The organism is Streptomyces sp. NPDC001407, from assembly GCF_042895325.1.
Taxonomy (GTDB): Bacteria; Actinomycetota; Actinomycetes; order Streptomycetales; family Streptomycetaceae; genus Streptomyces.
In genome coordinates this window covers 1-57,671 of sequence record NZ_JBIAWF010000028.1, presented here as the reverse complement: position 1 = coordinate 57,671, position 57,671 = coordinate 1, and the positions used below count along the sequence as shown (strand labels likewise).

24 protein-coding genes (1 of these 24 running past the window's edge) are annotated in these 57,671 nt (G+C 73.6%); 11 read left to right on the top strand and 13 right to left on the bottom strand.

Annotation, left to right across the window (positions count from 1 at the left end; genetic code table 11):
• The 3 genes from ACFY1P_RS29870 to ACFY1P_RS29860 all read right to left on the bottom strand — a co-directional run.
• On the bottom strand, window positions 1-250 hold the start of the coding sequence (locus tag ACFY1P_RS29870) for a Rieske (2Fe-2S) protein (RefSeq protein WP_390752387.1). 272 nt of this gene lie to the left of the window's left edge; the window shows 250 of its 522 coding nt (coding positions 1-250); it begins with the start codon at window positions 248-250; its stop codon lies beyond the left edge, outside the window.
• A complete protein-coding gene (locus ACFY1P_RS29865; RefSeq protein WP_390752386.1) occupies window positions 247-1,803 on the bottom strand; it encodes a flavin-containing monooxygenase in 1,557 nt (518 codons plus the stop codon). The genes ACFY1P_RS29870 and ACFY1P_RS29865 overlap by 4 nt, the downstream gene beginning before the upstream one ends.
• A gap of 235 nt (window positions 1,804-2,038) precedes the next feature.
• Entirely contained in the window at window positions 2,039-2,605 is a 567-nt protein-coding gene (locus ACFY1P_RS29860; RefSeq protein ID WP_361522034.1) for an XRE family transcriptional regulator, read from the bottom strand.
• 80 nt (window positions 2,606-2,685) lie between these two features.
• On the opposite strand from ACFY1P_RS29860, the gene ACFY1P_RS29855 reads away from it, so the two are divergent.
• Window positions 2,686-3,591 carry an NAD(P)/FAD-dependent oxidoreductase gene (locus ACFY1P_RS29855; RefSeq protein WP_390752385.1) on the top strand — a complete coding sequence of 302 codons (906 nt, stop codon included), beginning with the start codon at window positions 2,686-2,688 and terminating at the stop codon, window positions 3,589-3,591.
• A complete protein-coding gene (locus tag ACFY1P_RS29850) occupies window positions 3,588-4,421 on the top strand; it encodes a methyltransferase (protein ID WP_361522040.1) in 834 nt (277 codons plus the stop codon). Before ACFY1P_RS29855 ends, ACFY1P_RS29850 begins: the two co-directional genes overlap by 4 nt.
• Window positions 4,422-4,445: 24 nt before the next feature.
• Here the strand turns inward: ACFY1P_RS29850 and ACFY1P_RS29845 are convergent, their stop codons facing one another.
• Both ACFY1P_RS29845 and ACFY1P_RS29840 read right to left on the bottom strand, forming a co-directional pair.
• Window positions 4,446-5,411 (bottom strand): LLM class F420-dependent oxidoreductase, encoded by a 966-nt coding sequence (locus ACFY1P_RS29845; protein WP_390752384.1) that lies wholly within the window; start codon window positions 5,409-5,411, stop codon window positions 4,446-4,448.
• A gap of 28 nt (window positions 5,412-5,439) precedes the next feature.
• Window positions 5,440-6,558: an AI-2E family transporter gene (locus ACFY1P_RS29840; RefSeq protein ID WP_390752383.1), complete on the bottom strand. Its 1,119-nt coding sequence runs from the start codon at window positions 6,556-6,558 to the stop codon at window positions 5,440-5,442.
• 175 nt (window positions 6,559-6,733) lie between these two features.
• Between ACFY1P_RS29840 and ACFY1P_RS29835 the strand changes: the two genes are divergently transcribed.
• Window positions 6,734-7,819, top strand: a complete 1,086-nt coding sequence (locus ACFY1P_RS29835) for a glutamate--cysteine ligase (protein WP_390752382.1) — start codon at window positions 6,734-6,736, stop codon at window positions 7,817-7,819.
• 89 nt (window positions 7,820-7,908) lie between these two features.
• Complete coding sequence (locus ACFY1P_RS29830; protein ID WP_390752381.1) at window positions 7,909-9,537, top strand: cytochrome bc complex cytochrome b subunit; 1,629 nt, start codon at window positions 7,909-7,911, stop codon at window positions 9,535-9,537.
• A 10-nt stretch (window positions 9,538-9,547) separates the two neighbouring features.
• Here ACFY1P_RS29830 and ACFY1P_RS29825 read toward each other — a convergent pair whose 3' ends face one another.
• From ACFY1P_RS29825 to ACFY1P_RS29815, 3 genes are all read right to left on the bottom strand, one after another.
• Entirely contained in the window at window positions 9,548-9,937 is a 390-nt protein-coding gene (locus ACFY1P_RS29825) for a cytochrome c oxidase subunit 4 (protein WP_361522051.1), read from the bottom strand.
• The gene (ctaD, locus tag ACFY1P_RS29820) at window positions 9,934-11,643 is read right to left on the bottom strand and encodes a cytochrome c oxidase subunit I (RefSeq protein WP_390752380.1); all 1,710 of its coding nucleotides are present in this window, start codon (window positions 11,641-11,643) and stop codon (window positions 9,934-9,936) included. Before ctaD ends, ACFY1P_RS29825 begins: the two co-directional genes overlap by 4 nt.
• Window positions 11,644-11,937: 294 nt before the next feature.
• A complete protein-coding gene (locus ACFY1P_RS29815; RefSeq protein ID WP_390752379.1) occupies window positions 11,938-14,451 on the bottom strand; it encodes an ATP-binding protein in 2,514 nt (837 codons plus the stop codon).
• A gap of 218 nt (window positions 14,452-14,669) precedes the next feature.
• Here ACFY1P_RS29815 and ACFY1P_RS29810 point away from each other — a divergent pair, with 218 nt between their 5' ends.
• A complete protein-coding gene (locus ACFY1P_RS29810) occupies window positions 14,670-17,423 on the top strand; it encodes a SpoIIE family protein phosphatase (protein ID WP_390752378.1) in 2,754 nt (917 codons plus the stop codon).
• A gap of 72 nt (window positions 17,424-17,495) precedes the next feature.
• Here ACFY1P_RS29810 and ACFY1P_RS29805 read toward each other — a convergent pair whose 3' ends face one another.
• The 4 genes from ACFY1P_RS29805 to ACFY1P_RS29790 all read right to left on the bottom strand — a co-directional run bounded on the left by ACFY1P_RS29805 (window position 17,496) and on the right by ACFY1P_RS29790 (window position 21,400).
• Entirely contained in the window at window positions 17,496-17,804 is a 309-nt protein-coding gene (locus ACFY1P_RS29805; protein WP_361522060.1) for an acyl carrier protein, read from the bottom strand.
• A 19-nt stretch (window positions 17,805-17,823) separates the two neighbouring features.
• A complete protein-coding gene (locus tag ACFY1P_RS29800) occupies window positions 17,824-20,232 on the bottom strand; it encodes a type I polyketide synthase (protein WP_390752377.1) in 2,409 nt (802 codons plus the stop codon).
• A gap of 92 nt (window positions 20,233-20,324) precedes the next feature.
• Complete coding sequence (locus ACFY1P_RS29795) at window positions 20,325-21,206, bottom strand: alpha/beta fold hydrolase (RefSeq protein ID WP_390752376.1); 882 nt, start codon at window positions 21,204-21,206, stop codon at window positions 20,325-20,327.
• A gap of 47 nt (window positions 21,207-21,253) precedes the next feature.
• The gene (locus ACFY1P_RS29790) at window positions 21,254-21,400 is read right to left on the bottom strand and encodes a hypothetical protein (RefSeq protein ID WP_390752375.1); all 147 of its coding nucleotides are present in this window, start codon (window positions 21,398-21,400) and stop codon (window positions 21,254-21,256) included.
• Between the two features lie 107 nt (window positions 21,401-21,507).
• Here ACFY1P_RS29790 and ACFY1P_RS29785 point away from each other — a divergent pair, with 107 nt between their 5' ends.
• Entirely contained in the window at window positions 21,508-23,043 is a 1,536-nt protein-coding gene (locus ACFY1P_RS29785) for a DHA2 family efflux MFS transporter permease subunit (RefSeq protein ID WP_361522072.1), read from the top strand.
• A 73-nt stretch (window positions 23,044-23,116) separates the two neighbouring features.
• The gene (locus ACFY1P_RS29780; RefSeq protein ID WP_361522075.1) at window positions 23,117-23,632 is read left to right on the top strand and encodes a TetR family transcriptional regulator; all 516 of its coding nucleotides are present in this window, start codon (window positions 23,117-23,119) and stop codon (window positions 23,630-23,632) included.
• Window positions 23,633-23,862: 230 nt separating this feature from the next.
• On the opposite strand, the gene ACFY1P_RS29775 is transcribed toward ACFY1P_RS29780, so the two are convergent.
• Window positions 23,863-24,651, bottom strand: a complete 789-nt coding sequence (locus ACFY1P_RS29775; protein WP_390752374.1) for a thioesterase II family protein — start codon at window positions 24,649-24,651, stop codon at window positions 23,863-23,865.
• A gap of 269 nt (window positions 24,652-24,920) precedes the next feature.
• Between ACFY1P_RS29775 and ACFY1P_RS29770 the strand changes: the two genes are divergently transcribed.
• The 4 genes from ACFY1P_RS29770 to ACFY1P_RS29755 form a co-directional block, all read left to right on the top strand.
• Entirely contained in the window at window positions 24,921-32,213 is a 7,293-nt protein-coding gene (locus tag ACFY1P_RS29770) for a type I polyketide synthase (protein ID WP_390752373.1), read from the top strand.
• Window positions 32,214-32,237: 24 nt separating this feature from the next.
• Window positions 32,238-38,735 (top strand): SDR family NAD(P)-dependent oxidoreductase, encoded by a 6,498-nt coding sequence (locus tag ACFY1P_RS29765; protein WP_390752419.1) that lies wholly within the window; start codon window positions 32,238-32,240, stop codon window positions 38,733-38,735.
• Window positions 38,736-38,787: 52 nt separating this feature from the next.
• The gene (locus ACFY1P_RS29760; protein ID WP_390752372.1) at window positions 38,788-50,682 is read left to right on the top strand and encodes an SDR family NAD(P)-dependent oxidoreductase; all 11,895 of its coding nucleotides are present in this window, start codon (window positions 38,788-38,790) and stop codon (window positions 50,680-50,682) included.
• 85 nt (window positions 50,683-50,767) lie between these two features.
• A partial coding sequence (locus ACFY1P_RS29755) for a type I polyketide synthase (protein ID WP_390752371.1) occupies window positions 50,768-57,671 on the top strand: 6,904 nt, incomplete at its 3' end.

The following is a 57,671-nucleotide window of genomic DNA, read 5'->3' as shown; positions in this document are numbered from 1 at the left end:
GGCTGAGGTCCGCGCCCATGTGGCAGCACTGGCTGTCGATCATCCCGACGGCTCCGCCGCGCGTGCGGAACAGCGCGTACTGCCTGCTCATATTGGTGACCGGTACCACCTGGCCGGGGCGGAGGTGCTTGCTGAAGCGGGCGAAGTACCAGCCGGTGGGGCAGGGTTCCTGCCGGCCGTTGCCGCCGAGGAGGCGCAGGCTTTCGAGTTCGCGGTCGTACGGCCGGGGCCGGGGGCGCCGCTGGGTCATCGGGGGAGTCCCTCCTCGCTCGTCGGGCGGGCACGGTCCCCGGCTGCCCGGGGTACGGGCACGGGGGCGGACGGTGCGCGGCAGGCGTAGGCGGCGAGGTCGAAGCGGCTGAGCCGGCGGACGAGCTTGCCGGTGGACCAGGGCCAGCAGAAGGTGTTCCGCCCGCTCGCGCTGAAGTAGTAGCTGGAGCAGCCGCCCGTGTTGTAGACGGTGGTCTCCAGGGCCTTCCGCACGGCGGCGTTGTAGCGGGCCTGGGCTGCCGGTCGTACGTCCAAGGAGGCGTAGCCACCGTGCCGCAGGTGGGCCAGTGCGCCTGAAACATAGGCGAGTTGCGCTTCGAGGACCGTGATGGCCGAGGTGGAGCCGGAGAGGAGATTGGGGCCGAGGAGCAGGAAGAGGTTGGGGAATCCGCTGACGCTGGTGCCGAGGTAGGCCGTGGGGCCGTCCTTGCCCCAGGTGTCGTGCAGCGACCGGCCGTCCGTGCCGTGGATGCCCCGGGCCAGCGGCAGTTCACCGACGTGGAAGCCCGTGGCGTCGATCACCATGTCGGCCTCGGTCCGGCTGCCGTCGGCACCGACGATGTGCCGGCCGCGTACGGCGGAGACGGCGGTGGGGTGCAGGTGGACGTGGGGCCGGTTGAGCGCCGGGTAGAAGGTGCTCGACGTCAGCAGGCGCTTGCAGCCCAAGCGGTAGCCGGGCGTCAGGGCCCGGCGCAGCGCCGGGTCGTGGACCGCGAGCCGCAGATGGGCGCGGGCCGCGGCCTGCGCGGGGCCCACGAGATGGGGGTGGCGGAAGGCGTAGCCGAAGCTCTCCTGAACGCCGTACTGAGCGGCCCGCATGGAGCGTTGCGCACCCGGGACGTGGGCCAGGCACCAGCCGAGTGCCCGGGGCACCGGGAGGTCCGGCCTGGGCAGCACCCAGTGGGCGGTGCGCTGGAAGAGGTGTACGGCCGCCGCCCGGTCCTGGACGGCGGGGACGACCTGGACGGCGGACGCGCCGCCGCCCACCACGGCCACGCGCCGGCCGGACAGGTCCACGGAGTGGTCCCACTCGGCGGTGTGGAAGACGGGCCCGGGGAACTCGTCGAGCCCCGGCACGTCCAGCCGGCGGGGGACGTGCCAGGGTCCGGTGGCGAGGACCAGGGCCGCGGCGCGGTACTCGCCGTCGGTGGTCTCCAGGTGCCAGCGCCCCGCCGCCCCGTCCCAGCGGGCCCGCAGCACACCGACTCCGCACCGCAGCACGCCATTGACCCCGTAGCGGTCCGCTGTCGCCCGCAGGTAGTCGTGGATCTCCCGCTGCCCGGCGAAGGTCCGGCTCCACCCGGGGTTCGGTGCGAAGGAGTAGGAGTACAGCGAGGACGGGACGTCGCACGCGCAGCCCGGATAGGTGTTGTCCCGCCAGGTGCCCCCGAGCCGCGTGCCCTTTTCCAGTACCAGAAGGTCCTCGAAGCCTTCCTGGCGCAGCCGGATGGCGGCGCCGATGCCGGAGAAGCCCGCCCCGACCACCACCACCCGCACATCCCGGTCGGCGCGAGGCTCAGTCGGGTTCGACACCACATGCTCCCCATGACGGCAAGGCTCTGAGCGGCCCCTTTGGGAGCCGAAGGCACTCTCAGTGTGGTGGGAAGCGGAAGAACACCATCAGGGCGCACAGCGGCGCGAGGACCGCACTGCCGGCAGCGCGGGCGGCGCGCGGGCGAAGTTTCGCGCCCGCACCGGTGTGCCGCACCGCGCGAAGGCGTCGCGGAGCCGGCCTCGCGGGGAATCCCGGCGGTGGTGAACGCCCCGGTCAGGAGGTGCGCGGCCGGGCGCGGACGTGCATGCGCTCGCCCTGCGGCCCGAACAGGCTGAGGACCTCCACCGGCGCCTTCCCGGTGCTGCCGAACCAGTGCGGCAGCCGGGTGTCGAACTCCGCGGCCTCGCCCACCTTGAGCACGACGTCGTGCTCGGCGAGCACCAGCCGCAGCTTCCCGCTCAGCACGTAGAGCCATTCGTAGCCGTCGTGGGTGCGCGGCTCGGGGGTGCTGCGGGCGGTGCCGATGACCATCTTGAACGCCTGGAGGCCACCGGGCTGCCGGGTCAGCGGCACCACCGTGGTGTCCCCGCGCTCGACCGGCTTCAGCCGCACCCGCGGGTCGCCCACCGGCGGCGCGCCGACCAGCTCGTCCAGCGGCACCTGGTGGGCGTGCGCGATCGGCAGCAGGAGTTCCAGGTTCGGCTTGCGCTGCCCCGACTCCAGCCGGGACAGCGTGCTCACCGAGATCCCGGTGGTCTCCGACAGCGCCGCCAGCGTGCATTTGCGCTGCTGACGGATCCGCTTGAGCCGCGGCCCGACGGCGGCGAGTACCTCTTCCATCCCTTTATTGCAGAAACGGCAACAAGGTTTGTCAAGCCGTCGGGCCAGGGCGCATGGTCGGCGGCAGGAGGTGATCGACCATGGCAGACGCAAGGGAAGACGTACTGGTCATCGGGGGTGGCGCGGGCGGGCTCAACGCCGCGCTCATCCTCGCGAGAGCCCGCCGCCGGGTCCTGGTGGCCGACTCCGGCGCACCCCGGAACGCACCCGCGGCCGCGGTGCACGGCTTCGTCTCGCGGGACGGCACGCCACCGGCCGAGCTGCTGGCCGCGGGCCGGGCGGAGGTCGAGCGGTACGGCGGACGGGTCGTCACGGGCGAGGTGCGCGCGCTGCGCCGGACCGGGGACGGCTTCGAGGCCGAGCTGGCCGGGGAGACGGTCGGGGCCCGGCGGGTGATCGTGGCGACCGGCCTGCGCGACGAGCTGCCCGACGTGCCCGGCCTGCGGGACCGCTGGGCGCGCGACGTGCTGCACTGCCCGTACTGCCACGGCTGGGAGGTGCGCGACCAGCCGCTCGGTGTGCTCGGCCGGCAGTCGGCCGCCGTGCACCAGGCGCTGCTGGTGCGGCAGTTGTCGGACGACGTGGTCTTCTTCGCCGAGGCGCTCGACGACGCGGACCGCGCCAAGCTCACCGCCCTCGGCGTACGGATCGTCGACGGCGAGGTCGGCGGCCTGGTGGTCGAGGACGACCGGCTGCGCGCCGTGCGGCTCGCGGACGGGCGGGTCGTGGAACGGTCCGCGCTGTTCGTGGCCGGCCGCTTCGTGCCCAACGATGCCCTGCTCACCGGCCTCGGCTGCGCACGGGACGACGACGGCCGGGTCCGCGTCGACGCGAGCGGGCTGACCGGGGTGCCGGGTGTGTGGGCCGTCGGCAATGTCGTCGAACCCGGCGCCCATGTGGTGGTCGCGGCGGCGGCCGGGGCCAGGGCGGCGCTCGCGGTGAACATGGATCTGATCGAGGAAGAGCTGAAGGAGCGGGTGGGATGAACGACTTCGACTGGGCCGCGATGGCCGGCATGCTGGAGCGCGAGGGCGAGACCCAGAGCCCTTACGTGCGGCAGGCGCTCGACGAGCTGAAGCACCTGACGCCGCGGCGCGTGCTGGACATCGGCAGCGGGCCCGGGGTGGCGGCCTGCCGGATGGCGGCGGTCTTCCCGCGGGCGGAGGTCACGGCGGTGGACGGGTCACCGGAGCTGCTGGCCCGCGCCGAGGAGCGGGCCGGGCGGCTCGGCGTCCGGCTGCGCACCCAGGTGGCGGAGTTCCCCGAGGGGCTCGACGGGCTTGGCCCGGCGGACCTGGTGTGGACGGGCCAGGTCGTGCACCACGTCGGCGACCAGCAGGGCGCGCTGGACCGGCTGGCCGCCCTGCTCGCGCCCGGCGGGGTCCTCGCCGTCGTCGAGGGCGGGCTGCCCGCCCGCTGGCTGCCCAGGGACCTGGGCTTCGGGCGCCCCGGCCTGCAGACCCGGCTGGACGCGGCCATGGCGGTCCGCTTCGACCGGATGCGGGCCGAGCTGCCCGGAACGGTGGCGGTCGTCGAGGACTGGCCCGGCATGCTGCGTACGGCCGGACTCACCGAGGTGCGGGCCAAGTCCTTCCTCGTGGACCACCCGGCGCCCCCGTCCGACGCCGTGCGCGAGTCGGTGCGCGCCGCGCTGGAGCGCTGCCGGAACACCCTCGGTGAACTCCTCGGCGCCGAGGACCTGGCGACGCTGGACCGGCTGCTGGACCCGGCCGACCCGGCGGGTGTCGACCGGCGCCAGGACCTCTTCCTGCTCACCGCGAAGACCGTGCACTTCGGCCGCCGCCCCGAGCGTTGACGGCCCCCGCCCTGCGGGAGCCTTTCACAGCTCCCGCAGGGCGGGGAGGAGCTCCTCCGTCGCCCAGCTCAGGAAGGGGGCCTGCTGGTCCCCGCCGATCTGCACCAGGGCCACCTCCGTGAAGCCCGCGTCGGTGTAGGCCCGCACCGCGTCGACGAAGTCGTCGGTCTTGGCGCCGCAGGGGATGGACTCCACGACGTCGTCCTTGGTGACGGTGCGGGTCGCGGCGGCGAAGGCGCCGTCGTGGGGCAGCTCGGAGTTGACCGGCCAGCCCAGCCCGGACCAGCGGAACTGGTCGTGCGCCCGGTCGATCGCCGCGTCGCGGTCCGGGTCGTAGGACACGGGCAGCTGGCCCACCCGTGGCTTGCCCGCTCCGCCGTGCCGGTCGAAGAGGTCCAGGAGCTCCTTCTTCGGCTCGGTGGCGATGACCAGGTCGGCCAGATGCCCGGCGAGCCGGCAGGAGACCTCGCCCGAGACGGCGATGCCGATGGGCGGGGGCTCGCCCGGCAGGTCCCAGAGCTTGGCGTGCTCGACGTCGAAGTAGGTGCCGTGGTGGTTGAGGATCCGCCCCTCGAAGAGGCGCCGGATGATCCCGACCGCCTCCGCGAGCTTGTCCAGACGGACCTCCGCCGAGGGCCAGCCGCCGCCGACGACATGTTCGTTGAGGTTCTCGCCCGAGCCGAGCCCCAGGCGGAAGCGTCCCCCGGACAGCAGCTGGAGCGTGGCGGCCTGCTGGGCGACCACGGCCGGGTGGTAGCGGGTGGTCGGACAGGTCACGTAGGTCATGAGCGGGATCCGGGACGTGGCCCGCGCGGCGGCGCCCAGGACCGTCCACGCGTGCGGCGAGTGGCCCTGCGACGCCAGCCACGGGAAGAAGTGGTCCGAGGTCACGGAGAAGTCGAACCCCGCCTCCTCGGCGGCCACCACATGCTCGACGAGGTCCAGGGGACCCGCCTGCTCGGTCATCATCGTGTATCCGATTTGCGCCATACGCCCCGGGTTCCCCGGTCGGCGTCGGCTATGCGGCGTCGATCCGTGGAAACGCGGATTCCTCCAGCACGATGCCGATCCCCACGGCGACCGGGATGGCGATGAGCGCCCCGACGATGCCCAGCAGGGCCCCGCCGATGACCACGGCGACGACCGTCACCAGCGGGTGCACGTCCACCGCGTACCGCATCGCCTTCGGCATGATCAGATAGTCCTCGGCCAGCCGGAACCCGGTGTAGAAGCCCGCGGTGCCCAGCGCCACGGGGAAGGACACCGCCAGGGCCACCAGGCTCACCACCACCCCGCCGACGGTCGAGCCCACGACGGGGACCATGTCCAGCAGCGCGACGAGCACGCCGAGCGCCGCCGGATACGGCACCTCCAGCACCACGCACCAGGCGAACGTGGCCAGCCCCGCGACGGCCGACGTCGCGGCGTTGCCCAGCATGTAGCGCCCGACCCGCACCAGCGTCGCCTCCGTCAGCGTCACCACCCCGGCCCGGCGGCTGTGCGGTACGAACCGGTAGGCGAACCGCTTCAGCTGCTCCATCCCCACCATGAAGTACACGGTCAGGACCACGACCAGGACGGTCCCCGTCACCGCGCTGACGACCAGGTGGCCCGCGCCCAGCAGCCCGCCCACCACGGCCGTCCCCATGCCCGAGCCGAGCTGGCCGCGGGCCTTCGAGATCAGGTGGTAGCGGTCCTCCAGGCGGCCCAGCGCCGAGTGGTGGTCGTGCAGCTGCCGCAGCCACTTCGGCACCGAGCCGACCAGCGCGGAGACCTCGTTGGAGACCGGCGGGATCACCAGCGCGAGGAAGCCCGCCAGGAGGGCCAGCGACGCGACGATCACCACGGTCACCGCCCAGCCCCGCCCGAGCCGGCGGCGCGCGAGCCAGCCCACCACCGGCTCCAGGCTGATCGCCACGAAGAGGGCCAGCAGCAGGAGGGTGAGCACACCGCTGATCCGCAGCACCGTCTGCACCGCCAGATAGGCCAGCGTCAGCCCCAGCCCCGTGCTGAAGCCCGCCGCGAACCAGGACGCCGTCGGCCGCACCAGCACCCGCCCGGCACGCCCCGCACGAGCGCCGCCCCCCGGGCCACCGGGCGGCTCGCCCCCGTGCCGCGGATCGTTCTCCGACTGCATCGCACCCTTTCCGGCCGTCCCCCGCTGGACCTCTCCGTACCCCGCGGCCTGGCCGGAGCACCGGGGACCGGCACGAATACCACCTGCTGAGCCGAGCCCGCCCCCGGCGGGAGGCAGGCGGCTGATCCCGGGAATTCCCCTGAACATTCCGCTCCCCGAGGGGTACACGTGCCTTGTGATCACCATGGGAGTGGAGGAGGAATACCTCCTGCTGGACCCCGTCACGGCCACGCTCGTGCCGCTGGCGGACGAGGTGCGCGCGGTGGCGGGCCTCCAGCCGAGCGTGGACGCGCGGGAGCTCCAGGCGGAGCTGCTCCAGGCCCAGCTGGAGGTCGCCACCCCCGTCTGCGCCGACCTGGCCGCCGTGGGCGCGCACCTCGTGCGGCTGCGCCGGGCGGTCGCCGTCGCGGCCGACAAGGCAGGCTGCCGGGCCGCCGCGATCGGCACCGCGCCCCTCACCTGCGCCGCGCCGGTCGCGATCACCGAGCAGCCCCGCTACGCGGCGGTCGCCGAACTCGGTGCCCGCCTGGCGGACGAACAGCTGGTCAACGGCATGCACGTGCACGTCGCCGTGCCCGACCGGTGCGTGGGCACCGCCGTGCTCAACCGCGTCCGCCTCTGGCTGCCCCTGCTCGTCGCCATGGGCGGCAACTCCCCGCTGTGGTGGGGGCGGGACACCGGCTTCGCGAGCTGGCGCACGGTCGTCTTCGGCCGCTGGCCCGTCAGCGGTCCCCCGCCCCACTTCGACGGCCCGGCCGACTACGAGCGGCGCGTCCGCGCGCTGACCGAGGCCGGGGCGATCCTGGACTCCGGGCAGATCTACTGGCAGGCCCGGCTGTCCGAGCGCTACCCCACGATCGAGGTGCGGTGCCTGGACGTCCAGCTCACCGCCGACGACGCGATGATGTTCGCGGGCATCGTCCGGGGCCTGGTGGCCACGGCCGTCCGCGAGGAGCTGGAGGGCGTGCCCCTACCGCCGTGCCCGCCGGAGATGCTGTACGCCGCGAACTGGCACGCCGCCCGCTATGGGCTACGCGGTGACCTCCTCGACAGCCGCGGCGGGCGGCACCGGGCCGACGACGCGGTGCGGGCGCTCCTCGACCACATCACGCCCGCGCTCGACGCGTCGGGCGACACGGCCGAGGTGACGCGCCTGCTCCGGCGGTTCCGGCAGCAGGGGGCCCCGGCGGACCGCCAGCGCCGCGCGCTCGCCGGCGGCGGCCTGGAAGCGCTGACGGAACTGGTGCTCTGTTCTGGCTAATCGCTGGTTGAGCGGTCGGCACCCGGGTTACCCATCAGTCGCACCGCGCCGCGCGGAGCGGGGTGCGTCGGCGATTGGGAGCGTGCCTCATGCTGTTCCGGAGACGGCGGGAGAGGGCCGGGCAGCGGGCCCGGACGGCCGCGGTGAGCGGATTCGTCGCCCTCGACCGGCGGCTGCCCCTCGCGGAAGCCGGCCGGGCGCTGCTGCGCAAGGCGTTCCCGGACCACTGGTCGTACCTCCTCGGCGAGCTCGCGCTGTACAGCTTCGTGGTGCTGATCCTCACCGGCTCCTACCTCGCGCTCTTCTTCGACCCGGGCATGACGCAGAGCGTCTACCACGGCCCCTACGCGCCGCTGCGCGGCCTGCCCATGTCGCAGGCCTACCTCTCCACCCTCGACATGAGCTTCCAGGTCCGCGGCGGGCTGCTCATCCGGCAGATGCACCACTGGGCGGCGCTGGTGTTCGTCGCCGCCGCGGCCGTCCACATGCTGCGGGTCTTCTTCACCGGCGCCTTCCGCCGGCCGCGGGAGGCCAACTGGCTGGTGGGGATGACGCTCTTCCTCCTCGCGCTCTTCGAGGGCTTCTGCGGCTACTCCCTGCCCGACGACCTGCTGTCCGGTACGGGCCTGCGCACGGCCAACACGATCGTGCAGTCGATCCCGGTCGTGGGCACGTACGCGAGCTCGTTCGTCTGGCGCGGCCCGTTCCCCGGCCATGTGATCCTCCCGCGGCTGTACATCGTGCACGTGCTGTTCGTCCCGGGCCTGCTGATCGCGCTGATCACCGCTCACCTGGTGCTGGTCGTCTACCTCAAGCACACCCACTGGGCGGAGCGGGGCCGGACCAACCGCAACGCGGTGGGGCTGCCGATGTTCCCGCAGTTCGTCACCAAGTCCACCGGCCTGTTCCTGATGCTCTTCGGCCTGCTGGCCGCGGGCGGCGCGCTCGCCCAGGTCAACCCCGTCTGGAATTACGGGCCTTACCGTGCCGACCAGGTGGCGACCGACGCCCAGCCCGACTGGTACGTCGGCTTCCTGGAAGGCGCGCTGCGCGTCATGCCGCCGTGGGAGACGGTGCTGTGGGGCCACACCTGGATGTGGAACGTGCTGATCCCCGCCGTGATCCTGCCGGGAGTGCTGTTCACCGCGCTCTACCTCTACCCCTTCCTGGAGAAGTGGATCACCGTGGACAGCGCGGAGCACCACCTCAGCGACCGCCCCCGCAACCGCCCCACCCGCACCGCACTCGGGGTGGCCGGCATCGTCTTCTACGCCGTGCTGCTCGCGGCCGGTGGCAACGACGTCGTCGCCTACACCTTCCGGGTCTCCGTCAATACCCTGACCTGGATCTTCCGGGCCGCCGTCGTCCTCGGGCCGGTGGTGGCCTTCATGCTCGCCAAGCGGGCGTGCCTGGCCCTCCAGGACCACGACCGCAAGACCCTGGCCGAGGGCGAGGAGAGCGGCGAGGTGGAGCAGAGCGTCGAGGGCGGGCTGAGCGAGGGCCACCGCCCGCTGTCGGCCCGGCGCGGCTACCGGCTGATGGTGCGTGACATCCCGCTGCCGCTGCCCGCCGCCGAGGACCCGGCCTCCCGTCGGCAGCGCCTGCGTACGGCCCTGAGCGGCTGGTACTACCGCGACCGCGTGGAACTGCCCGTGACGCCCGAGCAGCGGCGGGAGATCGAGGCGCGGACGGCGGCCCCGGTCGAGCCGGGGGAGTGAGACCGGGCGGTCAGTCCCGCTGGACGTACTGGAACGTCAGGCCCAGCACACCCGCGCCCAGCACGCCGAAGCCGACGAGGAAGAGCCACAGGCCGTAGACGATGCCCAGCGCGGTGAGGGCCGCGCCGAGGCCGGTCAGCGGAGGGTAGGCGCTGCGCGGCGGGAAGAAGTCCAGCGGCCCGGCGCGCTCGGCGACCTCGGCGCCCTTGCGGTCCTCCGGCCGGGGGCCGCGGCGCCGGTGGTTCATGGCGCAGAAGAAGGAGATGAGCGACGCCATGACGAAGGAGACGGTCAGGGCGGCGGTGCCCGCGGGCTCGCGGTCGGAGAGCCAGGTGTAGAAGGCGCCGGTGCCGAAGAAGAAGCCGGCCACCCCGGCGAAGAGATATGCCTCGGTCTTCATGCGTCCGTCTCCCCGTGGGGCAGGGCCCGGCTCCCGGACGTCACGGCCGCGGCCTCGGCGGTGTCGGGGTGGTGCAGGTCGAAGGCGGGGGAGTCGGAGCGTACGCGCGGCAGGGTCGTGAAGTTGTGGCGGGGCGGTGGACAGCTGGTGGCCCACTCCAGGGAGCGCCCGAAGCCCCAGGGGTCGTCCACCGTCACCCTGGGCGCGTGCCGGGCCGTGTGCCACACGTTGTACAGGAACGGCAGGGTGGAGATCCCCAGCAGGAAGGCGCCGATGGACGAGACGGTGTTCAAGGCGGTGAAGCCGTCCGAGGCGAGGTAGTCGGCGTAGCGGCGGGGCATCCCCGACTCGCCCAGCCAGTGCTGCACCAGGAACGTGACCTGGAAGCCGGTGAACAGCGTGAAGAAGTGGATCCTCCCCAGCCGTTCGTCGAGCATGCGGCCGGTCCATTTGGGCCACCAGAAGTAGAAGCCGCCGAACATCGCGAAGACCACGGTGCCGAAGAGCACGTAGTGCAGGTGCGCCACGATGAAGTAGCTGTCGGTGACGTGGAAGTCGAGCGGCGGCGAGGCGATGAGGACGCCGCTGAGCCCGCCCAGGAGGAACGTCACCAGGAAGCCGGTCGCCCACAGCATCGGCGTCTCGAAGGAGAGGCTGCCGCGCCACATGGTGCCGATCCAGTTGAAGAACTTCACGCCGGTCGGCACGGCGATCAGGAACGACATGAAGGAGAAGAACGGCAGCAGCACGGCCCCGGTCGCGAACATGTGGTGCGCCCACACCGAGGCCGACAGCATGGTGATGGCGGTGGTCGCCCCCACCATGCCCGTGTAGCCGAAGAGCGGTTTGCGGCTGAAGACCGGGATGATCTCGGTGATCACGCCGAAGAACGGCAGGGCGACGATATAGACCTCCGGGTGGCCGAAGAACCAGAACAGGTGCTGCCAGAGGACGGCCCCGCCGCTCGCCGCCTCGAAGACGCGCGCCCCGAACTTCCGGTCCGCCTCCAGCACCAGCAGCGCCGCGGTGAGCACCGGGAAGGCGAGCAGCGCCAGGATAGAGGTGAAGAGGATGTTCCAGGTGAAGATCGGCATGCGGAACATCGTCAGACCGGGCGCCCGCAGGCACAGGATCGTGGCGATGAAGTTCACCGACCCCAGCGTGGTGCTGAGCCCGGCGACCACCAGCCCCATGGCCCACAGGTCACCGCCCGCTCCGGGCGAATAGACCGCGCTGTTCAGCGGCGCGTAGGCGAACCAGCCGAACGGCGCGGCCCCGCCCGGCACGACCAGGCCGGAGACGACGATCAGGCTGCCGAAGAGGAACAGCCAGTACGACAGGGCGTTCAGCCGGGGGAAGGCCACGTCGGGCGCCCCGATCTGCAAGGGCATGACGGCATTGGCGAACCCGGCGAACATCGGCGTCGCGAACAGCAGCATCATCAGCGTGCCGTGCAGCGTCACCAGCTGGTTGTACTGCGCCGTGGAGACGATCTGGAGGCCGGGGCGGGCCAGTTCGGCCCGCATCAGCATCGCCATCAGACCGGCGGCGAGGAAGAACCCGAACGCGGTGACCAGATACATGTTCCCGATCACCTTGTGATCGGTGGTCGTGACGTAGTTCAGGAGCCTGCCGCCCGCCCGGACCCGGGGATTCCCCGCCGCCTGCTCGGTCTCCGCGGGATTCTCCTGCTCCAGCTGCGGCATGCGACCCTCCGTGGGCCCGGGCTCTCTGGGGGACCGGGGTCCCTGTGCGGGCGCCTCGTGTGTAGCCGGGGGTGGGGGCGGTCAAACCAGGGCTGCGCCATCTGGCGGTGGTATGGGTGCGGGTTGCTCGCGCCTGCGGCGGGCTTTGTTCCCCAACCCCGCCCCTTCCCGAAACCTGGGCTGCGCGCCCCGGACCCCCGGCTGCGGGTGCGTTGCCGCCTGCGGCGGAGAGCGCCCTCAAACGCCGGACGGGCTGGATTTGCGGACCGTAGTCCGTTACCTGCGGCCCGCCGCTCAGGCCACCGCCGCCGGCAGGGAGACCACCATCGTCAAGCCTCCGCCCGGCGTGTCCTCCGGGGTGAGCGTGCCGCCCATCGCTTCGGTCAGGCCGCGGGAGATGGCGAGGCCCAGTCCCAGTCCGGTCGTGTTGTCCGTGTCGCCCAGCCGTTGGAAGGGGGCGAACGCTTGCTCCAGGTCGGCGGGGCTGATTCCCGGGCCCCGGTCGATGACGCGCAGTTCGACCCGGGCGGCGAGGACGCTGGCCGCGACGGTGACCGGGCGGTCCGGGGGAGAGTGCCGGGTCGCGTTGGCCACGAGGTTGGCGACCACCCGCTCCAGCAGCGGCGGGTCGGCGAGCACGTCCGGCACGCCTTCCAGCGCGTGCGGGACGACCGGCACCGCGGGGGACTCCGGCAGGGTGTCCAGGGCCAGCGCCAGGACCCCGGCCAGTGCGGTGGGCCGGAGGCGCAGCGTGAGTGCCCCCGCGTGGATGCGGCTCATGTCGAGGAGGTTGTCGACCAGCCGGTTCAGCTTCACGAGGGATTCCTCGGCGGTGGCGAGCAGTTCCTCCCGGTCGGCCTCGGAGAACTCCACCTCCCGGCTGCGCAGGGAGCTGATGGCGGCCCGGCTGCCGGCGAGCGGGGTCCGCAGGTCGTGGCTGACGGCGGCGAGCAGGGCGGTGCGCATCCGGTCGGCGGCCTTGACCGGTTCGACCTCGGCGACGGCCTCGGCGAGGCGGGCGTGCTCGACGGCCGCGGTCAGGTGGGCGGCGAAGGCGGTGAGCACCCGGCGTTCGGCGGCGGGCAGGGCCCGGCCGCGGAGCACCAGTTCGCTGTCGGCGCCGATGGGCACCGTCAGCTGGGCCCGTACGCCCTCCGGCTCCGCCGCCCGGCCGGGCCCGGCATCCCGGGGGCGCAGCTCGGCGGACTCCATGCCGAACGTCTCGCGGGTGCGTTCCAGCAGTACGGACACGTCGTGCTCGCCCCGCAGGATGCCGCCCGCCAGCGACGACAGCGTCTCGGCCTCGGCGGTCGCGCTCGCCGCTCTCCGGCTCAGCCGCAGCGAGCGGTCCACGACGGCCGCGACGGTGGCGGCGACCACGGCGAACACCGCGAGGGCCAGCACGTTGTCGGCATCGTCGATGGTGAAGCGGTCGGTCGGCGGCACGAAGGAGTAGTTGAGCAGCAGTGAGGCGGTGACGGCGGCGAGCAGTGCCGAGACCACCCCGCCGATGCAGGCGACACCGACGACGGCCAGCAGGAACAGCAGTGTCACGCTGGTCGGGTTGAGGTCCGGCGGGCCGGACACCCCCCGCAGCAGCAGGGTCAGCAGCAGCGGCACGAGCAGCCCCGACACCGGGCCGCCCACCCGCCGGGCCGAGGAGAGGTCCCGCCGGGGCGCGGGCAGGGCCCGGCCCCGCCCGGCCCGTTCGTGCGTGACCATATGGACGTCGATGTCGCCCGACAGCGCGACCGTCGTCTCCCCCACGCCCCGCGAGAAGCGCGGCAGCGGGCCGCGGCGGCTGACGCCGACCACGAGCTGGGTGGCGTTCTCCGCGCGGGCGAAGTCCAGGAGCGCGGTGGGGACATGGTCGCCGATCACCGTGTGGTACGTACCGCCGAGGCTCTCCACCAGCCGCCGCTGCCTGGCCAGGGCCGCGGGCGAGGCCCCCGCGAGCCCGTCGCTGCGGGTGACGTGGAGGGCGAGCAGGTCGCCGGAGGACCGGGCCGTGATGCGGGCGGCCCGGCGGACGAGCGTCTCGCCCTCGGGCCCGCCGGTGAGGGCGACGACGACCCGCTCACGCGTCTCCCAGACGCCCCCGATGCCGTGCTCGGCGCGGTAGCGCTGGAGCGCCTCGTCGACGCGCCCGGCCACCCACAGCAGGGCCAGCTCCCGCAGCGCGGTGAGATTGCCGATCCGGAAGTAGTGCGACAGCGCCGCGTCGATCTTCTCGGGCGCGTAGATGTCGCCGTGCGCCATCCGGCGCCGCAGCGCCTCGGGAGGCATGTCGACGAGCTCGATCTGGTGGGCGCGGCGGACCACTTCGTCCGGCACGGTCTCGCGCTGCGGCACACCGGTGATCTTCCGCACCACGTCGTTGAGGGACTCCAGGTGCTGGATGTTGACGGTCGTCACCACGTCGATGCCCGCGGCGAGCAGTTCCTCGACGTCCTGCCAGCGCTTGACGTTGCCCACCCCCGGCACATTGGTGTGGGCGAGCTCGTCCACCAGCGCCACGTCCGGCCGCCGGGCCAGCACGGCCTCCAGGTCCAGCTCGGTGTGCGCCGTGCCCCGGTAGGCGCGCCGCGCCCGGGGCACCACCTCCAGCCCGTCGAGCATCGCCTCGGTGCGCGGCCGCCGGTGGCACTCCGCGAAGGCCACCACCACATCCGTGCCCCGCCGGTCCCGGCGCCGGCCCTCGTCCAGCATGCGATAGGTCTTCCCGACCCCGGGGGCGGCGCCCAGGAAGACCTTGAGCCTGCCGGGACGCGGGCCCGGCGCGTCGGTCGGAAGGCTGCCCTGCACCATCGGTCGCTCCTCTGTGGAAATGGGGACTCCCGCGCCGGGCGGAGCGGCATGCCGCCCGGGACGGGGTCGCGTCACATACGCACTGCTCATCGTCGTGTCGGAGCGGCGGATCGGGGCCGGGGGCGACCCGACGTTGACGCGTTCCTGACCCCGGCGGACCGCCCGGGCGGGCATCCCATCGTTCGCGCCGCGCAGGAGGGCAGGGTAGACATGGGGGTATGGCCCGAATCCGGGGCCGCTCCTGGGGCCTCTCGGGCCGCTGGTTCGATGGCCGGCGCCCGGAGCGCCGCCATGAGCGGCGAGAGGCGCGCCGAGGCTCGCGGGCGGCGTCCGCACGGCGGCTGCGACTGGTGGCGACCCGCAGCGTCGCCGGTCAGATGTTCCTGCTGCAAGTGCTGATCGTGCTGCTGCTCGTCGTCGCCGCCGTGGCCGTCCTGCTCGTCCAGGCCCGCAGCGACCGCTTCCAGGCGGCGCGCGACCGCTCTCTCGCCGCCGCCGAGGCCTTCGCCCACGCGCCCGGCCTCGTCGCCACGCTGGCGGGCCCCGACCCCAGCGCCGTGCTCCAGCCCCTGACCGAGGCCGCCCGCATGGAGGGCGGCGTCGACTTCATCGTGGTGACCGACCGCAACGGCCTGCGCTACACCCACCCCAAGCCCGAGCTGATCGGCAAGCACTTCATCGGCAACATCGGGCCCTCGCAGTCGGGCCGCATCCACATCGAGAGCGTCCACGGCCCGCTGGGCGAGGAGGTGCAGGCCATCGTCCCCGTGACCGACTCGCACGGCACGGTCGTCGGCCTCGTCGCCTCCGGGATCAAGGTCAGCGCCGTGAGCAGCGCCTTCGACCGCCAGCTGCCGGTCGTCCTCGGCGCCGGCGCCCTCGCGCTCCTCCTGGCGACGGGCGGCACGGCCCTGGTCACCAGACGGCTGCGCCGCCAGACCCACGGCCTCGGCCCCACCGAGATGACCCGGATGTACGAACACCACGACGCGGTCCTCCACGCCGTCCGCGAAGGTGTCGTCATCGTCAGCGGCGACGGCCGGATCCTGCTCGCCAACGACGAGGCCCGCCGCCTCCTCGACCTCGCCCCCGACGTGGAGGGGCGCGAGGTCACAGGCCTCGGGCTCGACCCCCGGATGGCCGAGCTCCTCGTCTCCCGCCGCGTAGCCTCCGACGAGGTCATCCCCTTCGGCGACCGGCTTCTCGCCGTGAACAACCGCCCCACCGACCGCGGCGGCGGCCCGCCCGGCAGCGTCGCCACCCTCCGCGACTCCACCGACCTCCAGGCGCTCGCCGGGAAGGCCGAGGTCGCCCGCGGCAGACTGCGGCTGCTGTACGACGCGAGCGTGCTCATCGGCACCAGCCTCGACGTCCAGCGCACCGCCGAGGAACTCACCCAGGCGGCCGCCCCCCGCTTCACGGACTACGCCACTGTCGACCTCGCCGAGCCCGTGCTGCGCGGCGAGGAGCCCCAGGCCGTGGGCACCGAGGCACCGGAGCTGCGCCGGGTCGCCCTCACCGGCGTCACCGACGACCACCCCCTCTACCGCGCCGGCGAACTGCACCGGTTCGCCGCGCCCACCCCGCAGGCCACCGGCTTCGTCAGCGGCCGGCCCGTGCTCGTACCCGACCTGGAGGCCAACGCGGGCTGGCGCACCCAGGACCACGACCGGACCCAGGAGATCCTGGACTACGGCTTCCACTCGCTCATCACCGTGCCGCTGAAGGCGCGCGGCGTCCTCATGGGCATCGCCAACTTCTGGCGCACCCGGCAGAGCGAGCCCTTCGAGGAGGACGACCTCTCCCTGGCCGAGGAGCTCGCGGCCCGCGCCGCCGTGTGCATCGACAACGCCCGCCGCTACACCCGCGAGCACGTCATGGCCGTCACCCTCCAGCACAGCCTGCTGCCCCGCGGCCTGCCCGAACAGAACGCCCTCGACATCGCCTACCGCTATCTGCCCGCCCAGGCCGGGGTGGGCGGCGACTGGTTCGATGCCATCCCGCTGCCCGGCGCCCGCGTCGCGCTCGTCGTCGGCGACGTCGTCGGACACGGACTGCACGCCGCCGCCACCATGGGCCGGCTGCGCACCGCCGTGCAGAACTTCTCCTCCCTCGACCTGCCGCCGGAGGAGGTCCTGGGACACCTCGACGAACTGGTGGGCCGCATCGACCAGGAGGTGGCCGAGGCGGGCGGCGAGTCCGCGATCGCGGGCGCCACCTGCCTCTACGCCATCTACGACCCGGTGTCCGGGACGTGCAGCATGGCCCGCGCCGGGCACCCGCTGCCCGCGCTCGTCCACCCGGACGGCACCGTGGAGTTCCCCGAGCTGCCCGCCGGCCCGCCGCTCGGGCTGGGCGGACTGCCCTTCGAGTCCGCGGAGATCGACGTACCCGAGGGCAGCAGCCTGGTGCTCTACACCGACGGCCTCATCGAGGACCGCACCCGGGACATCGACGTCGGCCTGGAGATCCTGAGCAGCACCCTGGCCGCGCCCGGCCGGACCCCACAGGCGACCTGCGAGGCGGTCATCGCCGCGCTGCTCCCCGCCCGGCAGAGCGACGACATCGCCCTGCTCGTCGCCCGCACCCGCATCCTGGAGGCCGACCGGATCGCGGAGTGGGAACTGCCCACCGACCCCGCGGTCGTGGCCGGGGCCCGCGCCGACGTCTCCCGGAAGCTGACGGAATGGGGCCTGGTCGAGGCCGTGTTCACCACCGAGCTGATCCTCAGCGAGCTGATCACCAACGCCATCCGGCACGCCGACGGGCCGATCCGCGTACGCGTGCTCCGCGACCGCTCCCTGATCTGCGAGGTCTCCGACGCCAGCAGCACCTCACCCCACCTGCGCTACGCCGCCGCCGAGGACGAGGGCGGCCGCGGTCTGTTCCTCGTGGCCCAGCTCGCCGACCGCTGGGGCACCCGCTACACCCCCGAGGGCAAGGTCATCTGGGCCGAGCAGCCGCTCGCCTGACGCCGGATCCGCGGCCAGGAGCGCCCCGCGGCGGGGCGCTCCCGATTCCCGGCCCGGCGGTTCGCGCCGCGGTCACGACGTGGTGTGCGCGAGCTCCTGGCCGAGCTGGTGGGCGAGCTGGGCGGCGGTGGGGTTCTCGACGATCGCGACCATGGCGATCTCCAGCCCGGTCAGCGCCATAAGGGTCTTGGTGAGTTCGAGCGCGGTGAGGGAGTTGAGGCCGTTCTCGAGGAAGTTGCTGTCGTCGGTGAGCGGGGTGTCGAGGATCGTGCTCGCCTGCGTACGGATGATCTCCGTGAGGAGCTCCTCGCGCCGCTCGGGGGTGGCGTCCGCGAGCTGCTGCTCGATCTCGGTGGTGGCGGGGTCCGGGGTGCCGGTCATGAATGCTCCTGTTGATGGGTCAGACGGTGGTGTGGTCGTGCAGCCAGTAACGGGTGGTCCGGAAGGGATACGTGGGGAGATCGACGGTGCGCGGCTCGGGGGCGTAGCGCAGGACCGGGGCCCAGTCGACGGTGGTGCCGGTGGTGTGCAGGGCGGCGAGGGCGGTCAGGAGCGCCCCGGTGGCGGACGGCCCGCCGTCGAGCAGGGCGTGTGCCGTGGGGGCGTCCGCGGGTGAGGGGCCCAGGTGGAGCAGGGTGTGGGTGCCGGGGCCGGGGGGCGCGGTGGGGGAGGGGGAGCCCAGGTGGTGGTGCCAGTAGGCGGGCGTGGTGACGTCGGCGTCCGCCGGGGCGGTGGTGGTCAGCGTCAGCGTGGGGGGCCGGCAGGTGATCTGCTCCAGGGCCGGCCGGTATGCCTTTGGGCCGGGGGGCCGGGTGGGGTCGGCGGTCGCCTCGGCGTGGGCGGCGGCCAGGCGGCACGCGTCGTCGAGGGTGAGGACGCCGGCGGCGTACGCGGCGGCGATGTGGCCGGCACCGTCACCGATGAGCGTGTGGGGACGGGCCCCGGCGTCGAGGAGCAGCCGGGCGAGCGCGGTCTGTGAGGCGAAGAGGGAGAGCTGTGCGTGGCCGGGGTGCCCGGCCGTGAGGTGGGTGCCGAGGAGGGCGCGGACCTCGTCGAGGGCGGCGGCGAAGGCCGGGATGTGGGCCTGGAGGTCGGCTCCGGCCGAGGCGGGTGCCTCGGCCGCGAAGCGCCAGGCGACCTTCTTCGGGGCGCCGTCGGGGACGCTCAGCGCGAGCTCGGGATGTTCGTCTCCGGTGGCCAACGCGGTGGCTGCGGCGAGCAGTTGGGCGTGGTCGGTGCCGACGATGACGGCGCGGTGTTCGAAGGGGGTGCGCGTGGTGGCCAGGGAGTGGCCGACCTCGGCGGGAGCGGGCGCGGGGTCCGCCGCGCCCAGATGGTCGACGAGGGCCTGTGCCTGGGCCCGGAGCGCCTCGGGCGTACGGGCGGAGAGGGGCCAGGCCACGGGGCGGCCGGCCGGGGCGGGTTCACCGACCGCCGTCCCGTCCGGTGCGGGGGCCTCCTCGATGATGAGGTGGGCGTTGGTGCCGGACGTGGCGAACGCCGAGATGCCCGCCCGGCGGGGGCGGTCCTGGCGGGGCCAGTCGACCGGGTCGGTGAGCAGTCGCACCGCCCCCTTCTTCCACATGGCCAGCGGTGTGGGGCGGTCGACGTGGAGCGTGCGGGGAAGGGTGCCGTGCTCCAGGGCCTTGACCATCTTGATGAGCGCGGCGGTGCCGGCGGCGCCCTGTGTGTGCCCGGTGTTGGACTTGACGGAGCCGAGCCACAAGGGCTGCTGTTCCTCGGTCCGGTGGGCGCCGTAGGTGGCGATGAGGGCCTGGGCCTCGATGGCGTCGCCGATGGGGGTGCCCGTCCCGTGGGCCTCGACGGCGTCGATCTCGTCCGGGGCGAGCTGGGCGTCGGCGAGGGCGGCCTTGATGACGTGCTGCTGGGAAGGGCCGTTCGGGGCGGCGAGGCCGTAGGCGGCGCCGTCCTGGTTCAGGGCCGAGCCCCGGATGACGGCGAGCACGGGGTGGCCGTTGGCCCGGGCGTCGCTGAGGCGCTCCAGGAGGATCAGGCCGGCGCCCTCCGCCAGGCCCATGCCGTCCGCCGCCGCGGCGAAGGGCTTGCAACGCCCGTCGGCGGCGAGGGACTTCTGATGGGCGAAGGCGTGGAAGGTGTGGGGGGTGGACATGACGGTTCCCCCGCCGGCGAGGGCGAGCGAGCACTCGCCGCGGCGCAGGGCCTGGCAGGCCAGGTGGATCGCGACCAGGGAGGACGAGCAGGCCGTGTCCACGGTGATCGCGGGGCCCTCCAGGCCGAGCGCGTAGGCGATCCGGCCGGAGACGAGACTGCCGGAGGTGCCGCCGCCGAGGTAGGGCAGGAGCTCGTCGGGCGCGCTGTCCAGGCGGGTGGCGTAGTCGTGCCCGGTGGCGCCGACGTAGATGCCGGTGAGGGTGGAGCGCAGGGTGTGCGGGGCGATGCGGCCGCGCTCGACGGTCTCCCAGGCGAGCTGGAGCATGAGCCGTTGCAGGGGCTCGGTGGCCACGGCCTCGGTGGGGCTGATGTCGAAGAAGCCCGCGTCGAAGCCGGCCGCGTCCGGGAGGAAGCCGCCGAGCTCGGCGTACGGAGGATCCTCGGGGACGTCCCAGGCGCGGTCGCCGGGGAAACCGGTGACGGCGTCCCGCCCGGCCGTGACCAGCTCCCACAGGTCCTCGGGGGTGCGGGTCCCGCCGGGCAGCCGGCAGGACATGGCGACGACGGCGACCGGCTCGTGCCCGGCCGCCTCAAGGTCGCGCAGCCGCTGTTGCGCGCGGTGCAGCTCCGCGGTGGTCCACTTGAGGTATTCGACCAGCTTCTCTTCGTTCGCCACGGAAATGATCAGCCTTCCTCGGTCGAGCATGAAGCCTCAAGCGGAGCCGTTACGGTGCCGCAGCCAGGGTCGCCGCGCCCGCTTAAGCGGCTCTAACTCCCGCCTTGCCCACGGCCTTCGGGGCCGGCGGGCACGGAGGCGGTGCGGACCAGCCGCAGGAGGTCGGCGGCGACCTCCTCGGGGGCGCCGGCGTGCAGGTCGTGGTCGGAGCCGGGGTACCAGCGCACCCGCACCCGGGCCAGGGCGGCCTCGGCGGCGTCCACCCACGCGCGTACCTGACCGGCGAGTTGGGGGATGGCCGGGACGACGGGCAGGAGCACGACCGGCACGGTGATCCTCGGGTACCAGTCAGCGGGGGACTCGCGCTGGAGGCTCTCGACGATCGACATGACCTGCTCCGCGGTCATGCGCGGGATCAGCAGGCCGTCCGGGCTGATGTGGTAGTCGGCCAGGCGTGCCTCGACGGCGGCGGGCGACCAGTCTGGGTGGGCGGAGCGCAGGTAGGCGCGCATGTCGGCGGCGCTGGTGGTGCCCTCCTGCGCGCGCCGCACGACATCGGCGGTGCGCTCCCAGAAGGCGCGCATCACCGGCCCGTCGAACTCGTACCAGCCGCCGTCGACCAGGGCCAACCCGTCGACGAGACGCGGGTGTTCGGCGGCCAGCCGCAGCGCCAGGTGCCCGCCCCAGGAGTGCCCGGCCACGAAGGCGTGCTCCAGGTCCAGGCCGGCGAACGTCCTGACCAGGTCGGTGACGACGGCGGCGTGCTCGTAGCCGTCCGGAGGGATGTCGGAGGCGCCGTGGCCGCGCTGGTCGACGGCGTAGACCGGGTGGCCGGCGGCCGCGAGGCGCTCGGCGACCTCGTCCCACATCCGGGCGTTCGACAGCAGGCCGTGCAGCAGGACGAAGGGTCTGCCCGCGGCTCCCGGCCCGGCCGCGGGCCGGTGCCGGACGTTGAGCGAGACGGTCTTCGACACGGGGATACGGAGGTTCTTCACAGGTGGGCCCTCGGTAGCAGGAGAGGTCAGGGGCGCTGTGCGGCGGCGGCGACGTGCGCGTCCAGTTGGGCGCGGATCCACTCGGCGCGGCCGTCGTGGGTCCTGGCGTTCTCGCGTGGGATGTCCGCCGGTTCCAGAGATCGAAGCCTGCCGTACGGAAGGGGCCGGGGCAATCCCGTCGTCCGCGCTGTGGTCCGAGCGGCGAAGGGGATTGCCCTGGCGAAAAAAATGAGAGTACGCTCCGACAAGACATTGAACTCTCGTTAGGAGGTGGACTCTCGTGTCAGCAGATCTGGGTGCGCGCAGGTGGTGGGCCGTCGGGGCTCTCGTGCTTGCGTCCCTGGTCGTGGGCTTCGACGTGACGATCCTGAGCCTGGCCCTGCCGGCCATGGCCGATGACCTGGGCGCCAACAACGTCCAGCTGCAGTGGTTCGTCACGTCGTACACGCTGGTCTTCGCCGCCGGGATGATCCCGGCCGGTGTGCTCGGGGACCGCTACGGGCGCAAGAAGGTGCTGCTCGCCGCCCTGGTGATCTTCGGCCTGGCCTCGCTGGCCTGCGCCTATTCCACGTCGTCGGGCACGTTCATCGCCGCGCGGGCGGTGCTCGGCCTGGGCGCCGCCCTGATCATGCCGACGACGCTGTCGCTGCTGCCGGTGATGTTCTCCGACGAGGAGCGTCCCAAGGCGATCGGCGCGGTGGCGGGCGCGGCGATGCTGGCCTATCCGCTCGGCCCGATCCTGGGTGGCTACCTCCTCAACCACTTCTGGTGGGGAGCGGTGTTCCTGATCAACGTCCCGGTGGTGATCCTCGCCTTCCTCGCGGTGTCCGCCTGGCTGCCGGAGTCGAAGGCCTCGCAGGCCAAGCGGTTCGACGTGGGCGGCCTGGTGTTCTCCAGCGTGGGCCTGGCCGCGATGACCTACGGAGTGATCCAGGGCGGCGAGAAGGGCTGGACGGACGTCACCACGCTGGCGCCGCTGCTCGGCGGTCTGCTCGCCGTCGTCGTCTTCGTGCTCTGGGAGAAGCGGGTGGCCGATCCGCTGATCGACCTGTCGCTCTTCCGCTCGGCCCGCTTCACCTCGGGCACGCTGCTCGGCACGGTGATCAACTTCACCATGTTCGGCGTGCTGTTCACGATGCCGCAGTACTACCAGGCGATCCTGGGCACCGACGCGATGGGCAGCGGCTTCCGGCTGCTGCCGATGGTCGGCGGCCTGCTCGTGGGCGTCTCGATCGCCGGCAGGATCGCCAAGGCGATGGGCCCGAAGGCCGCGGTCGCGCTGGGCTTCGCCCTCCTCGCCGCCGCCCTCTTCTACGGCGGCACCACGGACACCGGCAGCGGCACGGGCCTGGCGGCCGCGTGGACCGCGGCCTACGGACTGGGCCTCGGCTTCGCCCTGCCCACCGCCATGGACGCGGCGCTCGGCGAACTGTCGACGGAGAGCGCGGGTGTCGGCTCGGCCGTCAACCAGTCGATCCGTACCCTCGGCGGAAGCTTCGGCGCGGCCATCCTCGGCTCGATCCTCAACTCCAGCTACCGCGGCAAGCTCGACGTCGGCGACCTGCCCGAGAAGGCGCAGGACGCGGTCAAGGACTCCGTCTTCGGCGGCCTGGCCGTGGCCCGCGCGGTGAAGTCCTCGTCGCTCGCCGACACCGTGAGCTCCGCCTTCGTCCACGGCCTGGACGTCGTCCTGGTGGTGTCCGGCGGCCTCGGCCTGCTCGGCGTCCTGCTCGCCGCGGTGATGCTGCCGCGCCATGTTGGTGATCGCGCCGCCCAGCCCGCAAAATCTGAGCATGAAGCCGCAGACGCAGTCTGACCAGGCCAAACCGGTGCCTGGCCTCAGAGAACGCAAGAAGGCCAGAACCAAGGCCGCAATCCAGCGGGAGGCGGTGCGATTGTTCAGGGAACAGGGCTACACGGCCACGACCATCGAGCAGATCGCCGAGGCCGCCGAGGTCGCTCCCAGCACCGTCTTCCGCTACTTCGCGACCAAGCAGGACCTGGTCTTCTCGCACGACTACGATCTGCCCTTCGCGATGATGCTCCAGGCCCAGTCGCCCGACCTCACGCCGATCCAGGCGGAGCGCCGGACGATCAGGTCGATGCTCAAGGACATCCCCGCCGAGGAACTGGCCCTCCAGCGGGAGCGCTGGGTCCTCATCATCTCCGAGCCGGAGCTGTGGGGGGCCAGCCTGGGCAACATGAGCCGGACCATGGAGATCATGTCCGAGCAGGTGGCCAAGCGTGCGGGCCGCGAACCGAGCGATGCCACGGTCCGCGCCTACACCGGGGCGGTGTTCGGCGTGATGCTCCAGGTCTCGCTGGAGTGGGCGAAAGACCCGGAGATGGACTTCACCGTCGCCCTCGACGAAGCGCTGCTGTGCCTGGAGGACCTGCGGCCCTGACAGCGTTTCCCACCACGGGGCGGGCAACCCCCGCCCCCCGACCGACAGCCGTCGCGGCGGAGCCCCCGCCTGCCGCGTACGGCGCCCCGCGAGTCCCGACCTCCCCCGGCGGGACTCGCGGGGGCCCGGACCGGCTGTGCGCGGCTTCGCTCCCCCGGCAGCCGCGCCCGGTCCACCCCCGGGCGCGCCCCGCCCCGTGACGGGGCGCGCCAGGGGCTCCGGCCCGAACGTCAGCTCCCGGCGCGGACCGTGCGGTCCGCGCCCAGGGCGGCGGCGACGATCCCCGCCACCCGCTCCTGGCAGGCGTCGAGATAGAAGTGCCCGCCGGGCAGCACGTGCAGGTCGAAGTCACCGCTGGTGCGCTCCCGCCAGGTGGCCGCCTCCGCGGGCGAGGTCCGCCCGTCCGCGTCCCCGATCAGCGCCGTGACCGGACACTCCAGCCGCTCCGGGCCCGGCGGCTCGTAGGCGCCGACGGCTCGGTAGTCGGCCCGCAGCGCGGGCAGGATCAGGGCCTGGAGCTCCGCGCTGGCGAAGAACCTCTCGTCGGTCCCGCCGAGCGACCGCAGGTGCGCCAGGATGTCCGCGTCACCAGGCAGCTCCGCCCCGGCCGGGCGGTAGGGCCGGGCGATGCCGCCGGAGGCGAACAGCCGCACCGGCCGGCCCGGACCACCAGGACCCCGCAGCCGCCGCGCGGCCTCGAAGGCCACCAGGGCACCCATGCTGTGCCCGAACAGCGCGAACGGCTTGCCGTCCACGGGCAGTTCGGCCACCACGCCGTCGGCGAGGCCCGCCACCGACTCCAGGCAGGGCTCACCGTGCCGGTCCTGCCGCCCCGGATACTGCACCGCCAGAACCTCGACACCGGGCGAGAGCAGGCGCGAGAGACCGAAGAAATAACTCGCCGAGCCGCCCGCGAACGGAAAACACACCAGCCGCACCGGCGCCCCCGCGCTGTCGTGGTACCGGCGCAACCACAGCCCGGCCCCCGTTCCCCACGCCCCCTGTGTGCCCTTGTCCATGGCCCTCCCTCTCGTCCCGCCGTCCTGCGGCTCTTCCACGCGGGCGCTGCTCCGGCCGCCCGGCGCGCACCGGTGCCTTACGCGCCCGATGCTGACCGCGACCCGTAGCGCCCGGCTAAAGCGGCAGGCGGCAAGGCGGGGTTTGGCTCCCCTTTAGAGACCCCGCCCACGATGAGCGCGGTACGCGAAGCGATCTCCGAATCCGGACCGGGAGCGCCGTTGATGTTGTGTGGCAGCCAGTTGTCCCCCCAGCGAACGCGCCTGACGTGATGGCCCCTTCCTCCCCCGCCGGTCCCCCCACAGGCCCCGGCGCCCGCCCCGAGCCCGTCGCCGTCGTCGGCATGGCCTGCCGGCTGCCCGGAGCAGCCGGCCCGGCCGCCTTCTGGCAGCTGCTGAGCGAGGGCCGCAGCGCCGTGCGCCCCACCCCGCCCCCCAACCGGCAGGCGGACTCGGGCCTCGCGGGACCGGGCGGATTCCTGGACCGCGTCGACGGCTTCGACGCGGACTTCTTCCGCATCAGCCCGCGCGAGGCCGTGGCGATGGACCCGCAGCAGCGGCTCCTCCTCGAACTGAGCTGGGAAGCGCTCGAGGACGCCGGCATCCGGCCGCCCGCCCTGGCACGCAGCCGCACCGGCGTCTTCGTCGGCGCGTTCTGGGACGACTACACCCACGTGCTGCGCCGCCAGGCGCGAGACGCCGTCACCCGGCACACCATGACCGGCGTGCACCGCAGCATCCTGGCCAACCGCATCTCGTACACCTACCACTTGACCGGGCCCAGCCTCACCGTCGACACCGCGCAGTCCTCCTCGCTGGTCGCCGTGCACCTGGCCTGCGAGAGCCTCCGCAACGGCGAGTCCGAACTCGCCTTCGCCGGCGGGGTCAGCCTCATCTGCTCCCCGGAGACCACCGAGCTGGCCGCCGCCCGCTTCGGCGGCCTCTCGGCCACCGGCCGCTGCCACACCTTCGACGCCCGGGCCGACGGATTCGTACGCGGTGAGGGCGGCGGCCTGGTGGTGCTCAAGCCGCTGGCGGCCGCGCGGCGCGACGGCGACACCGTCTACTGCGTGATCCAGGGGAGCGCCGTCAACAGCGACGGAGCCACCGACGGCCTGACCCTGCCCAGCGGCCGGGCCCAGCAGGACGTGGTGCGCCTGGCCTGCCGGAGCGCCCGGGTGACCCCGGACCAGGTGCAGTACGTCGAACTGCACGGCACCGGCACCCCCGTGGGCGACCCGATCGAGGCCGCAGCCCTCGGCGCCGCACTGGGTCAGGACGGCGCACGCACAACCCCCCTCGCCGTCGGCTCCGTCAAGACGAACGTCGGCCACCTCGAAGCCGCCGCCGGGATCACCGGGCTCATCAAGACGGCCCTGAGCATCCACCACCGCAAGCTCCCGCCGAGCCTGAACTTCGACACCCCCAACCCGGCCATCCCGCTCGCCGGCCTCGGCCTCGCCGTCCAGACGCGGCTGAGCGACTGGCCGCACCCCGAACAGCCCCTGGTCGCAGGGGTGTCGTCCTTCGGCATGGGCGGCACCAACGGGCACGTCGTCCTGACCGCGGCACCCGCCCCGGAGGCAGAGCCGATCCCCGCACCCGGCCGTCCCGCCACCGCCCCACCGGTGGCGTGGACCGTCAGCGCCCACAGCACCCCCGCGCTCCGCGCCCAGGCCACCCGGCTGCGCGAGCACCTGGCCGCCCACCCCGGCCCGGACGCCGCGCGGGTGGCGCACGCGCTGGCCACCGGCCGCGCGGCGCTGGCCCACCGCGCCGTCCTGCTCGGCAGCGACACCGGCGACCTGCTCGGCGCCCTCGACGCGCTCGCCGAGGGCAAGGACACCGCCGCCGTGGTCACTGGCGAGACCGTCACCGACGGCAAGCTGGCCCTGCTCTTCAGCGGCCAGGGAGCACAACGCATCGGCATGGGACGGGAGTTGTACGACGCCTTCCCCGTCTTCGCCGATGCCCTCGACGAGGCCTTCGCGGAGCTCGACACCCACCTGGACCGCCCACTGCGGGAGAGCGTCTTCGGCGGTGACGGCACGGAGGAAAGCGCGCTCCTCGACCGGACGGAATACACCCAGCCCGCGCTCTTCGCGATCGAGACGGCTCTCCACCGCCTCATGTCCTCCTTCGGCCTGAAGGCCGACTACGTGCTGGGCCACTCCGTGGGCGAGATCACCGCCGCGCACGTGGCCGGTGTCCTCTCGCTGCCCGACGCGAGCGCGCTGGTCGCCGCGCGCGGCCGCCTCATGCAGGCCGTACGGGCGGACGGCGCCATGGCCGCCTGGCAGGCGAGTGCGGAAGAGGCCGCCGCCGTGCTCGCCGGGCACGAACAGCGCGCCACCCTCGCCGCGGTCAACGGCCCCCGCTCCGTCGTCGTCTCCGGCGACCGCGATGCCGTCGAGGAACTGACCGACGCCTGGCGCCGGCGCGGCCGCAGGACCAGCCTCCTGAAGGTCAGCCACGCCTTCCACTCGCCCCACATGGACCCGGTTCTCGACGAGCTGCGCACCGTGGCAGCGGGCCTGACCTTCCGCGAGCCGGCCGTCCCCGTCATCTCCAACGTCACCGGCCTGCCGGTCACCGCGGCCGACCTTTCCCGCCCGGACTACTGGGCGGAGCACGCGCGCAGGCCCGTACGCTTCCTGTCCGGTGTGCGCCACCTGTGCGACCAGGGCGTGGCCACCTTCCTCGAACTGGGCCCGGACGCCCCCCTGTCCGCCATGGCCCGCGAGTGCTTCCCCGCCTCCCCGGCCCCGGGCCGCCCGCGCCCCACAGCGATCGCGGTGTGCCGCAGAGGCCGTCCCGAGACCACGACGCTGATGACGGCCCTGGCCCAGGCGTACGTGCGCGGCGCCGACGTCGACTGCACCGCCGGGCAGGCCGCCGCGCACCCCGGCGGCCGTGTGAGCCTGCCGACGTACGCCTTCCAGCGCGAGCGCCACTGGCCGGACACCGCACCGGCGACCGGGCCGCGCGAGACCTCCGTACGGCACGACGAGCCGGCGGCCGCCCAACAGACGGAGCTTTCCGAGGCCGATCTGCTCGGCCTGGTCGCCGAGCAGGTGGCCGTGGTCCTCGGCACCGCCTCCGGCAAGGTGGAAACGGCGCGGACCTTCAAGCAACTGGGCTTCGACTCGATGGCCGCCGCCGAGCTGAGCGAACGGCTCGGCACGGCCACCGGCCTCCCGCTGCCCGCCACCCTCACCTTCGACCACCCGACCCCCCTGGACGTCGCCGGTCACCTGCGCGCACTGCTCACCGGCACACCGGAGCACGCCACCACCGCACCCGCCCGCCCGGCCGCGTCCGACGCGGCCGAGGACCCGGTCGTCATCGTCGCCATGAGCTGCCGCTACCCCGGCGGCGGCGATTCGCCCGAGAAGCTGTGGCGGCTCGTCGCCGAAGGCGGCGACGCCATCGGCGAGTTCCCCGGCGACCGCGGCTGGGACCTGGAGCGGCTCTTCCACAGCGACAGCGACCGGTCCGGCACCAGCCACACCCGGCAGGGCGGGTTCCTCTACGACGCCGCCGACTTCGACGCCGAGTTCTTCGACATCAGCCCGCGCGAGGCCCTGGCCGTCGACCCGCAGCAGCGGCTGCTCCTCGAATGCGCCTGGGAGGCGTTCGAGCGGGCGGGCCTGGACCCGCACGCGCTCAAGGGCAGCCCCACCGGCGTCTTCGTCGGCATGACGGGACAGGACTACGGGCCCCGGCTGCACGAGCCCTCGCAGTCCACCGACGGCTATCTGCTGACCGGCAGCACGCCCAGCGTGGCCTCGGGCCGCGTGTCGTTCACCTTCGGCCTGGAGGGGCCCGCCCTCACGGTCGACACCGCCTGCTCGTCGTCCCTGGTCACGCTCCACCTGGCGGCCCAGGCACTGCGGCGCGGCGAGTGCGACCTGGCCCTGGCCGGAGGCGCCACGGTGCTGTCCACGCCGGGCATGTTCACCGAGTTCTCCCGCCAGCGCGGCCTGGCCCCCGACGGCCGGTGCAAGCCGTTCGCTGACGGCGCCGACGGCACCGGCTGGGCCGAAGGCATCGGCCTCGTCCTGCTGGAGCGCCTCTCGGACGCACGCCGCGAGGGGCACCGCGTCCTGGCGGTGATCAAGGGATCCGCCGTCAACCAGGACGGCGCCAGCAACGGCCTCACCGCCCCCAACGGCCCCTCCCAGCAGCGCGTCATCCGCGCCGCCCTCGCCGACGCGCGCCTGGAGGCGACCGAGGTGGACGCGGTCGAGGCGCACGGCACCGGAACGACACTGGGCGACCCGATCGAGGCACAGGCACTCATGGCCACCTACGGCCGAGGGCGCCCCGACGACCGCCCGCTGTGGCTCGGGTCGGTGAAGTCGAACATCGGCCACACCCAGGCCGCCGCCGGTGTCGCCGGCGTGATCAAGATGGTGATGGCGCTGCGCCACGAACTGCTGCCCGCCACCCTGCACGTGGACGAGCCGAGCCGGCACGTCGACTGGTCCTCGGGTGCCGTACGGCTGCTCACCGAGCCGGTCGCGTGGTCGCGCGGCGAACGCCCGCGCCGGGCCGGAATCTCCTCCTTCGGAATCTCCGGGACCAACGCGCACCTGGTCCTGGAAGAGGCTCCGCCGCTCCTGGAAGAAGCACCGCGAGCGGAGGCGGCCACCGGGAACGCGGTGGTCCCCTGGGTGCTCTCCGGGCGTACTCCCGAAGCCCTGCGTGAACAGGCCCGTCGCCTGCACGAGTTCGTGACCGAAACCGCGTCCGCGACCCCTGCGGACGTGGGCTGGTCCCTGGCCACGACACGGTCGGCGTTCGAGCACCGGGCCGTGGTGGTCGGCCACGACCGCGCCGAACTGCTGGACCGGCTGAGCGCCCTCGCCGCGGGCGAGACCCCGCCGACGCTTGCGGGCTCTCTCGGGCCCGGTCCGGTGCTGGTGTTCCCGGGGCAGGGGTCGCAGTGGGTGGGCATGGGTGCTCAACTCCTCGACGAGTCGGCGGTGTTCGCTGCTCGCATCGCCGAGTGTGAGCAGGCGTTGTCGCCGTACGTGGAGTGGTCGTTGACCGGTGTCCTGCGCGGTGACGGCAGCGAGCTGTCGCGGGTGGAGGTCGTGCAGCCCGTTCTGTGGGCGGTGATGGTCTCGCTTGCGGCGGTGTGGGCGGAGTACGGCATCACGCCCGCTGCTGTGGTGGGGCATTCGCAGGGTGAGATCGCGGCGGCGTGTGTGGCGGGGGCGCTGACGCTTGAGGACGGTGCGAAGGTGGTGGCGCTGCGGAGCCAGGCGCTGCGGGAGCTGTCCGGGGGCGGTGCGATGGCCTCCCTCGGGGTGGGCCGGGAGCAGGCCGCCGGGCTGATCGAGGGCCGCGCCGGGGTGGGGGTCGCGGCGGTCAACGGCCCTGCGTCCACCGTGATCTCGGGCCCGCCCGAGGAGGTCGCGGCAGTCGTCGCCGACGCCGGGGCCCAGGGGCTCCGGGCCCGGGTCATCGATGTGGACTACGCCTCCCACGGCCCCCAGGTCGACCTGATCACCGACGAGCTGACCCGCGTCCTGGCCGGTGTCCGGCCCGCCGCCACGGACATCGCGTTCTACTCCGCCGTGACCGGCACCCGTATCGACACCACCGGCCTGGACACCGACTACTGGGTCACGAACCTGCGGCAGCCGGTCCGCTTCGCCGACACCGTCGAGGCCCTCCTCGCCGACGGCCACCGCGTCTTCGTCGAGGCCAGCCCGCACCCCGTACTGACCCTGGGCCTCCAGGAGACCTTCGAGGCGGCCGACGTGGACGCCGTGACCGTCTCCACGCTGCGGCGTGACGAAGGCGGCCTGGCACGGCTGGCCCGGTCGCTGGGCGACGCCTTCGGGGCGGGGTGCGCGGTCAGGTGGGCACGTTGGTTCACGGCCCCTGGCGCGGCCGCGCTCGACCTCCCCACCTACGCCTTCCAGCGCCGCCGCTACTGGCTGGAGCCCCCCGTCGGCAGCCAGGACGCCACCGCCCTCGGCCTGGCACCGGCCGGGCATCCGCTGCTGGGCGCGGCCACCGAACTCGCCGACGGCGGCGTACGCCTGCTCACCGGCCGGATCGGCAGGCACAGCCACCCGTGGCTCGCCCAGCACACCCTCTTCGGCGCGCCCGTCGTCCCCGCCTCGGTCCTCACCGAGTGGGCGCTGCGGGCCGCCGACGAGGCCGGATGCGCGGGCGTCGACGACCTCATGTTCGAGACCCCGCTCGTGCTGCCCGAGGCCGGGAGCGCGCAGGTGCAGATCGTCGTGGGCCCCGCCGACGACGGGGCGGGTCGGCGCGATCTCCACATCTACGCCCGCCCCGACGAGGACGCGGCTCCCGGCGGTGCGCCGTGGACTCGCCATGCCAGTGGTCAGCTGACCACCGAGGCGACCGGGCCGACGGCGGGAACGACCGTGAGCACGTGGCCGCCCGCCGGCGCCGACCCCGTCGACCTGGACGCCTTCTACGACGAAGCCGCCGCGTCCGGCGTCGGCTACGGGCCCGCCTTCAAGGGGCTGCGCGCGATGTGGCGCCGCGACTCGGACCTGTTCGCAGAAGTGACGCTCCCTCAGGAAGCTTCGGAAGCCGATGGGTTCGGCATCCACCCCGCCCTCCTCGACGCCGCGTTGCAGCCCGCGCTGCTCGCCGAGCCGGCCGAGGCGGACCACGTGTGGCTGCCCTTCACGCTGACCGGGGTGTCCCTGTGGGCCACCGGCGCCACCTCCGCCCGCGTCCACCTCTCGTCCCTCGACGGGCAGCAGGACGCGGGGCCCGGACGGACCTGGCGGATCACGGTGAGCGACCTCACCGGCGCCGAGGTGCTCACCTGCGAGGGCCTGGTCCTGGTCGCCGCCGGGGCCCGGCAACTGCGGGCCGCCGGAACGGCCGCCACGCCACCGCGCTCCCGCACCGTCCCGCAGACCCCGGCCCGGCGGACCGCCGCCAACCACCGACCTCCCACGGACTGGACCGGCCGCCTGGCCCCCTTGTCCGCCGCCGAACAACTCGGGGTGCTCATCGACTCCGTACGCACCCACGCCGCCGAGGTCCTCGGCCGTACCGACCCGGACGCGCTGCGCGGCGACGCCACCTTCAAGCAGCTGGGCCTGGACTCGCTGACCGCCGTCGAGCTGCGCAACCGGCTCGTCGCGGACACCGGTCTGCGCCTGCCCACCGCCCTCGTCTTCCGCTACCCGACCCCCGCGGCCATCGCCGGCCACCTGCGCGAACGACTGACCGGCCAGGACACGGCGGACGAGAGCGAGAGGCAGGCCGGCACGCGGTCGGGCCCGCTCACCGCCGACACCGTCCTGAGCGACCTGACCCGCATGGAGAACGACCTGACCGCGATCGCCGCCCAGCTGCCCCACGGGGACACGGGGGAGATCACCACCCGGCTCGAGGCGCTGCTGGCCCGGTGGAGGTCCACGAACGCCGAGGCGGACGGCGACAGCGCCGCCCACCGGCTCAAGGCCGCGTCCGCCGATCAGATCTTCGACTTCATCGACAACGAGCTGGGCGTCTCGCGCGACACCGCGCCCGCGAACCCCACTCCGAAGGCCGGGTGACCCCACATGCCGAGCGAAGAGCAACTGGTCGAGTATCTGCGCCGCGTGACCACGGAACTCCACGACACCAAGCAGCGCCTGCGCCAGGCGGAGGACCGTCACCAGGAACCCGTCGCGATCGTCGGCATGGCCTGCCGCCTGCCCGGCGGCGTCGCCTCGCCCGAGGACCTGTGGGACCTGATCGCCGCGGGCAAGGACGCCATCGAGGACTTCCCCGCCGACCGCGGCTGGGACCTCGACGCGCTCTACCACCCCGACCCCGCCCACTACGGCACCAGCTATGTGCGGCACGGCGGGTTCGTGGACGACGCGTGCTCCTTCGATGCCGACTTCTTCGGCATCAGCCCGCGCGAGGCGCTGGCCATGGACCCGCAGCAGCGGATGATGCTGGAGACCTCCTGGGAGCTCTTCGAGCGCTCCGGCATCGATCCCGCGACGCTCAAGGGCAGCCGCACCGGCGTCTACGCCGGGGTGTCGAGCGAGGACTACATGTCCCAACTGCCCCGCATTCCGGAGGGCTTCGAGGGGCACGCCACCACCGGAAGCCTCACCAGCGTCATCTCGGGGCGGGTCGCCTACACCTACGGCCTGGAGGGCCCGGCGGTCACCGTCGACACGGCCTGCTCCGCCTCCCTCGTGGCCATCCACCTGGCCTGCCAGGCGCTGCGTCAGCGCGAGTGCGACCTGGCGCTCGCCGGTGGCGTCCTCGTGCTGTCCAGCCCGCTGATGTTCACCGAGTTCTGCCGCCAGCGCGGCCTGGCTCCGGACGGCCGCTGCAAGCCCTTCGCCGCCGCTGCCGACGGCACCGGCTTCTCCGAGGGCACCGGCCTGCTCCTCCTGGAGCGCCTCTCCGACGCCCGCCGCAACGGCCATGACGTCCTCGCCGTCGTCCGGGGCTCGGCCGTCAACCAGGACGGTGCCAGCAACGGCCTCACCGCGCCCAACGACGCCGCGCAGGAGAACGTCATCCGCGCCGCCCTGGCCAACGCCCGGCTCACCCCCGCCGAGGTGGACGCCGTCGAGGCGCACGGCACCGGAACCAAGCTGGGTGACCCCATCGAGGCCCAGGCCCTGCTCGCCACCTACGGCCGGCACCGCGACCGGCCCCTCCTCCTCGGCTCGCTCAAGTCCAACATCGGCCACACCCACGCCACCGCGGGTGTCGCGGGCGTCATCAAGACCGTCATGGCGATCCGCCACGGCGTGCTGCCCGCGACCCTCCACGTCGAGGAGCTCAGCCCGCACGTCGACTGGGACGCCGGAGCGGTCGAGGTCGTCACCGAGCCCACCGCCTGGCCCGGCACCGGCCACCCGCGCCGCGCGGGCGTCTCCGCGTTCGGCATCTCGGGCACGAACGCGCACCTGATCCTGGAGGAGGCGCCGCCGAAAGCCGAGCAGGAAGCACCGGAACCCGCGCCGGGAGCGGTGGTGCCGTGGGTCGTCTCCGGCCGCACCGCGGAGGCGCTGCGCGACCAGGCCCGCCGGCTGAGCGCGTTCCTCGCCGGGGACACCGACGCCACCGCGACGGAGGTGGGCTGGTCCCTGGCCACGACACGGGCGGTGTTCGAGCACCGGGCCGTCGTGGTGGGGCACGACCACGCCGGGGCCGCTGCCGGTCTGGAGGCGCTGGCCTCCGGTCAGGTGACACCGGATGTGGTGTCCGGGGTGGCTGGTGATGTGGGTCCGGGTCCTGTGCTGGTGTTTCCGGGGCAGGGGTCGCAGTGGGTGGGCATGGGTGCTCAACTGCTCGATGAGTCCCGGGTGTTCGCGGCGCGTATTGCTGAGTGTGAGCGGGCGTTGTCGCCGTATGTGGACTGGTCGCTGACCGGGGTGCTGCGTGGCGGTGGCGAGGAGCTGTCGCGGGTGGAGGTGGTGCAGCCGGTTCTGTGGGCGGTGATGGTGTCGCTGGCCGCTGTATGGGCCGACTGCGGCGTGACCCCCGCCGCGGTGATCGGCCACTCGCAGGGTGAGATGGCGGCTGCGTGTGTGGCCGGTGCGTTGTCGTTGGAGGACGCGGCGCGGATTGTCGCCGTGCGCAGTGATGCTCTGCGGCAGTTGGCCGGGCGTGGTGCGATGGCTTCGCTCGCTGTTGGCGCGGAGCTGGTCACCGAGCTCATCGAGGGGAACTCGGGGGTGGGTGTCGCCGCCGTCAACGGCCCTTCGTCCACGGTGATATCCGGGCCGCCGGAGCAGGTGGCGGCCGTGGTGGCGGAGGTCGAGGCGCGGGGCCATCGGGCCCGTCTCATCGATGTGGATTACGCTTCGCACGGCCCTCAGGTGGACGAGATCGCCGGCCTGCTGGCCGACCGTCTGGCCGGCATCGAGCCGCAAGCCACCGATGTCGCCTTTTACTCCACGGTCACGGCCGAGCGGATCAACTCCGGCGCGCTGACCTCGGATTACTGGGTCACCAACCTGCGGCAGCCGGTCCGTTTCGCGGACACCGTCGAGGCCCTCCTCGCCGATGGTTACCGCGTCTTCGTCGAGGCGAGCCCTCACCCGGTCCTGAACATGGGTATGGAGGAGACCATCGAGCAGGCGGATGTCTCCGCCACAGTGGTGCCGACCCTGCGCCGCGACCACGGTGGTGTAGCTCAGCTCGCCCGTGCTGTGGCCCAGGCGTTCACGGCCGGTGCCGAGGTCGACTGGCGGCGCTTCTTCCCGGCCGAGCCCGCCCCCCGTACCGTCGCCCTGCCCACGTACGCCTTCCAGCACCAGCGTTACTGGCTGGCCGACTCCGTCAAGGCGGGTGCCGTGGAAGGCGTCCGCGCCGGGTCGGGGCACGCGCTGCTGCCCACGGCGGTCGCGCTGGCCGACGGGGGAGTGGTGCTCAACGGCCGGATCTCCGCCAAGGGCGGCGGCTGGCTGAGCGGGCACGTGGTGGCCGGGACGGTGCTGGTGCCGGGCGCCGCCCTCGTGGAGTGGGTGCTGCGGGCAGCCGACGAGGCGGGCTGCCCCACCCTGGAGGAGCTGACGCTCCAGGCACCGCTCGTGTTCCCCGCCTCCGGGAGTCTCGACGTCCAGGTCGTGGTGGGCGCGCCCGACGTGCAGGGCCGGTGCGACGTACGCGTGTACTCGCGCCCGGAGCAGGCCGCGGCGGTGTGGGTGTGCCATGCCGTCGGCGAGCTGGGGCGCGAGTCGGAGGGCCGGCCGCCCCGGGAGGCCGGGCAGTGGCCCCCGGCAGGTGCCGAGCCGGTGGATGTGAGCGGTTTCTACGAGCGGGTCGCCGCCGCGGGGTACGAGTACGGCCCGGCCTTCCAGGGGTTGCGGGCGCTGTGGCGGCACGGTGACGACCTGCTCGCCGAGGTGGCGCTGCCCGAACAGGCCGGTGATGCGGGCGGGTTCGGCATCCACCCGGCGCTCCTGGACGCCGCCCTGCACCCCTTGCTGATCGGCGACCGGTCCGAGGACGGGCAGGTGCTGCTGCCGTTCACCTGGAGCGGTGTGTCGCTGTGGGCCACCGAGGCCACCACCGTACGGGTGCGGCTCTCCGGGTTGGCCGGAGGCGCCGAGGAGACGGTGCGCGTGACCGTGACCGATCCCACGGGCGGGCCGGTGATGGACGTGGCGGCGCTGCGGCTGCGGGCGGCGGACGCCCGGCAGGTGCGTGCGGCCGCGGCGCCGGGCGCGGACGGGCTCTACGAGTTGCGGTGGACGCCACTCTCCCCGCCGGTCGCGGACACGGCGGGCGGCGGCACCGGCTCGGCTGTCCTGGGCGATCTCGACCTGGGCGTGGACCGTTACCCGGACCTGGTCGCGCTCGTCGGGGCCACGGCCTCGGGAGCCGCCGTGCCCGACCTCGTGTTCGCGGGCGTTGACACCCTCGCCGGGGACGAACTGCACGTCACCGAGCAGGTGTTGGCTCTCGTGCAGGACTTCCTGTCCGCGCCCCGCCTGGACCGGGCCCGGCTGGTGCTCGTGACCCGGGGCGCGGTGGACGCCGACGACCCGGCCGATGGCACCGGCGCGCCGGACGGTCCGGACCTGGCGGGCGCCGCGGTGTGGGGGCTGGTCCGCAGCGCCCAGTCGGAGAATCCGGGCCGTCTCGTACTGCTCGACGCCGACGGGCCGCTCGACCGTGACGCCGTCGCCGGCGCGGTGCGGGGCGCGGGGGGCGTGGACGAGCCGCAGCTCGCCTTGCGCGGCGGCCGGGTGCTCGTCCCCCGGTGGGAGCGGGCGGCCCGGACCGGCGAGCCGGCCGGACTGCCCGGGGAGCGGGCCTGGCGCCTGGTCGGCGGGCCGTCCCGGACCCTGGACGCCGTCACGGCGGTGGCGTGCGAGGACGTGCTGCGGCCGCTGGAGCCGGGGCAGGTCCGTATCGCCGTGCACGCGGCGGGCGTCAACTTCCGCGATGTGCTGATCGCGTTGGGCATGTACCCGGATCCGGACGCCCTGCCGGGTACGGAAGCCGCCGGTGTGGTCACCGCGACCGGCCCCGGTGTCACGCGCGTGGCGGTCGGTGACCGGGTGATGGGCATGCTGGACGGGGCGTTCGGGCCGTGGGCTGTCACCGACGCGCGGACGCTGGCACCCGTACCGGAAGGCTGGGACATGCGGGAGGCCGCCGCCGCCCCGGCCGCGTTCCTGACGGCCTGGTACGCCTTGGTGGAACTGGCCCACTTGCGGGCCGGGGAGTCGGTGCTGATCCACGCCGCGACCGGCGGCGTGGGCATGGCGGCGGTACGGATCGCCCGCCACCTGGGTGCCGAGGTGTACGCCACCGCGAGCCCCGCCAAGCACGGCCTGCTGGAGGAGATGGGCATCGACGCCGCCCACCGGGCCTCCTCGCGCGATGCCGGGTTCGAGGAGTCGATCCGGCGGGCGACCGGCGGGCGCGGCGTGGACGTCGTGCTCAACAGCCTCACCGGTGAACTCCTGGACGCCTCCCTGCGGTTGCTCGGCGACGGCGGCCGGTTCCTGGAGATGGGCAAGACCGACGTCCGCGCCCCCGGGGCCGTCGCCCTGGAGCATCCCGGCATCGCGTACCACGCCTTCGACCTGGTCGCCGACACCGGCGCCGAGCGGCTCGGCGGGATGCTGGACCGCCTCGGCGAGCTGTTCGCGTCCGGTGGGCTGGAGCCGCTGCCTGTCAGTGCCTGGCCGCTCGGCCGGGCGCGGGAGGCGCTGCGGTTCATGAGCCAGGCCAAGCACACCGGGAAGCTGGTGCTCGACGTGCCCGCACCGCTCGACCCGGACGGCACCGTACTGATCACCGGCGGCACCGGCACGATCGGCGCCGCGGTCGCCGAACACCTGGCGCGCACGGGGGAGAGCGGCCACCTGCTGCTGGTCAGCCGCAGTGGCCCCGCCGCCGAAGGCGCTCCCGAACTGGCCGCACGGCTCGGTGAACTGGGCGCCGAGGCCACCTTCGTGGCGGCCGACCTCAGCGAGCCCGGCGCTGTGGCCGAGCTGATCGCGGGGATCGACCCGGCGCATCCGCTGACCGGTGTCGTCCACGCGGCCGGAGTCCTCGACAACGCCCTGATCGACTCCCAGAACCCCGAGCGTCTGGCCCGCGTATGGCAGGCCAAGGCCGCCACGGCGCGGCGGCTCCACGAGGCGACGGAGGAGGCGAGGCTCGGGATGTTCGTCATGTTCTCCTCCTTCGCTTCCACCCTCGGCACCCCGGGTCAGGCCAACTACGCCGCCGCCAACGCCTATTGCGACGCCCTCGCCCGGCACCGGCGGGCCAGGGGCCTGCCGGGCCTGTCCGTGGCATGGGGGCTGTGGGAGGCGGTGAGCGGCCTCACCGGGACGCTGTCCGCGGCGGACCGGGCCCGCATCGACCGTTACGGCATCCGGCCCACCAGCGCGGCGAAGGGCTGCGCCCTGCTGTCCGCGGCCCGCGCCCACGGCCGCCCCGACCTGCTGGCCATGGATCTCGACGCCCGGGTGCCCGCCGCCTCGCAGGAGACCGTCCCCGTCGTGCTGCGCTCCCTCGCCGCCGCCGGGGCACCGGCCGCCTCCCGGCCCACGGCCGCCGTCGGCGCCGACGCGGCCGACTGGCCCGGCAGGCTCGCCGCCCTGACCGGCGAGGAGCGGCTGGAGCTGATGACCGACCTGGTGCGCACCCACGCCGCCGGGGTGCTCGGCCACACCGACCCGGGCGCGGTCCAGGTGGACACGCGGTTCAAGGAGCTCGGCTTCGACTCCCTGACCGCCGTCGAGCTGCGCAACCGGCTCGCCGCCGCCACCGGCCTGAAGCTGCCCGCCGCCCTGGTCTTCGACTACCCCCAGGCCCGGGTGCTCGCCGCCCACCTCGTCGAGCGGCTCGCCCCGGAAGGCGCGCCCGCAACGACGGGGGACATCACCGCGCAGGTCCTCCGGGAGGTGGCACGTGTCGAGCACACCCTGGCGGCAGCCGTCGCGCAGGGCCTCGACCAAGTGGCGGTGGCGGCACGCCTGGAGGCGCTCCTCGCGCGGTTCACGGCGGCGGCGCCCGACGCCGCGGCCGTGGGCCGGCTGGAGGCCGCCACCGCCGAGCAAGTGCTGGACTTCATCGACAACGAACTGGGGGTGTGAGGCGAGTGCACGCCGCACACCCCGCGACCACCGGCGGGGAGACAGAGCGCACATGGTGAGCCAAGAGAAACTGGTCGACTACCTCAAGCGCGTCTCCGCGGACCTGCACGCCACCCGGCAGCGGCTGCGCGAGGCGGAGGAGCGCGACCAGGAACCGGTCGCCGTCGTCCAGATGGCCTGCCGCTACCCCGGCGGTGTGCGCACCCCCGAGGACCTGTGGGAGCTGGTCGCCGCGGGCGGCCACGCCCTGGGCGCCTTCCCCGACAACCGGGGCTGGGACCTGGCACGCCTCTTCCACCCCGACCCCGACCACCCGGGCACCACCTACGCGAGCGAGGGCGGCTTCCTCCACGACGCCGACCTCTTCGACCCGGAGTTCTTCGGCATCAGCCCGCGCGAGGCCCAGGCCCTCGACCCGCAGCAGCGGCTTCTCCTGGAGTGCGCCTGGGAAGCCCTCGAACGCGCGGGCATCGACCCGCAGTCGCTCCAGGGCAGCCGCACCGGCGTCTACGCGGGCGCCGCCCTGCCCGGCTTCGGCACCCCGCACATCGACCTCGAGGCCGAGGGCCACCTCGTCACCGGCAACGCCCCCAGCGTGCTCTCCGGCCGCCTCGCCTACACCTTCGGTCTCGAGGGACCGGCCGTCACGATCGACACCGCCTGCTCGTCGTCCCTGGTCGCCGTGCACCTGGCGGCCCACGCGCTGCGCCGCCGCGAGTGCGACCTCGCCCTCGCGGGCGGTGTGACGGTGATGACCACGCCGTACGTCTTCACCGAGTTCTCCCGGCAGCGGGGCCTGGCCGCCGACGGGCGGTGCAAGCCGTTCGCGGCCGCCGCCGACGGCACCGCCTTCTCCGAGGGCGCGGGCCTGCTGGTGCTCGAACGCCTCTCCGACGCCCGCCGCAACGGGCACGAGGTCCTCGCGGTGATCCGGGGTTCGGCCGTCAACCAGGACGGCGCCAGCAACGGCCTGACCGCCCCGAACGGGCCCTCCCAGCAGCGCGTCATCCGCGCCGCACTCGCCGGGGCGCGGCTCTCGCCCGCCGAGGTCGACGCCGTCGAGGCGCACGGCACCGGGACGAAGCTCGGCGACCCCATCGAGGCACAGGCACTCCTCGCGACGTACGGCCAGGAACGGCACGAGGACCGGCCGCTGTGGCTCGGCTCGGTCAAGTCCAACATCGGCCACACACAGGGCGCGGCCGGAGCGGCCGGCCTCATCAAGATGATCCTGGCGCTGCGCCACGGCATGCTGCCGCCCACCGTGAACGTCGACCGGCCGACCCCGCACGCCGACTGGGAGTCGGGCGCGGTACGCCTGCTCACCGAGCCGGTGACCTGGCCGCGTGGGGAGCGGGTACGCCGCGCGGGCATCTCGTCCTTCGGCATCTCCGGGACGAACGCGCACCTGATCCTGGAGGAGCCGCCCGCGGCTGACGCCGAGCCTGCCGAAGGCGGCCCTTCCCCGGATGCCCTCACCGCCGCTCCCGGCCGTAACGACACGGCCGCCGCGGGCACTTCGGTCCGGGAAGCCCGGCCGCAGCTGCCCTGGCTCCTCTCCGCCCGCACCGCGCCTGCCCTGCGCGCGCAGGCCGAGGCCCTCGCCGGACACCTCGCCGGTCACGAGGACGTCTCCGCCGCCGACGTCGGCGGCACCCTGCTGCGCCGCTCCCTCTTCGAGCACCGGGCCGTGGTGCTCGGCGCGGACCGCGGCGAGCGCGCCGAGGCGCTGGCAGCGCTGGCCACGGGCCGTACCCATCCGGCACTCACGCGCGGCGCGGGCCCGGCCCGTGCCGGAGGCGCCGCCTTCCTCTTCACCGGCCAGGGCAGCCAGCGCCCCGGCATGGGCGCCCGGCTCCACCGCACCTTCGGCACCTTCGCCGAAGCTCTCGACGAGATCTGCGCCCACCTGGACCCGCTGCTCGAACAGCCGCTGCGCGAGGCCCTGTTCGCCGAGGCCGGAACCGAGCAGGCGGCCTCCCTGAACCGCACCGGCCTGACCCAGGCCGCCCTCTTCGCCCTCGAAGTGGCGCTGTACCGCCTGGTCACCTCCTTCGGGGTCACCCCGAGCCACCTGACCGGCCACTCCGTCGGCGAGATATCCGCCGCGCACGTGGCCGGAGTGCTCTCACTCCCGGACGCCTGCGCGCTGGTCGCCGCCCGGGGACGGCTGATGCAGGCCCTCCCGGCGGGCGGCGCCATGCTCGCCGTCCAGGCCGCCGAGCACGACGTGCTCCCACTCCTCGCCGGCCAGGAGGAACACCTCTCGCTCGCCGCCGTCAACGGCCCCACCGCCGTCGTCGTGTCCGGCGCCGCCGACGCCGTCACCGAGCTCGAACAGAACCTGCGCGGGCGCGGCCACAAGACCAAGCGCCTCAACGTCAGCCACGCCTTCCACTCGCCCCTGATCGAGCCGATGCTGGACGAATTCCGGCGCGTGGCCCAAGGACTGACCTACCACCCGCCGAAGATCCCCGTCGTCTCCAACCTCACCGGCGAACTCGCCGGCCCCGGCCTCCTGACCGACGCCGAATACTGGGTGCGGCACGTCCGGCAGCCGGTGCGCTTCCACGACGGGCTGCGCACCCTCCACGGCCAGGGCGTCGTGCGCTACCTCGAACTGGGACCCGACCCCGTCCTCGCCACCATGGTCCAGGACTGCCTCCCGGCCCCGGCGCCCGACGAGGAACCCGGGCCCGTCGTCACCACCGCCCTGCGCACCGGACACGACGAGGACCGCACCCTGCTCGCGGCCCTCGCCGCGCTCCACACCGACGGGCAGCCGGCCGACTTCACGACGCTCTTCCCCGACGACACCGAGCGGCTGCCGCTGCCGACCTACCGCTTCCAGCGCCGCCGCTACTGGCGCACCGCACCGGACGGCACGGCCCCGGCCCGCGCCGCCGACCTCACCGCAACCGGCCACCCGCTGCTGCCCGCCGTCATCCGGCAGGCCGACGGCGGCCTGCTCCTCGCCGGGCGCCTCTCCCTGTGTACGCACCCCTGGCTCGCCGACCACAGCATCGCCGGAAGCGTCCCGCTGCCCGGCACCGCCTTCCTCGAACTCGCCCTGCTCGCCGGGCGCTACGCCGACTGCGACACCGTCGACGACCTGACGCTGGAAACCCCGCTGCTGCTCGACGACACCGGCACCGTCAGCGTCCAGCTCGCCCTCGGCGCCCCGGACGCCTCCGGCCGCCGCACCCTGACCATCCACGCCCGCCCCGCCGACGACACCGAGGACGACGACGCGGAGGCGGAGAGCACGCACGGCTGGCGCCGCCACGCCACCGGCGTCCTGACCACGGGCGAGGCCACCACGCCGCCCGCCACCGACACCGCGCCCTGGCCACCCGCCGACGCGACCGTCCTCGACACCGACGCGCTGTACGCCCGCCTCGACGAACAGGGCTACAGCTACGGCCCCGCCTTCCGCGCCGTCCACGCGGCCTGGCGGCACGGCGACGACCTCTACGCGGACGTCCGCCTCGACGACGAACAGCTCTCCGACGCCGCACACTTCACGCTCCACCCCGCGCTCCTCGACGCCGCGCTGCACGCCGTCGACGAGCTCTACGGCGCGGGCGACGACACCTCACCGGTGCGCCTCCCCTTCTCCTTCGGCCAGGTCCGCCACTACGCGACCGGCGCGACCCGGCTGCGGGTCCGCCTCAGCGGCCAGGGCGCCGACCGGCTGCGGCTGAGCCTCAGCGACCCCGACGGCGCGCCCGTCGCCACCGTCGACACGCTCCAACTGCGGCTGATCCCCGCCGATCGCTGGCGCTCCCGACGCCCCACCGGGACACCCCTGCACCACGTGGAATGGCAGCCGCTGCCCCTTCCCGCCGACGGACCGACCGCCGGGACCTGGGCCGTGCTCGGCGCGGAGGGCACGGACCTCGTCCCCGGCACGCACCACCGGGACCTGGCCGCGCTGACGGCAGCGGTCGCGGCAGGCGACCCTGTCCCCGACCTCGTCCTCGCCCCCGTCCTGCCCACCGGCCCGGACGACGTCCCCGCGCGGGCGCGGGCCCACGCCCACGCCACCTTGAACCTGCTGCGCGACTGGCTGACCTCCGACACCCTCGCCCCGGCCCGGCTCGTCGTCCTCACCACGGGCGCGGTCGCCGCCCACCCGGACGACGCCCCGGCCGACCTGGCCACCGCCCCGCTGTGGGGCCTGGTCCGCGCTGCCCAGGCCGAACAGCCGGACCGGATCCTGCTCCTGGACATCGACCAGGACGCCGCCACCCGCCGCACGGTGCCCGCCGCCGTGTCCGCGGCGACGGCCCAGGCCGAAACGGAGCTGGCCCTGCGCGCCGGCACGGCCCTGGTGCCGCGCCTCGCCGTGACGAGCCCCGCCCCCGGGGACGCACCGGAGCCGGAGGACGCCCGGCAGGGCCCCTCCGTACGGCACCTCGACCCCGAAGGCACCGTCCTCGTCACCGGTGGCACCGGCGGCCTCGGCCGGGCCACCGCCCGCCACCTGGCCACCGCGCACGGAGCCCGGCACCTGCTGCTCGTCAGCCGGCGCGGCGAGGCCGCCGAGGGACTCGCGGACCTGCGGAGCGAACTGGAGGCAGAAGGCGTCGACATCCGCGTGGCGGCCTGCGACATCACCGACCCCGACGCGCTGCCCCGGCTCCTCGCCGGCATCCCCGCGGCCCACCCGCTGACCGCCGTCGTCCACACCGCGGGCGTCATCGACGACACCCTCGTCACCGCCATGACCCCCGAGCAGCTGGACGCCGTCCTGGCCCCGAAGGTGGACGCGGCCTGGCAGCTCCACGAACTGACCCGGGACCTGGACCTCGCCGCCTTCGTCCTGTTCTCCTCCGGCGCCTCCGTCCTCGGCAACGGCGGCCAGGCCAACTACGCGGCCGCCAACACCTTCCTCAACGCCCTGGCAGCACACCGCCGCGCCCACGGCCTCGCCGCCACCTCCCTGGCCTGGGGCCTGTGGGAGTCCGCGAGCGGCGGCATGGCGGCAAGGCTCGGCGAGACCGACCGCGCCCGCATCCACCGCACCGGCGTGGCCGCACTCACCGACGACGCGGCCCTCGCCCTCTTCGACGCGGCCCTGACCGCCCCGCACGCCACCGTCCTCGCCACCCGCTTCGACCGGTCCGTCCTGCGCGGGCAGGCCGCCGCCCACACGCTGCCGTCCGTCCTGCGCGGCCTCGTCCGCACTCCCAGGCCCCGGGCCACGGCGGCCGCCACCGGCGAGGGGGCGGCGCCCACTTCGTGGAGCGCCCGCCTGGCCGCGCTGTCCGCAGCCGACCGCGACCGCGCCCTGGGCGACCTGGTCCGCGAGCAGATCGCGACCGTGCTGGCCCTCCCCTCGCCCGAGGCCGTCGAACCGAGCCGTGCCTTCCACGAGTTGGGCTTCGACTCGCTGACCGCCCTGGAGCTGCGCAACCGCCTCTCGACGGCCACCGGCATCCGGCTCCCCGCCACCCTGATCTTCGACCACCCCACCCCCGGGGCCCTCGTACGCCACCTGCGCACCCACCTGCCGGACGCCGCCCCGGCGGCCCCCGCGCCGGCGGTGCGCGGCGCGGCCACCGACGACGACCCCATCGCCATCATCGGCATGGCCTGCCGCTACCCCGGCGGCGTCACCTCGCCCGAGCAGCTCTGGCAGCTCGTCGCCACCGGCACGGACGCCATCGGCCCCTTCCCCGACGACCGGGGCTGGGACGTGAGCGGACTCTTCGACCCCGACCCCGACCAGGTCGGCCACAGCTACACCCGCGAGGGCGGATTCCTCTACGACGCCGCCCAGTTCGACGCCGGTTTCTTCGGCATCAGCCCGCGCGAGGCCGCCGCCACCGACCCGCAGCAGCGGCTGCTCCTCGAATGCGCCTGGCACGCCTTCGAGGACGCGGGCATCGACCCGGCCGCCGTGCGCGGCACCCCGTGCGGCGTCATCACCGGGATCATGTACGACGACTACGGATCCCGCTTCCTCGCCCACAAGCCGGACGGCTACGAGGGCCGCATCATGACCGGCAGCACACCGAGCGTGGCCTCCGGCCGGGTCGCCTACACCTTCGGCCTCGAAGGCCCCGCCATCACCGTCGACACCGCCTGCTCCTCCTCCCTCGTGGCGATGCACCTCGCGGCCGACGCGCTGCGGCGCGGCGAGTGCACACTGGCCCTGGCCGGCGGCGTGACCGTGATGGCCACGCCCAACACCTTCGTGGAGTTCTCCCGCCAGCGCGGCCTCGCCCCCGACGGCCGCTGCAAGCCCTTCGCCGCCGGCGCCGACGGCACCGGCTGGGGCGAGGGCGCGGGCCTCGTCCTGCTGGAGCGCCTCTCCGACGCCCGGCGCAACGGCCACGACGTCCTCGCGATCCTGCGCGGATCGGCGGTCAACCAGGACGGCGCGAGCAACGGCATGACCGCGCCCAACGGCCCCTCGCAGGAGCGCGTCATCCGCGCCGCCCTGGCCGGGGCGGGCCAGAGCCCCGACCTGATCGACGTCGTCGAGGCCCACGGCACGGGCACCACGCTCGGCGACCCCATCGAGGCACAGGCCCTCCTGGCGACGTACGGCCAAGGGCGCCCCGAGGACCGGCCGTTGTGGCTCGGCTCGATCAAGTCGAACATCGGCCACACCCAGGCGGCCGCCGGTGTCGCCGGTGTGATCAAGATGGTGATGGCGCTCCGCCACGAGCTGCTGCCCGCCTCCTTGCACGCGGACGAGCCGACCCCGCACGTCGAATGGTCCTCCGGCGCCGTCCGTCTCCTGACCGAGCCGGTCCCGTGGGCCCGTGGCGAGCGCACGCGCCGGGCAGGCGTGTCCTCGTTCGGCATCTCCGGGACGAACGCACACCTGATCCTGGAGGAACCGCCACTGCCGGTGGAGCAGGAGGCCCCGCAGCCCGGGGACGCGGTGATGCCGTGGGTCGTCTCCGGCCGCACAGCGGAGGCGCTGCGCGACCAGGCCCGCCGACTGGACGACTTCCTCGCCGGGGACACCGCTGCCACCGCGACGGAGGTGGGCTGGTCCCTGGCCACGACACGCTCGGTCTTCGAGCACCGCGCCGTGGTGGTGGGCCGGAACCAGGACGAGCTGACGGCCGGGCTGAACGCGTTGGCCGCGGGCGAGGCTTCGCCCGATGTGGTGTCCGGCGTGGCCGGCATGACGGGGCCCGGTCCCGTGCTGGTGTTTCCTGGGCAGGGCTCGCAGTGGGTGGGCATGGGTGCCCAACTGCTCGATGAATCAACGGTGTTCGCGGATCGCATCGCCGAGTGTGAGGAGGCGCTGTCGCCGTATGTGGACTGGTCGCTGACGGAGGTGTTGCGCGGGAACGGTGACGCACTGTCGCGGGTGGAGGTGGTGCAGCCGGTTCTGTGGGCGGTCATGGTCTCTCTTGCCGCTGTATGGGCCGACTGCGGCGTGACCCCCGCCGCGGTGATCGGCCACTCGCAGGGCGAGATGGCGGCCGCGTGTGTGGCCGGTGCGTTGTCGTTGGAGGACGCGGCGCGGATTGTCGCCGTGCGCAGTGATGCTCTGCGGCAGTTGGCCGGGCGTGGTGCGATGGCTTCGCTCGCCGTCGGCGCGGAGCTGGCTGCGGAGCTCATCGACGGGCACCCTGGAGTGGGCATTGCTGCTGTGAACGGTCCGTCCTCGACGGTGATTTCGGGCCCTCCGGAGCAGACTGCGACAGTGGTCGCGGAGGCCGAGGCGCGTGGGTTCCGCGCCCGTCTCATCGATGTGGATTACGCTTCGCACGGCCCTCAGGTGGACGAGATCGCCGGCCTGCTGGCCGACCGTCTGGCCGGCATCGAGCCGCAAGCCACCGATGTCGCCTTTTACTCCACGGTCACGGCCGAGCGGATCAACTCCGGCGCGCTGACCTCGGACTACTGGGTCACCAACCTGCGGCAGCCGGTCCGTTTCGCGGACACCGTCGAGGCCCTCCTCGCCGATGGCTACCGCGTCTTCGTCGAGGCGAGCCCTCACCCGGTCCTGAACATGGGTATGGAGGAGACCATTGAGCAGGTGGATGTCTCCGCCACAGTGGTGCCGACCCTGCGCCGCGACCACGGTGGTGTAGCTCAGCTCGCCCGTGCTGTGGCCCAGGCGTTCGCGGCCGGTGTCGACGTCGACTGGCGGCGCTTCTTCCCGGCCGAGCCCACCCCCCGTACCGTCGCCCTGCCCACGTACGCCTTCCAGCACCAGCACTACTGGCTCGACGCACCCACCCAGCTCACCGGCGACCCGGCCGACCTCGGCATGGCCGCCTCCGGGCACCCCGTACTCGCCGCCAGTGTGGAACTCGCCGACACCGACGCGTACGTACTGACCGGACGGCTCACCCGCGAAGCGCCCTCCTGGCTGTCGGAGCACATGGTGGGCGGGACGGTCCTGGTGCCGGGCGCCGCGCTCGTGGAGTGGGCGCTGCGGGCCGCCGACGAGGCAGGCTGTTCCACCCTGGAGGAGCTGACGCTCCAGGCACCGCTCGTACTGCCCGAATCCGGTGGCCTGTCCGTGCAGGTGGCCGTGGACGCCGCCGACGAGCAGGGCCGGCGTGACGTACGCGTCCACTCCCGCCCGGACCGGCCGGGCGCGGGCACGTGGACGTGCCACGCCGTCGGCGTGCTGAGCCCCGAACCGACAGCCGTGCCGGACCGGATGGGCGAGCAGTGGCCCCCTGCGGGTGCCGAGGCGGTGGACGTCGCGGACTTCTACGCGCGGGCCGCGGAAGCCGGCTACGGCTACGGGCCGGCGTTCCAGGGCGTACGGGCGCTGTGGCGGCACGGCGACGACCTGCTCGCCGAGGTCGCCCTGCCCGAACAGGCCGGTGACGCGGGCGGTTCCGGCATCCACCCGGCCCTCCTCGACGCCGCCCTGCACCCGCTGCTCCTCGTCGACCGGCCCGAGGACGGGCGGATGTGGCTGCCGTTCGCGTGGAGCGGCGTATCGCTCCACGCCGAGCAGGCCACTCACGTCCGCGTCCGGCTGTCCCCGCAAGGGGAGTCGGCCGAGCGGGATCTGCGGGTCTCGATCGCCGACGGCACAGGCGCGCCCGTCCTCGACGCGGAGTCCCTGACCTTGCGGGCGGCCGACCCCGCGCAGTTGGCGACCGCTCGCGATGCCGACGGTCTTCACGCAGTGGAGTGGACGCCGCTTCCGGTGCCGGAGCTGGACGCATCGGGTGGCGACGCCTGGGTCATGCTCGCGGACGGCGAGGGCCTGGCCGGTGTGGTGCGGGACGATGGCGATGTGCCGTGGGCGGTGGTCGTCCCGGTCGAGGCCGGTGACGGTCTGGCGACGGCGGGGCGGGCACTGGCCTTGGTCCAGGAGTTCCTGGCCGTGCCGGAGCTGGCTGATTCCCGGCTGGTGTTGGTGACGCGCGGTGCCGTGGCCACCGTCGACGGCGCTGATGTCGATCCGGCGGCCGCGTCCGTCTGGGGTCTGGTGCGCAGCGCGCAGTCCGAGCACCCGGGCCGCTTCGCCCTTGTGGACGCGGACGGTGACGACCTCCCGCCGGCCGTCCTGCGACACGTCGTCGAGAAGCAGGACGAGCCCCAACTCGCCCTGCGCGACGGCGGCGTTCTCGTCCCGAGGATGCTGCCCGCGGGGGCCGCCACGGAGCTGGTCCCGCCGGTGGGCGCCCCCGCCTGGCGGCTGGGCACCGTGGGCACCGCCACCGTCGAGAGCCTGTCGGTGATCGAGGCCCCCGAGGCGCTCGCACCGCTGGAGCCCGGCCAGGTGCGGATCTCCGTACGGGCGGCGGGCATGAACTTCCGCGACGTCCTGATCGCCCTGGGCATGTACCCCGACAAGGGCACCTTCGCGGGCAGCGAGGGCGCCGGCTATGTGACGGAGGTCGGCCCCGGCGTGACGGGTCTGTCCGTCGGCGACCGCGTGATGGGCCTGTTCGAGGGCGCCTTCGCGCCGGTGGCGATCGCGGACGCGCGGATGGTCGTGCCGGTGCCCGAGGGCTGGAGCCTTCGGGAGGCCGCGGCGGTGCCCGTGGTGTTCCTGACGGCCTGGTACGGCCTCGTGGACCTGGGCCGCCTCGCGGCGGGCGAGTCGCTGCTCATCCACGCCGGTACCGGCGGCGTGGGCATGGCCGCCACCCAGATCGCCCGCCACCTGGGTGCCGAGGTGTACGCCACCGCGAGCCCCGCCAAGCACGCCGTGCTGGAGGAGATGGGCATCGACGCCGCCCATCGGGCCTCCTCCCGTGACCTCGGCTTCGAGCACGTCCTGCGGGAGGCCACCGGCGGCCGGGGCATGGACGTCGTGCTCCACAGCCTGGCGGGCGAGTTCACCGACGCTTCCCTGCGGCTGCTCGCCGACGGCGGACGCATGGTCGACATGGGCAAGACCGACAAGCGCGACCCCGACCGGGTCGCGGCCGACCATGCGGGCGCCTGGTACCGGGCCTTCGACCTCGTGCCGCACGCCGGGCCGGACCGGATCGGGGAGATGCTGGCGGAGATGGGCGAGCTGTTCGCCTCCGGGGTGCTGAAGCCGCTGCCGGTCAGGGCATGGCCGCTCGGCCGGGCGCGCGAGGCGTTCCGCTACATGAGCCAGGCCAAACACACCGGCAAGCTGGCCCTGGAGATCCCGCCGCCCCTCGACCCCGAGGGTACGGTCCTGATCACCGGTGGTACGGGAGTGCTCGGCGGGGCGGTCGCGGAGCACCTCGTACGCGCATGGGGCGTACGGCACCTGCTCCTCGCCGGACGGCGCGGCACGGACGCGCCGGGGGCGAGCGAACTGGTCGAGCGCATCGGGCAGTTGGGCGCCGAGGTTTCCGTCGTCGCGGCCGACGTGAGCGACCCCGAGTCCGTGGCCGAGCTGATCGGCAAGATCGACCCGGCCCACCCGCTCACCGGTGTCGTGCACGCGGCGGGCGTCCTGGACGACGCCGTCGTCACCGCGCAGACCCCCGACAGCCTGGCCAGGGTGTGGGCGGGCAAGGCCGCCGCCGCGCACCACCTGCACGAGGCGACCCGGCATCTGCGCCTCGGCCTGTTCGCCGTGTTCTCCTCCGCGGCGGCGACGCTGGGCAGCCCGGGGCAGGCCAACTACGCCGCGGCGAACGCCTACTGCGACGCGTTGATCCAGCACCGCCGGGCCTCCGGACTGCCGGGGCTGTCCGTCGGCTGGGGGCTCTGGGAGACCGCCAGCGACATGACCGGACACCTCGGCGAGACGGACCTGGCGCGCATGAAGCGCACCGGGTTCACGCCCCTGACCACCGAGGGCGGCCTGGCCCTGCTCGACGCCGCCCGCGCACACGGCCGCCCGCACCTCGTGGCGGTCGACTTCGACGCGCGAGCCGTCGCCGCGCAGCCCGCCGCATCCCGGCCCGCCCTCCTGCGGGCCCTGGCCACCACGGTGCCGGGAGGCCGCGACCGGCGCCCCACCGCCGCCACCGGCGCGCCCTCCGGGGACGGCCTCGCCGACCGGCTCGCGGGACTGCCCGTCCCCGAACGGCAGCGCCTGCTGCTCGATCTCGTACGCGGAAACGTCGCCGGAGTCCTCGGCCACACCGATCGCGACGCCATCCGCCCGGACACCTCGTTCAAGGAACTCGGCTTCGACTCCCTCACCGCCGTGGAACTACGCAACCGGCTCTCGGCCGCCACCGGCCTGAAGCTGCCCGCCGGGCTCGTCTTCGACTACCCGGAGAGCGCCGCCCTCGTCGACCACCTCCTGACCCTCCTGTCACCCGACGGCGCGCCCGCGCCTCTGAAGGACGCGGCCGACCCGGTCCTGAGCGACCTCGGCCGGATCGAGTCCGGCCTGGACACGCTCGCGCTGGACGAGGAGGCGCGCGGCCGGATCACCCGGCGGCTCAACGCCCTGCTGACGAAGCTGAACGGCGTGGACCGCACCGCCGGCGGCGCGACGGAGCTGGACGCGCTCGACGACGTCTCCGACGACGAGATGTTCGCGTTCATCGACCGGGAGCTGTGATGCGCCTCGTTCAGGAGCAGCTCTGACATCCCTTGACCGGTGGCCCGCCCTTCCGTGCCCCTCGCTGATGGAGAAGTGACGTTCGATGCCGAGTGCTGAACCGACTACCGAAGAGAAGCTTCGCCAGTATCTGAAGCGGGTGACAGTCGACCTCGGGCAGACCCGCCAGCGCCTGCGCGAGGTGGAGGAGCGCTACCAGGAACCGGTCGCGATCGTCTCCATGGCCTGCCGCTTCCCGGGCGGCACCCGCTCGCCCGAGGCGCTGTGGGAGCTGATCGCCGAAGGCGGCGACGCCATCGGCGCGTTCCCCACCGACCGCGGGTGGGACCTGGACGGCCTCTACCACCCCGATCCCGAGCACCCGGGCACCAGCTACGTCCGCCACGGCGGATTCCTCTACGACGCACCCGGCTTCGACGCCTCCTTCTTCGGCATCAGCCCGCGCGAGGCGCTGGCCATGGACCCGCAGCAGCGGGTGCTCATGGAGACCGCCTGGGAGCTCCTGGAACGGGCCGGCATCGACCCGGCCACCCTGAAGCTCAGCCCCACCGGCGTCTATGTCGGCGCGGGCGTCCCGGGCTTCGGCAGTGGCCAGGCCGACAGGTCGGTGGAGGGACACCTGCTGACCGGCAACGCCCTGAGCGTCCTGTCGGGCCGCGTGTCCTTCACCCTCGGCCTCGAAGGCCCCGCGGTCAGCGTCGACACGGCGTGCTCCTCGTCGCTGGTGGCCATGCACCTGGCGGCGCAGGCGCTGCGCCAGGGCGAGTGCAGCCTCGCCCTGGCGGGCGGCGTGACCGTGATGTCGACCCCGGGCATGTTCACGGAGTTCTCCCGCCAGCGCGGCCTCTCGCCCGACGGCCGCTGCAAGCCGTTCGCCGCGACGGCCGACGGCACCGGCTTCTCCGAGGGCGTCGGCCTGATCCTGCTGGAGCGCCTGTCGGACGCGCGCCGCAACGGGCACAAGGTCCTCGCCCTCCTGCGGGGTTCGGCCGTCAACCAGGACGGTGCGAGCAACGGCCTCACCGCCCCCAACGGCCCCTCGCAGGAGCGCGTCATCCGCGCCGCCCTGGCCAACGCGGGCCTGGGCGCCGCCGAGGTGGACGCCGTGGAGGCGCACGGCACCGGCACCAGGCTGGGCGACCCCATCGAGGCCGGGGCCCTGCTCGCCACCTACGGCCGCGACCGCGACGACGACCGCCCGCTGTGGCTCGGCTCGGTGAAGTCCAACATCGGCCACCCCCAGGGCGCCGCCGGCGTCGCCGGTGTGATCAAGATGGTGATGGCCCTCCAGCGCGAACTGCTGCCCGCCACCCTGCACGCCGACGAGCCGACCCCGCACGTCGACTGGTCCTCCGGCTCCGTCCGGCTCCTGACCGAGCCCGTGCCCTGGGCCCGTGGCGAGCGGCCGCGCCGGGCGGGAGTGTCCGCGTTCGGGATGTCCGGGACGAACGCGCATGTGATCCTGGAGGAGCCGCCGGAGGCCGACGCCACGGTCGATGCGCCGGAGCCCGAGCCGGGTGCGGTAGTGCCGTGGGTGGTGTCCGGACGGACCGGTGAGGCGTTGCGGGAGCAGGCTCGTCGGTTGGGTGTGTTCGCGTCGGAGGAGTCCTCTCTGCTGGATGTGGGCTGGTCGTTGGCGACGTCGCGGTCGGCTTTCGAGCACCGGGCCGTGGTGGTGGGGCGGGATCGTGCTCAGGCGGTCGCGGCTCTTGAGGCGCTGGCGGCGGGTGAGGTCGCGCCGGATGTGGTGTCCGGGGTGGCGGGGGATGTGGGTCCGGGGCCTGTGCTGGTGTTTCCGGGGCAGGGGTCGCAGTGGGTGGGCATGGGTGCCCAACTGCTCGATGAATCGCCGGTGTTCGCGGCGCGTATTGCTGAGTGTGAGCGGGCGTTGTCGCCGTATGTGGACTGGTCGCTGACGGAGGTGTTGCGCGGCGGTGGCGAGGAGCTGTCGCGGGTGGAGGTGGTGCAGCCGGTTCTGTGGGCGGTGATGGTTTCTCTTGCTGCCGTCTGGGCCGAGTACGGGATCAGGCCTGCCGCGGTGATCGGCCACTCGCAGGGTGAGATGGCGGCTGCGTGTGTGGCCGGTGCGTTGTCGTTGGAGGACGCGGCGCGGATTGTCGCCGTGCGCAGTGATGCTCTGCGGCAGTTGGCCGGGCGTGGCGCGATGGCTTCGCTGGGGGTGGGCCGGGAGGTGGCTGCCGAGCTCATCGACGGGCACGCCGGGGTGGGTATCGCTGCTGTGAACGGCCCTTCGTCCACCGTGATCTCCGGACCTCCGGAGCAGGTGGCTGCCGTCGTGGCCGACACGCAGGGGCGCGAGCTCCGCGCCCGTCTCATCGATGTGGATTACGCCTCGCACGGCCCCCAGGTCGACGGGATCGCGGATCTGCTGGCCGATCGTCTGGCCGGTATCGAGCCGCAAGCTACCGATGTCGCGTTCTACTCCACGGTCACGGCCGAGCGGGTCAACTCCGAGGTGCTGTCCTCGGATTACTGGGTCACGAATCTGCGGCAGCCGGTCCGTTTCGCGGACACGGTCGAGGCCCTGCTGGCGGATGGCTACCGCGTCTTCGTCGAGGCGAGCCCTCACCCGGTCCTGAACATGGGTATGGAGGAGACCATCGAGCAGGCGGGTGTCTCCGCCACGGTGGTGCCCACCCTGCGCCGCGACCATGGGGACACTCTTCAGCTGACGCGGTCCGCCGCGCACGCGTTCACGGTGGGTGCGGACGTGGACTGGCGGCGCTGGTTCCCCACCGAGCCGGCGCCTCGTACGGTCGACCTGCCCACGTACGCCTTCCAGCACCAGCGCTACTGGCTCGCCCCCTCCGGCGGGCGGGCAGGCGACCCCGCCGGGCTCGGGCTCGCCGCGTCGGGGCATCCGCTCCTGGGTGCCTCGGTGGGCCTGGCCAGCGGGGACGTCCAGCTGTTGAGCGGCCGGGTGTCGCGGCAGTCGGGCGCCTGGCTCGACGATCACGTCGTGGCGGGCCAGGCCCTCGTGCCCGGTGCCGCGCAGGTGGAGTGGGTGCTGCGGGCCGCCGACGAGGCGGGCTGCCCCACCCTGGAGGAGCTGACCCTCCAGGCGCCGCTCGTGCTCCCCGCCTCCGGGGGCCTGCAGATCCAGGTCGTCGTGCACGCCGCCGACACGCGTGGCCGCCGTGACGTCCAGGTGTTCTCGCGCCCCGATGACGACGACGCCTTCGGTTCGACGCACCCATGGACCTGCCACGCGGCCGGGCTGCTCAGCCCCGAACCGGCCGGCCGCGACGCGGGGATGCTCGACGGTGCCTGGCCCCCCGCCGACGCCGAAGCGGTGGACGTCACGGACCTCTACGCACGAGCGGACCGGGCAGGATACGGCTACGGGCCGGCGTTCCGTGGCGTACGGGCGCTGTGGAAGCACGGCAGCGACGTACTGGCCGAGGTGTCGCTGCCCGAGGAAGCAGGCGACCCGGACGGCTTCGGCATCCACCCGGCACTGCTCGACGCCGTCCTCCAGCCGGCCGCGCTGCTCCTGCCGCCCTCCGACGGCGCGCGGATCTGGCTGCCGTTCGCCTGGAACGACGTGGAACTGCACGCCGTGCGGGCCACCACGGTCCGGGTGCGCATCGCGCCGCTCGGCGAAGGGGCCGAGCAGGGCGTACGGATCACCGTGGCCGACGCCGTCGGCGCCCCCGTGCTCACCGTGCGGGGCCTGCACTCGCGCCCGGCCGACATCGACCGGCTCACCGAGGCGGCGACTCGCGGCCCGCGAAGTGGCCTGTTCGACCTGGAGTGGGCCCCGTCGGCATCCGCCGCCGGGCAGCCGGAGGCCGAGGAAGGCACGTGGGTCGCCCTGGGCCAAAACGGCTCCGGCCTCGCGGATCTGATGGCGTCCGTCGAGGCGGGCGACCCGGCACCGCCGCTCGTGGCCGCCCCGGTAGAGCACGGCGCGGACGAGGACGGCCTGACGCTCGCCGCACAGATCCTCGACCTGGCACAGAACTGGCTCGCGTGCTCACAACTGTCCGACAGCCGACTGGTGTTGGTGACGACCGGCGCGACGGCGGCCGACGACGACACTGAGGTGGACGCGGCCGCAGCAGCCGTATGGGGTCTCATCCGCAGCGCCCAGTCGGAGAACCCCGGCCGCTTCACCCTCATCGACCTCGGCCCGGACGACACGCTCGCCACCGCCGTGGCAGCGGCGCGACACGTGGACGAGCCGCAACTGGCCGTGCGCGCCGACGAGATCCGCGTGCCCCGGCTGACCCGTGCCGACAGCACGCCGGAGAGCACCGCCGAGGACATCGACCCGGACGGCACCGTGCTCATCACCGGCGGCACGGGTGTGCTCGGCGGGGCGGTGGCTGAGCACCTCGTACGTGAATGGGGCGTACGGCACCTGCTCCTCGCCGGACGGCGCGGCACGGACGCGCCGGGCGCGAGCGAGCTCGTCGAGCGTATCGGACAGTTGGGTGCCGAGGCGTCCGTCGTGGCGGCCGACGTGAGTGACCCCGCCGCGGTCGCCGAACTGCTCGCGGGGATCGACCCCGCCCACCCGCTCACCGGTGTGGTGCACGCCGCGGGCGTCCTGGACGACGCCGTCGTCACCGCGCAGACCCCCGAGAGCCTGGCCAAGGTGTGGTCGGCCAAGGCGGCTGCCGCGCACCACCTGCACGAAGCGACACGTGACCTGCCACTCGGGTTCTTCGTGGTCTTCTCCTCGGCGGCAGCGATACTGGGCAGCCCGGGCCAGGCCAACTACGCCGCCGCCAACGCCTATTGCGACGCGCTCATGCGCAACCGCCGCGCCCAGGGCCTCGCGGGCCTCTCCATCGGCTGGGGCCTGTGGCAGGCCACCAGCGACCTGACCGGACAGCTCAGCCAGACGGACCTGGCGCGCATGAAGCGCACCGGCTTCGCGCCCCTGACCACCGAGGGCGGCCTGGCCCTGCTCGACGCGGCCCGCGGCCACGGCCGCCCGTACGTCCTGGCGGCCGACCTCGACCCGCGCACGACGGCTGACGGCTTCTCCCCGCTGCTGCGCACCCTCGCCCCGCCCACCGCGCGACGCCGCGTGGCGGCCACCGGGGCGACCGACGGCGCGCTCGCCACCCGCCTCGCCGGCCTCGACGAGGAGGGCCGCCTCGCCGCCGTCACCGGCCTGGTACGCGAGTACGTCGCCGCGGTGCTCGGCCACGGCTCGGCGGCCCAGGTGAAGGTGGACGCCGCCTTCAAGGACCTGGGCTTCGACTCGCTGACGGCGGTGGAACTGCGCAACCGCCTGTCGGCCGCCAGCGATGTGCGACTGCCCGCGACGCTGGTCTTCGACCACCCCACGCCCGAGGCACTGGCCGCCTATCTGTGCACGCGGCTGGGTGGCCCGGTCGCCGCACCTGCTGTGCTTCCTGTGACCGTGGGGGTGGACGAGCCGATCGCCATCGTGTCCATGGCCTGCCGATTCCCGGGCGGGGTGTCCTCCGCCGACGAGCTGTGGGATCTGGTCGAGTCCGGGCAGGACGCGATGGGCGCCTTCCCCACCGACCGTGGCTGGGACCTCGACCGGCTCTTCCACCCCGACCCCGATCACCCCGGCACGAGCTACAGCGATCAGGGTGGGTTCCTTCATGACGCGGGTGATTTCGATGCGTCGTTCTTCGGGATCAGTCCGCGTGAGGCGTTGGCGATGGATCCGCAGCAGCGGTTGCTGTTGGAGGCGTCGTGGGAGGTGCTGGAGCGTGCGGGCATCGATCCGACTTCGCTGAAGGGCACGCTGACCGGTACGTACGTGGGTGTCATGTACCACGACTACGGCAAGGCATTCCCCGAGGCCGACGCCCAACTGGAGGGTTACGCCTATCTGGCGAGCTCGGGGAGTGTGGTCTCCGGCCGGGTCGCTTACACGCTGGGCCTGGAAGGCCCGGCGGTGACGGTCGACACCGCGTGCTCCTCTTCGCTCGTTGCGATTCACCTGGCGGCGCAGGCGTTGCGGCAGGGCGAGTGCGATCTGGCCCTCGCGGGTGGCGTGACGGTGATGGCCGACCCCGACGTGTTCGCGGGCTTCTCCCGCCAGCGTGGCCTGTCACCCGACGGCCGTTGCAAGCCGTACGCGGCAGCGGCGGACGGAGTCGGCTTCTCGGAGGGTGTCGGTCTGATCCTGCTGGAGCGTTTGTCGGATGCTCGGCGTCGTGGGCATCGGGTGTTGGGGGTGGTGCGTGGTTCGGCGGTGAATCAGGATGGTGCGAGTAATGGGTTGACTGCGCCGAATGGTCCGTCGCAGGAGCGGGTGATCCGGCAGGCGTTGGCGAGTGGTCGGCTGGTGGCGTCGGATGTGGATGTGGTGGAGGGGCACGGTACGGGGACGACGCTGGGTGATCCGATCGAGGCGCAGGCGTTGCTGGCTACGTATGGCCAGGGGCGGCCGGATGGGCGGCCGTTGTGGCTGGGGTCGGTGAAGTCCAACATCGGGCACACCCAGGCTGCTGCTGGTGTGGCGGGTGTGATCAAGATGGTGATGGCGATGCGGCGTGGGGTGGTGCCGGCGAGTTTGCATGTGGATGAGCCGTCGCCGCATGTGGACTGGGAGGCGGGGCCGGTCCGGCTGGTGTCGGAGGCGGTGCCGTGGCCTGAGTCGGATCGGCCGCGTCGGGCGGGGGTGTCGTCGTTCGGCGCGTCCGGTACCAATGCGCATTTGATCATTGAGCATGTTCCCGAGCCGGAGGAACCGGCAAGGGAGCTGGAGCCTGCTGATGGTCTGGTGCCGTGGGTGCTGTCGGCGCGCAGCCTGGAGGCGTTGCGCGAGCAGGCGCACCGCTTGAGCGAGGCTGTCACCGGAGCGGATCCGGCCGAGGTGGGTTGGTCGCTTCTGACGACGCGTGCGTCCCATGAGCACCGTGCTGTTGTGGTGGGTGCGGAGCGGGTGGGGGCGCTTGAGGCGTTGGCTGCGGGGGAGTCGCATCCGGCGTTGGTGGGCCCGGATGTTCCGCGTGCTGGCGAGATGGTGTGGT

Bases quoted from the DNA above. Each gene is read 5' to 3' on its own strand.
- ACFY1P_RS29805 (WP_361522060.1), bottom strand. From the start codon at position 17,804: ATGACCGGCACCCCGGACCCCGCCACCACCGAGATCGAGCAGCAGCTC.
- ctaD (WP_390752380.1), bottom strand. From the start codon at position 11,643: ATGCCGCAGCTGGAGCAGGAGAATCCCGCGGAGACCGAGCAGGCGGCG.
- ACFY1P_RS29760 (WP_390752372.1), top strand. From the start codon at position 38,788: ATGGTGAGCCAAGAGAAACTGGTCGACTACCTCAAGCGCGTCTCCGCG.
- ACFY1P_RS29815 (WP_390752379.1), bottom strand. From the start codon at position 14,451: ATGGTGCAGGGCAGCCTTCCGACCGACGCGCCGGGCCCGCGTCCCGGC.
- ACFY1P_RS29840 (WP_390752383.1), bottom strand. From the start codon at position 6,558: ATGCAGTCGGAGAACGATCCGCGGCACGGGGGCGAGCCGCCCGGTGGC.
- ACFY1P_RS29860 (WP_361522034.1), bottom strand. From the start codon at position 2,605: ATGGAAGAGGTACTCGCCGCCGTCGGGCCGCGGCTCAAGCGGATCCGT.
- ACFY1P_RS29845 (WP_390752384.1), bottom strand. From the start codon at position 5,411: ATGGCGCAAATCGGATACACGATGATGACCGAGCAGGCGGGTCCCCTG.
- ACFY1P_RS29775 (WP_390752374.1), bottom strand. From the start codon at position 24,651: ATGGACAAGGGCACACAGGGGGCGTGGGGAACGGGGGCCGGGCTGTGG.
- ACFY1P_RS29830 (WP_390752381.1), top strand. From the start codon at position 7,909: ATGCTGTTCCGGAGACGGCGGGAGAGGGCCGGGCAGCGGGCCCGGACG.
- ACFY1P_RS29825 (WP_361522051.1), bottom strand. From the start codon at position 9,937: ATGAAGACCGAGGCATATCTCTTCGCCGGGGTGGCCGGCTTCTTCTTC.
- ACFY1P_RS29855 (WP_390752385.1), top strand. From the start codon at position 2,686: ATGGCAGACGCAAGGGAAGACGTACTGGTCATCGGGGGTGGCGCGGGC.
- ACFY1P_RS29810 (WP_390752378.1), top strand. From the start codon at position 14,670: ATGGCCCGAATCCGGGGCCGCTCCTGGGGCCTCTCGGGCCGCTGGTTC.
- ACFY1P_RS29850 (WP_361522040.1), top strand. From the start codon at position 3,588: ATGAACGACTTCGACTGGGCCGCGATGGCCGGCATGCTGGAGCGCGAG.
- ACFY1P_RS29770 (WP_390752373.1), top strand. From the start codon at position 24,921: ATGGCCCCTTCCTCCCCCGCCGGTCCCCCCACAGGCCCCGGCGCCCGC.